The organism is Acinetobacter sp. SCLZS86 (assembly GCF_021560715.1).
In the GTDB taxonomy this organism is placed as follows: Bacteria; Pseudomonadota; Gammaproteobacteria; order Pseudomonadales; family Moraxellaceae; genus Acinetobacter; species Acinetobacter towneri_A.
In genome coordinates this window covers 2,477,987-2,535,657 of sequence record NZ_CP090864.1, presented here as the reverse complement: position 1 = coordinate 2,535,657, position 57,671 = coordinate 2,477,987, and the positions used below count along the sequence as shown (strand labels likewise).

The following is a 57,671-nucleotide window of genomic DNA, read 5'->3' as shown; positions in this document are numbered from 1 at the left end:
GATGGATTCCCACAAAGCGATACAATGCAGGGCGATAGAGCAAATACCACAGCGCACAAAAGACAAGACCCAATAATAAATTCGGATACAGCAATGCTGACCATAAATGAGGAGTGGGATCATGACGCAAAGTAAACAGACGGTGTAAATCTGGCAACATCGTGCCTATAGCGAGTGCAGCGATAGGCAGACGTTGTCCTGAAAGCTTGGCGAGTGGTGGGGCAAGTACCGCATGTGAGAGCGTAAAGGGCATACCAATTCAAAGTAAATAATATAAAAAATCAGAATAAATTGTGATGAATAGCTTAATTGAGAATACAGAGGAACAATGTTTTTTATTGCAATGCTATTGAAATGTTATATTATAACATCAATTATTTTTTACTAATTTGAGCATGGGTCATGTCGTTCCATAAAAATTTAATAACTCTTTCCATTTTTTCAGTGCTCACACCTGCGGCATTCGCCAATACAGAAAGCGGTAGTACACAACTGGAAACCATTCAGCTACAAGCACATCCTTTGGTACAAACTGCAGCAGATTTTGCAGTAGCGGATCATGTGATTGATCAAAAAACGTTGGCAGAGCGAAGTCCCACCATTGGTGATGCGATGGCAGATGAGCTAGGTGTTTATTCTAACCAATATGGTTCAGGCTCTAGCCGCCCTGTGATTCGTGGGCAAGATGGCCCACGGGTTAAAGTGCTGCAACATGCTTCAGAAACGGCAGATGTTTCTATGCTTTCACCCGACCATGCTATCACTGTCGATCCAATCTTAGCCAAACAAGTTGAAATTATTCGTGGCCCATCAACATTACTTTATGGTGCAGGAACGGTTGGTGGCTTAGTCAATGTGACTGATCAAAAAATTCCAACTCAAATGCCAAATAATGGTTTAGAAGGACAAGTCGGTCTGCGTTATAACACAGGCAGTGATGAAAAGCTAGTGAGTGCGGGGGTAACTGCAGCACTCAGTGATCAATTTGCGCTGCGTATTGAAGGTTCTAAGCGTAAGGCTAATGATTACATTACCCCAAACTATTGGGTAGAACATCATCATACAGAAGTACATGTTGAACCAGATGGCTCAACCCATACACATGAACATGAAGAGTTGGTAAAAGAACGCCGTGTAGAGAATACCTTTGCTGAAGGGCAAACGGTGAATATTGGTGGCTCATGGATTCATGATCGTGGTTTTGTGGGCATGTCATATAGTAATCGTCAGGATAAATATGGGTTGCCAGGGCATAGCCATGAATATCATGGTTGTGTATTGCACGATGATCACTTTCATGGTTGCCCGACACCTAATTCAAATACTGTTGAAGAACATGCACATGGTGGCCCATGGGTGGATTTAGAATCACATCGTTATGATTTGCGTACCGAGCTTGATCAGCCCTTTGCAGGTTTTGATAAACTGCGTGCGCATGCCAGTTTTACTGACTATGAACATGATGAATTAGAAGAAAATAAAGTCATCAGTAATTTTAAAAACAAAGGTTATGATGCACGTTTGGAATTGGTGCACAAACCCCTTGCAGGTTGGGAAGGTGTATTTGGTACACAGTTTAGCCAGCATGAAATTGATTTGACTGGTCAGAAGGAAAAACATGGTGATCATTATCATGAAGCAGTACCTATGCCAGATACGAAAACACAAAAATATAGCTTATTTGGTTTAGAGCATAAACAATTTGGTGATGTACATGTTGAACTTGGTGCGCGAGTTGAACATCAAAAAGTTCAAGCAGATTCGGACAAAAAAGATTATTCAGGTACTGGTGTGTCTGCGTCTGCTGCAGCCAATTGGCAGTTTGCACCCAACTATAAATTGTCGCTTACAGGTTCACACCAGCAACGTTTACCTGTAGCGCAAGAGCTCTATGCTGATGGCTTACATTTCGCAACCAATACTTACGAGGTGGGGAATCCTGATCTAGATAAAGAGACATCTAATAATTTAGAGCTAGGTTTACACTATGAAGCCGACAAATTTGATTATTCGCTGCATGTTTACCATAACTGGTTCGATGATTATATTTATGGCGCAACAGTAGCGCAGAAAGGTAATTTGCGTGGTGTGGAATATACTCAAGACAAAGCCAAATTCTACGGCACAGAAGCCAAGTTAGGCTATCAGTTGAGCCCAGATTATAAACTCAGTGTGTTTGGTGATTATGTGCGTGGTGAAATTGACAATCAAAACGCACCACGCGTACCTGCAGGCCGTTTGGGAGCTAAAGTAGATGCTAACTTTGCTGATGGTTGGTCGGGTATGGCGGAATACTATCGTGTATTTAAGCAAGACAAAATTGCAGCGTATGAGCAAGAAACAGCAGGCTATAATATGGTCAATGTTGGTGTGGCTTATGCGGGCAACTATGCCAACAAACAAGATTACCGTGTGTATTTTAAAGCCAACAACTTGCTCGATGATGAAGTGTATTCACATGCATCTTTCTTGTCGAATATTCCACAAGTGGGTCGTAACTTTACAGTTGGCGTGGAATTTGGCTTCTAAAATTCAATTTAAGCTTTATAGGATGTCTGCGTGAAAACACAGAAATCCTCTTGAAAATCCAAACAATTAAACCTAGTCTGAGCGCATCGGACTAGGTTTTTTGTTATGCGTATCTTTCAGCGAATTCATCAAAAATTGAATTGGTCGCCTCGGGCGTATGTGGGACTGGTTTTAAGTTTTCTGGCTTTAGGTTATTTGTCCTCGGCTATTTACCACAGTCTTAAACCGTTACCAGATGGTCTGAATTACACTGGAAAGTTACGTCATGCGCCTATTAAATTTATTGCCGATCAGACCTATATCGACGCGCAAGGTGTTCAGCAACAACAGCATCAAATTTTTAATGAAATTTTAGGTCTGATTGATGCAGCACAAAGCACCATTGTGTTGGATATGTTTTTGTTTAATGCAGAGGTGGGGACGTCTAAACAACAGCATCAACCACTGACACAGCAATTGACCGAAGCTTTAATTCATAAACGTCAGCTGCAGCCAAATATTGAAATTAAGGTCATTACAGATCCCATTAACTCAGTATATGGTGGTATTGCACCTGAGCATTATCGTCAATTGCGTCAGGCGGGTATTGATGTGATTGAAACAGATTTAACCCCGCTGCGCGCATCGAATCCGCTGTGGTCGGGGTTTTGGTATCTCTGCTGTCAGGGCATTCCAAATAATGCTGAAAAGGGTTGGCTACCCAGTCCGTTCGGCAAAGATAAAATTACCTTGCGCAGTTATTTCAGCTTGCTTAATTTTAAAGCCAACCATCGTAAAACCATGGTGGTCGATACCGCCGAAGGCTGGAAAGCATTGGTCACGTCATTTAATCCACATGATGGCAGTTCACGTCATTCTAATAGCGCTTTAGTGGTCACAGGCAATACCGCAGTTGATATTTTGCAGACTGAACAAGCCGTAGCACGTATGTCGCAAGGCAATGTGTCTGGGGTGATTGTGGGAGAGTTTGAGGCAGATCATTCTTACCCTCAAGTGCAGGTTTTAACGGAACAGGCCATTTGGGATGCAAGTTTATCAATGATTGAAAATGCTAAGGCGCAAGAGCATCTTGATTTGGCAATGTTCTATTTATCGGAGCGACAAATCATCAAAGCACTGATTGCTGCACAGCAACGTGGCGTACAGGTGCGGGTATTACTCGACCCGAATAAAGATGCTTTTGGACGTGAAAAAAATGGCATTCCAAACCGACAGGTGGCGGCAGAATTACATGCTGCAGGGGTGAAGGTACGTTGGTGTAATACCCAAGGTGAGCAATGCCACAATAAAATGCTGATGAAATCGAATGCCACACAGGCTGAGTTGATTTTAGGTTCTGCTAATTTCACCGCACGTAATTTAAAAAACTATAATTTAGAAAGCAACTTGCGTGTGGTCGGACAGGTGCAAGACCCTGTATTTCAGGATGCTCAACACTATTTTAATACCGCATGGTCAAACCTTGAGGGTAAAAATATGAGTGTGGATTATGCGGTTTATGCCGATGAGTCGAAGTGGAAATATGCGCTGTATCGCTTTATGGAATGGAGTGGTTTATCGACCTTTTGATTTTTTAATTCTATGCCTTGAACTCAAAAATCCCTCTTATTGAAAGAGGGATTTTTTTGAGCCGAATATTACTTTACAGGATTTGGCGGCACTATTTCATCCAAATCTTTATCACTCATTTGATCTAACTCGGCAATATCGGTTTTGATTTTCCATTGTGCTTCATCATCCACAGGATTCGGTAAACGCGCTTCTAACCAATCACAAACCACATCTGGGCTAAATTCTGGATGGTTGCATTGAATTACCCACGATAAAAAATCTTTGGCTTCACCATTCATATACGGTGGCGGTGAAACAGGTAAGAATTGAGTCGGCAAGCGCTCATCTCTGGAAATATAATTCAGCACATGTCCCAATTCCTGCACAGTTTGCCATGCTAACGGATGTTCTACATCAATTTGAAATTTGAACCACCATGCATGCTGACCGTCTGAACCATAAGCGTCTACACGGGCTTGCTGTACACTCGGAACTTTGCAGAAAAACTGATGAAGGCGGTCAAAATTTAATTCAGGCACGAGGTTTCATCCAATTTCAAAAAAAATGTATCTTAGCATAGGGGTTGGAGATATTTCATAAATGGCGAGCCGTGTCGGTGAAATCTGCGGAGACGAAAGTTTAAAATTGCTGATTTTTTATTCATTATTTATCCTTAATTTGAGCTTAGAATAAAAATATGAAAATAGGAGTGCTAGATATGAAAGTGGCGATTTTAACTGCATTGAGTGGCATGCTATTTTTAGGTGTGTCGATGCAGAGCTTGGCCGAAACCAATCGTTGGGCAGGATATACAGGCGTCAATACACAGCGTGATCAGCATCGTCCTTATTCGCCACAACATCGTCCTGCTTATCCGCAGCATCGACCTTATCATTCACAGCAACCCTATTCCTATCCACCACATTATCCATACCATCAACGACCTGTGCCGCAGTGGGGGCAGCCCACGATTCGTAGTGGCATCAATATTCAATACAATGCGCCAAGTACTGTGCAATATAACCACCAAAGTTACAGTTGGGTAAATGGTGAGCCAAGTAGCGCACATATTGAAAGTTCGACCTATCGTGTGGTGACCGACTGGCAGCACTTGGGTTTACCCGCTCCGCCACGAGGTATGTACTGGATTTTTGAACATGGGCGTTATGTGTTGGTGGCAAATCGTTGAGAAAAAAGTGAAATCATAGACATCAATGCTTCTAGATATTGAGTATCTAGAAGCATTTTTTTGACCTATTTTAGATTTTTACGCCAATTCATCATCTTCTGGGCGAGGGGTTTTGCCTTGTGCTAAAGGCTTTTCACTGTGCTTGTCTCGAATAACGGAAGGGTAATGCCAAGATGCAAAACGCACCACTAAAATTGCAGCGGCTAAAATTAAAATTGAACCAGTAATAATCACTAAGTCGAGATCAGCTTTATGGTCGTGTTGAATATCTGAAATTAGCAAACGGGTTAGTGCGGTAATGGCAATATAAATTAAAAAACGCACAGGCATGTGATTGGTTTTAAAATAAATACCCACCATTGCACCTAGTTCTAAATAGATAAAAAGCAATAAGATGTCATCAATAGTGGCATATTGTTTGATGGTGAAAATATCAATTACCGTATGCCCAGCAGACCAAATGACCATACAGCCAATGATAAAGAGCGCAAGATAATGAAAACTTTCTACAGCCCAATTGCCATATTTGTCTAATAGGCTTTCAACTGCTTGAATATTTCTATCTATTTTTGAACGACGTACTGCCATTTTCACCTCCTGTTTGAGTATGGATATTCAGACTTCAACAAAGGTAATGCAAATTTCATGCACAATTTAGAATAGGGATATAAAATTTAGTATAAAAAAACGCCTGATGATTCAGGCGTTTTTGCAGATACTGTATGAATTAAGACTGGTTGGTGAAGTAATCTTCACTGAAGTTCATTACCACTTCTGCACCCGCTTTCACTTTGGTAATGCGTAAAGCTAGTTCTGGCAAAATACGTTGTACAAAGTACAGTGCCAATGACAATTTGTTTTGATAGAACTCACCCTCTTTTTGTTTGGCTGCATTGGCAATGCGCGCAAACATATATGAGAAGCTGAGCAAACCTACCGCATGTAAATAATCAACCGCTGCAGCGTTCGGGAAATCTACATTTTCTTTGGCTGCATTTAAAACGTATTGAGTCACGGATTCAACTTCAGTCGCTGCATCTAAAGTTGCATCTTTAATGAAGTTGAGGTCTGCATCTAAACCATTGGTGAAATCACGGATTTCTGCAATGTATTCTGCAATAAATTCGCCATTACATTTAATGGTTTTACGACCAATCAAGTCTTGCGATTGTACGCCGTTGGTGCCTTCATAAATTTGGGCGATACGTAAATCACGAACACATTGCTCCATACCCCATTCACGGATATAACCATGACCACCGAAGCACATTTGCGCATCAAGTGTCGCATTGAAAGCAGTATCGGTTAAGTAGGCTTTGGCAATTGGAGTTAACAATGCAACACGGTCATTGGCTTTTTTCACAGCTTCTGCATCGGTAGAGAATTTAGTGATATCCAATTGTTGACCCACATATACCGCAAATGCACGTGAAGCTTCGTTATTGGCACGTGCATTGAGCAGCATACGACGTACATCGCCATGTACCAAAATGCTATCCGCTGCTTTGTTTGGTGATTTTACACCCGATGCACTACGACCTTGGATACGGTCAGTCGCATATTGTGCAGCATTTTGATAGGCAAATTCTGATGCACCTAAACCTTGAATTCCCATAGACAGACGTTCGTAGTTCATCATTACGAACATGGCAGCCAAGCCTTCGTTTTCTTTGCCGACCAAGTAACCTTTGGCGCCATCAAAGTTCATCACACAAGTTGCAGAGGCTTTAATGCCCATTTTGTGTTCGATTGAGCCTGGACCTACTGGGTTGCGCTCACCCAACGAACCATCTTCATTCACCAAGAATTTTGGCACGATGAATAAAGAAATACCGCGTGAACCTGCAGGAGCGTCTGGTGTTTTCGCTAAAACTAAGTGAATGATGTTTTCTGCGAGGTCGTGATCACCACCTGTAATAAAGATTTTAGTCCCTGTGATGTTGTATGTACCATCTGCATTTGGTTCAGCTTTGGTTTTAATAATCCCTAAGTCTGTTCCTGCATGCGGTTCAGTCAAACACATGGTACCTGACCATTCACCTGAGTAAATTTTAGGTAAATACGTTTCTTTCTGTTCTTGTGATGCATAGCTGCTTAATGCCATACCTGCACCGACAGACAGTAGTGGATACAATAAGAATGATGGGTTGGTGGCAAAGAGCATTTCATCTGACAATACTGTCAGCATTTTTGGCATGCCTTGACCGCCCCATTCTTCATCTGCGCCTAAACCAATCCAGCCGCCTTCGGCATATTGTTTAAATGCTTCTTTAAAACCAGCAGGGGTAGTGACTTCGCCATTGTTATAGATCGCGCCTTCTTCATCACCGCTACGGTTAATCGGCAGCGTCACGTTTTGGGCAAATTTTGCCATTTCTTCCAAAATTGCTTCAGCCGTTGCAGCATCAAGATGAGCGAGGTTTTCGTTGTTTTGCCAGAATTGTTCTGCATTGAATACATCATTTAAGATGAATTTCATATCGGCAAGTGGGGCATTATAAATTGGCATGTGAGTTCACCTGTTTATTGTTTGAATCTTGATTCGTTGAGTTCAGTGTAATCTACAATTGTGAATGTTGTAGGCGACTAAAGCGAAAGAATGCTTTATTTATAAAGAAAAAGGACTGTCAATGCTATGACCGTCCTTTCTCAATTTCTGTACTCAAGAGTACAACATTTTGAATATCCCGCTAAATATGTTCAATATTTAGCGAGTTTCAATTTTCGCTTAGAAAGCAAAGTGTTCAGCATCTAATGCAAATAGTGGCTCTACACCTGTTGCAATCACGTCTACGTGTGAGCGAACACGTGGCAAGATTTTCTTGAAGTAGAAACGTGCAGTCGTCACTTTAGCATTGTAGAAGTCTACATCGGTTGTGCCTGCTGCAAGTGCTTCTTGAGCGACCAATGCCATACGTGCCCATAGGTAAGCTAGTGTTACATAACCAGAGAAGTACATGTAGTCTACTGCTGCAGCACCTACTTCCTCAGGGTTTTGCATTGCACGCATACCAATTTGCATGGTCAAATCGCCCCATTCTTTATTGAGCGCTGCGAGCGGTTCAACAAATTCTTGCATTGCTGCGTTGTCTTTGTTGGCTTCTGCAAATTTATGGATGATTTTGGTGAAGTCTTTCAACATTGCACCTTGTGTACCCAAAACTTTACGACCTAACAAATCGATTGCTTGAATTTCAGTTGTACCTTCGTACAAGCATGAAATACGTGTATCACGCACAATTTGTTCCATGCCATGCTCAGAAATGAAGCCATGACCGCCGAAGACTTGCACACCATGTTTTGCTGATTCAGAACCTGTTTCAGTTAAGAATGCTTTTGCAATAGGCGTCAATAAAGACAAGATGTTGTCAGAGAACTTACGTTCTTCTTCAGTTGCACCTTGTTCAACGATATCTGCGTGTAGAGACAACAGATACACTAGTGCGCGACCACCTTCAGCAAACGCTTTTTGAGTCAATAGCATATTGCGTACAGCAGGATGCACAATAATTGGATCTGCTTCTTTTTCAGGAGCTTTCGGACCAGAAAGTGAGCGCATTGCTAAACGGTCTTTGGCATAAGTCAACGCACCTTGGAAAGAACCTTCAGATGCTGCAAGACCTTGTACCGCTGTACCGATACGTGCAGTGTTCATGAACGTGAACATGCAGTTTAGACCACGGTTTTCAGGGCCAATCAAGAAACCTTTCGCATTATCAAAGTTGATGACGCAAGTTGCATTGCCATGAATACCCATTTTGTGTTCGATTGAACCACAACGTACACCATTACGCTCGCCTAAAGAGCCATCTGCATTCAGGTTGAACTTTGGTACGATAAATAAAGAAATACCCTTAGTACCTTTAGGTGCGCCAGGTAAACGTGCCAATACGATGTGCACGATATTCTCTGCCATGTCATGTTCACCAGCAGAGATAAAGATTTTCTCGCCAGAGATTGCATAGCTGCCGTCTGCTTGTGGCTCAGCTTTGGTACGGATAATACCCAAGTCAGAACCTGCATGAGATTCGGTTAAACACATGGTACCCGTCCACTCACCTGAAACAAGCTTTGGCAGATAGGTGGCTTTTTGTTCATCTGAACCGTGGTGTTCTAAAGTACGTACAGCACCATGAGAAAGACCTGGGTACATGCCCCATGCCCAGTTTGCTGTACCTACCATTTCTGAAATCACGTTACCTAGAGAAACAGGTAGACCTTGACCGCCATATTGCTCTTCAGCAGAAAGAGATGGGAAGCCAAGTTCGATATATTTTTGATACGCTTCTTTAAAGCCTGTTGGTGTTGTCACCACACCATCATTCCAAGTACATCCTTCACGGTCACCGCTTTGGTTGATTGGAGAAAGTTCGTTTTCACAGAAATCTGCTGCAGCTTCCAAATATTGGTCAACCAATTCACGGCTTACGTTTTCTTGGAATGCAGGTAATTTTGAATAGTGATCTTCGGCATTTAATAATTCATGCAAAACAAATTGCATATCACGTAAAGGCGCTTTGTATTGTGGCATATCGGTTTCCTCAATACTGGTTTGACCAGCGTTATATTTTAAATGGATTTCAGCGCATGCCTTATTAGACATGCCGTGTTGCAATGGTTGTAATCGTGCAACATCTTCTAATTCGGTACAAGCATCTGCATGGCATTTCTTGGTGACTGTAAAGTCAAAGATTTTTACCTTGAAATGGCTAAGTTGTTTGAGTGTAAATAGTTTTGCTGAATTTGAAATCATACAAATAGTCAAAACCGTAAAGAGATATGTCCAATAAAAAAGGCGCAATTTGCGCCTTTTTATCTATTTATTCTTTTTAGATTGGCTTAAGCAGCCTTATCCGGTGCTGAAACAGGCGCGTTAGGCTGGAAGTGAACGATACATTTGCCATCTATTGTTTGTGTGCCGACTTTTAGCTGCACGGCTTTACCATCGGTTTGACCTTGGCAGGCTTTGGTCGCAGCTTGTTGACGCGCTTGACGTTCAGCTAAACGTTGATCGTATTGCTGGGTTAACTCAGCACGTTTCGCATCGGTTAGTGGTTCGCCACGATGCATATGCATGCCACGGAATTGACCACGATCGGCTTTATCGGCACGCATTGGGTGATGTTCACCACGTTTCATTTCATCACGGTTCGGTTTAAATGTAATCGCACATGTGCCTTCTAGTGTTTGCTCACCTGCTTTGACTTGGACTGCTGAACCCACCGCTTTGCCATCGCAGGCTTTTTTTATGTCTTGCATGACTTGTTTACGTTCAGTACGCATTTTTTCAAATTGTTTGCGTTGTTCAGGCGTCATGTGACGGTCTTTCTGATAATGACCATGCATATATTGCGACTGCTTCATATCTTTTGGTGCTTGGGTGGATTGACAGGCAGTCAACGCACCTACAGATAAAACGCTGGCAGTGGCTAAAGCAATTTTTGTCATCTTATTCATTCTAAACTCCCCCATACAAGAGCATATGATTTTGGATGATTAAAGATTAAATAATAAAGATGAAGAAACAATGGAGAGTTTTTTCTAGCACTGTTGGTTACAATGCTCAAAATCGACAAAAAAAGCTGAGATTGCGCTTTTGAAAATTCGCCGTATACCCATCGCATTACGCCTGTTCTTAACAGTGCTGCTGACGACCTTGCTGATCACCACAGTCAGCTTGGGGGTATTGCATGTCAATATGCAGCGAAACTTCAGCAAATATGTGGCCGATGTCGAAATGCAAAAGCTGGACTTGCTCACTCAAAACTTGGCAGAAGTCTATGCGGTATATCACGATTGGGGCAATGCCATTCAGGCGCAAATTCTCCAAATTGAAGGTGAAGCTGCGCCCGATGATTATGACCGTTTATCGCGGTGGTGGTTGCGTCGTCAGTATGATATTGCTTTGCAGCAGCGTTATTTTCAGGAACACACCCTCGCCAATGTCAACTCAAGTGTAGTCGAGCCTGAGCCAGGTAAACGACAAGCCAATGCGGAAGAACTTCGCTGGTTAGAGCTGAATTTACCTTCACAATTTCAGCCATTTGAAGGTTTAGTGTTTCCCTTGAGTGCCAATCAGAATGCTTTCCGTCCTGATCGTAAAAATGAAGGACACCAAAACGCGACAGAATCATCTGGAAAAAAACAATTTATTTCGATGCCTGACCGTTTAGGCTTGAGTTCACGCTTATCTTTATATGATGCCCAGCGGCAATTTGTAGTGGGAGAGCCTGCTGAAACTCAAATTTCCTTTCGTCCAATTATGGTCGGTGAAAAAATCGTGGGGTATTTGGGTTTAAAACCTGTGTTAGAGCAGGAAGATGCGCTAAGTATTAACTTCTTTAGTAAGCAAACTCGTTATTTATTATTGGTTTATGCCTTAAGTATTTTGGCTAGTTTGATTGCTGCCTTATTGTTAGCGACCTATTTTAAAAAGCCAATTCAGCGCTTATTAAATGGCACACGTGAATTAACCAAAGGCCATTATCAGCATCAGGTCACGGTCAATCGTAATGATGAATTGGGTGATTTATCGACAGAACTGAACCATTTGGCGGTGATTTTACACCAACATGAAACTTCACGCCGTCAGTGGGTGGCAGATACTTCGCATGAATTGAAAACCCCATTGGCGGTGTTGCAGGCACAAATTGAAGCCATGCAAGATGGTATCCGCAAAGCCACACCAGAGCATCTAGCAGCCATGATGCATCAGGTCAACAGTCTGAAAAAACTCACTCAGGATTTATCGGACTTAGCGCAAGCTGAAGCCATGCAGCTGAAATGCTATTTCTCGAGCATTGATCCATGGCAAGTGATTGAGCAGGAAATTGAAAGCTTTAAGCCGAAATTTGAACAGGCGCAGTTGGACTTGATCGTGTCGGGTGAAGGCACGCAATTACAATTAGATATAGACCGTTTTAAACAAATTATGCTCAACTTATTGAGTAACAGTATTCGCTATACCGAAGCAGGTGGGCAGGTGCATATTCACACCAGTCAAAGCGCAACAGAGTGGACCGTGTATGTAGATGACAGCCCGTTTGGCCTAAGTGATGAACAATTGGCGCGTTTGGGTGAACGTTTTTATCGTGTCGATGATTCGCGTACACGCGCCACAGGTGGGACAGGTTTAGGTCTGGCTTTATCGGTCAAAATTGCCAAAGCATTGGGCGGAGAGTTAAGTTTTGCTCATTCACCGTTGGGTGGTTTACGCTGCAAATTAAGTTTTCCCAAAACAATCAAATCTTGAAAGACTTTAAGGAATCGTGCATGAAACATATCTTACTGGTTGAAGATGAAATTGAACTGGCCCAATTGGTACGAGATTATTTAGAAGCTGCTGGTTTTGAAGTCAGTATGTTTCATGATGGACAAGAGGCCTATGACAGCTTTTTACAGCGTAAACCAAGCCTGATGATTTTGGATTTGATGGTACCGCGCATGGACGGTTTGACCATTTGCCGCAAAGTACGTGAACAGTCCGATGTGCCAATTATTATGGTCACCGCCCGAACAGAGGAAATTGATCGGGTGCTGGGTTTAAACATGGGGGCAGACGATTATGTTTGTAAGCCTTTTAGTCCAAAAGAATTGGTCGCGCGCGTGCAAGCGGTTTTGCGCCGTCTGGAACGTAAAAATGAGCCTGAAAGCAATGATTTATTCCGTATGGATAAAGCTCAGCAGCGTATTTGGTATCAGCAAAAAACCTTGAATTTGACCCCAACCGAATTCCGTTTATTGGAATTGTTTTTAGAGCATGTCGGGCAGGTGTATTCACGTGCGCAGTTGCTAGATCATATTAACCCTGACAGTTTTGAAGTAGCTGACCGTGTGATTGATAGCCACATTAAAAACTTGCGCCGTAAAATTTCTGACGCAGCAGAAACAGGGAATCGGCATGAATGGATTCAGGCTGTGTATGGCGTGGGCTATCGTTTTGAATATCCTGAAGAGTAAGTCTCAGGTATAGAAAAAGCGAATCTTGGAAGATTCGCTTTTGTTTTCTTAGTTAGATATTATGTTGAAAAAGTGCAGAGCAAATAGCTTTAAAAAATTTTTATTGACTCAAGTTGCGCTACGCAAAAGCTCAATCCGTTGTCTTTCTACTTTCTTTAATTTTGCGACCACCAGTTCATAAGAATTTAATACCAAATCTTGCACCAGTTGCTCATCTAAATTCTCATCTGCAAAAATTGAAATCCAGTGCTGTTTGTTCATGTGCCAACCTGCACGGATATACGGATAAAAATCGCGTAGCATGGCGCCATGTTCAGGCTGAACTTTTAGATTGATGATGGCATGACCATTTAAATACAGACTCAGCATAAACACTTTATCAACCACCTTATGCACCAAACAGCCATCGCCAAAAGGTTCGCTTAAGCTCACTTCAGGTAATTTTTCTGCGGTATTGGCAGCAAGTTGATGCAGTGATTTCTGTGTTTGTGCCATTCATCTTTACCTTAAAAGTTTATCCTGTGGATAACCACAGCTTTTTCCACAGAAAATGTGTATAACTTTGCTGGAATTCTAAACGTCCTATTGCTTAAAAATAGCACTAAGATGAACAACTCACCATCACTTCTGGCACATCACTGGGTAAAGGTGCTAAATCTTCAGGCTGTTCTAACTCAGGCTGTTTGCTATATGGCTGGCTGAGCAAGTTAAATAAACGCTCAACTTCTGAAAAATCATCACGTTCTGCGTGCTCAATCGCCTTTTGTGCCATGTGATTGCGCAAAATATAATGAGGGTTGACTTGCTGCATAGCAGTATCTAAGGCATCGGTATCCTGATGTTCACGAATTTGTAAATACTGCGCCAAAAAGCTTTCCCACTGACGACGATCCAAACAATCATCCAATATTTCTGTGTATTGTTTATTTTGTAGACGGATAAAACTTTGGGTGTAATCCAGTTGCTCACTTTGCAAAATACGTAAGAAGTTGGTTGCGCAGTCAAAACTGTCTTTATGGAAGCTTGGCAGTCCCATTTTTTCACATAAACCGAGTTTATAATGTTCTAAAAAAGTGGGTTCAAAATGTTCTAAGCATGCTGCCAGTGCTTGTTTCCAGTGTTCTTTTTGATCTGGGTTTTGTTCAAGCGGAATTAAATTATTTAACCAGACCCATAAATTCCAGTGTGCTACGCTGGGTTGTTGTTGATAAGTATAACGTCCTTGATAGTCCGAATGATTGTTGATCCAGTTAGGACGAAAACGCTCCATAAAGCCATACGGGCCGAAATCTAAAGTAGAACCTGTGAGATTTAAATTATCGGTGTTCATCACCCCATGCGCAAAACCGACCAATTGCCATTTGGCAATCATCACTGCGGTACGTTGAATAACTTGCGTAGCAAAGGCGAGTACAGGCTGTTCGGCTGCCAAGCATTCTGGATAGTGCCATTCAATACACTTTTGCACAAATTCAGGTAGCAGCTCAGGTTGATACTGATTGATCCATTCAAAATGACCCAAGCGAATATGACAGTCTGATGTGCGTAATAGCATTGCGCCAAGTTCTAATTTTTCACGTTGTACACCTTGAGTAGATGAGGTAAATCCCACCGCATTGCTTGATGGCACACCCAGCGCATTTAAAGCATGTCCCGCCAAATATTCACGAATCACGGAACGTAATACTGCACGTCCATCGCCCATACGAGAATATGGCGTTGCCCCCGCACCTTTTAAATGCAGGTCAATGGTACGTTGTTGTGTGTCTAGCACTTGCGCAATGAGTAAACCGCGTCCATCTCCCAATTGACCTGCCCACTGTCCAAATTGATGTCCTGCATAGACCATTGCCAAAGCAGGAAATTCTTTAAACGTGGTTTGTCCGCTGCAAATTTCAACCCATTGCTGTTGTTCTTCGGCTGTCCATTGCAGTTCTTTTGCCAATGCAGCATTAAAGTGTCCTGCTTTTGCACCTTTTAAAGGTAAAGGCTGCTGTTGATGATAAAGACGGGCGGGCAGGGTCGGATAACGTGGATTAAATTGCATAGTGAGAGAGCTTTGGCACAAAGTGAGTTTGACTATAGCAAACTTAGGCTTTAAAAACTGTAGTCTAAAATGCAGAAAGCCCTGAACAGGTCAGGGCTTTCACATTCCATCAGTGAGGAGTTTTATTCAGATACTGGATTTTTTTTCAAGTTACGCATTAGCAAATTCAAGGTTTCACGATGGTGTGAAAGACGCTGCTCAACCAACTGGAATTCAACTTTGAGTTTGTCATCCATTTGGTGGATTTTTTCAGCTACTGATGCTTTTTTCGCCTGAATTTCTTGCTCTTTTAACTTTGCCCAATCGTTCAGAGTTTGAGTAAAGGCATCATATTCTTGCGAAATACGGCTTTTAACTTGGCCAATGTCGTCATTTACATTGTGTCCATAAACCGCCAAGTCTTGCTCTGCATATTTAAAACGCATCGCCAATTCTGCTTTTTTAATATTAAAGCTTGGAATACGGCGTAAGTTTTTCGCTAAGCCCAACTTTGAGCATGTCCAAATTAACCATTTGGTTGGGTCATATTGCCACCATTTTACGCCATTACGATAATCGTACTGGAAAATGTGGTGATAGTTATGATAACCCTCGCCCCAAGTGGCAATTGCTAACCAGAAGTTATCACGCGCGGTATTTTCGTCAGTATAAGGACGCGAACCCCACATATGACATAGTGAGTTAATAAAGAAAGTAACATGGTGGCTTAAAATCAGACGCATTAAACCGCCTAATAACAACACGCCCCAAATATCGCCTACAGCCCAACCTATTGGCACCAAAATACCAACGTGAACTGCAATCACGAGCGGAATATAGTATTTGTGTTGGAACATCACCAACTTGTCATTTAACAAATCTGGTGCATTTTTAAAGTTTGGCTCTGCGGCAGGATAGTCACGTAACATCCAGCCCATGTGCGCATACCAAAAGCCGTTATTAATTGAATATGGGTCTTTTTCGACGTCATCGACATGACGGTGATGGGTACGGTGACCTGAACCCCAGAACAGAATACTGTTCTGAACGGCAAATGTTCCCATAATCATTAAAAGAATTTTTAAAGGAAGGGTAGCTTCATAAGCACGGTGTGCCCATAAGCGGTGATAACCTGCTGTAATACCCAAGCTACTTACGCCAAGTAATACAAACATGCTGATCCAAGCGGCTAAGCTAAAATCATGGTAATACGCATACCAAGGAATCGCGATCACTGCAACAATAGGTAAGAAAACCAGTGCAAAGATGGCAATCCAGTTGATTGGGGCTTTGGGTAAGGGAGCATTCATCTCCAACAGCACTCCTAGAACCTTGGGAGGTATAAATGGACGCTTAATCCTTTATAAAATCATGATCTGCCCGAAGGAAATGATCATAGTATTAAAGTTTATAGGGATTAATTTTTTCGCATATTAGCATGAGCGTATTCACGATCACAGCATTATTGTACAGTTGTATTGTACTGGGTGGTAACAGAATATAATGGTATTTGTAGGTTTTTACGAAAATGTGCGGTATGACAGCCAAACCAGCACAGAAAATCTGTTATTTAAACATATATATGCGCTTAGCCTGCACTTTACAAGTGTTGCATCATTAGTTTAGGATAATCGGTAATTAAACCCTGAACACCCAAATCTTTAAGTTGTTTGGCACGTTCAATTTGGTTGACTGTCCAAACACTAATATTCAGTTGGGCTTGTTGTGTGGCCTGAATGAGTGCATTGGTTGCGAGTTCATTCATCCAACCAATTTGGCAACAGCCTAATGCTAAAGCCTGGTCAATCGCTTGATATTGCAAATTGTCTTCAACCAATAAACCACGTTTAAAGCGTGATTTTTGTTGTTGCAAGGCCCAATGAATTTTTGTATCAAAACTGGTGATGATAGCGTTATGTTCAAAACCCTGTAAATGCTGCTCTAAACTTTGGGTAATTTTTTCGGCATCGGCATGCGAGTTGACTGCTTTAACTTCGACTTCAATATGATCAAAATTTTGAATAATGGTCATGGTTTGATTGAGTAGGGGAGTAGTTTCAACTTTATTCCAATCAGACCACATCACCGCATGATTGTAATGGTTTAAATCTTCCAGACTACATTCATACAGTGCTTTGTCTTGTCCTGTGGTGCGAATGAATTGATCATCATGTATCACCACCAAGGCGTTGTCTTTGAGTTGACGGACATCAAACTCGACTGCACGAATGCCAATATTTTGAATATATTCAAAACCACCGAGTGTGTTTTCAGGCGCTTCACCACGCGCACCACGATGACCAATTATGCGCATAATGTGCCCATGAATTGAAAGTTTGCTTTCATTTTGCAAGTACGACGTGACAAAGAGATGACATCTCTTATTTTGGTCGGATGATGTGAAATTTCAAGCAGCATCCGACGTGATTTTTTAGATGCAAAATCAGGGTTTTATTTTAGTTTCCGATTTTAGAGTGTGATGTTAGTTACCAATACTGTCATTGATATTCTTTTGCCATAACACTTCGCTGCCGCCTTCGGCACGTTGTAAGCTGCGAGATGCCACAAATAGCCAATCTGACAGTCGGTTTAGTAATTGCAAAGACGGTGTTTGAATATTTTGATCACGGTTGTGGACGGTCATTAAACTGCGTTCTGCACGGCGGCATACGGCACGGGCTTGATGTGCATAACTGCATGCCAATGTTCCTGCAGGCAGAATAAATTCTTTGAGCATTGGCAAGTTTTCATTCATACGGTCAATGTCTTGTTCTAGATACTCAATCGCAAGCGGTTGCACAAGGTGGTAATTCGGGATACATACTTCACCGCCTAAGTCGAATAGCCAATGCTGAATCAAACTGAGCGATTTTTCCCAAGTGTTTTTATCTGGAATGTTGCTAAGTGTAATTTGTGAGCGTAATACGCCAATGCAGGCATTGAGTTCATCGACATCGCCCAGTGCATGAATGCGTAAATCGTCTTTGGCGACACGTGAGCCATCGCCCAGTCCTGTTGTGCCTGAGTCGCCTGTGCGAGTGTAGATTTTGCTTAAACGGTGGCCCATGTTTTTTCCTCGTAAATTAATGACTGATACCCTAAAGTATTTAGATAGCAAAAGAAATATGAGGTAAAGAAGGGAATTTGAACTTGACTTATTACTGCTTGAAATTTACTCTTCGGGCGCTTCAGGTGCTTTTTAAAAAAGTGAAACTGGGAAGTTAGTCAAAATTATGATTTGAAGCTAACACTGCCCCCGCAACGGTGAATAGTTATATAACTTAAGTCCGGAGACCGGCCTGTTGCAGACCTAATTTAATGCGGTGGGCGTTATAACTGGATAGCATAATTTTATTATGGTGCTTATTCCTACAACCGCTTATGCATTATCCATATTTTTGATTCGCACGGGCGGTGCGTTAGGAAAAGAAATCATGTATTCAATTTATAGAACCTTTCTTGGAACTTTCTTTGTTTTATCTCCACTCTCAAATGCTATGGCTGCCGAGAAAGAAGTAATATTACCGACAATTAATACTGTTGCGAACCTTGTGGAGCAAGAAACGAGTAAAACATTGGCTGCAGTTACTGTTATTAATCGCGAAGAAATTGAACGTCAGCAACTTACATCTTTGCAAGATTTATTAAGAACTATTCCAGGTATCACCTATACGAATCAAGGTGGTTTAGGGAAAGTTACTGGGATTTCAATTCGGGGTACCAATAATCGCCATGTGTTGGTATTGGTGGATGGGCAAAAAGTAGGCTCGGCTACATTAGGTGAGATGTCCTTTGAGCATTTTCCCATTGATCAAATTGAACGTGTAGAGGTTTTGCGTGGGCCGCGCTCAAGTTTATATGGTTCTGAAGCTATTGGCGGTGTGATTCAAATTTATACCCGTAAAGGTTCACGGGACGGTGTTACGCCATTTGCATCATTAGGTTATGGCTCACATGAAACTTATCAAGGCAATGTTGGGATAAATATCAAGCAAGATCGAACTTGGGCGACTTTAAGTCTTGCTGGAGTAAAAACTCAAGGTTTTAACTCAACAACACTGAATGAACCGAATGACTTGGATAAAGATGGGTATGAAAATAAATCTGCATCTTTGCGCATGGGGCATAAATTCACTGATCAATTGACGGTAGATGCGAGTGTATTGGTTGTAAATGGGGAGTCTGAATATGACAGTTATGATAGCAGATGGAGTCCAAATTATACTGATGCAACAAATGTACATACCCAAATAGAGCAAAATGTTTACAGTTTGGGTGCAACTTATAAGCCATTCGATGCATGGACTACACAACTAAAATTAGGTCGTTCAGAAGATAAGTCCGATAATCGTGACGCAACTCCAGCAGTGATCAATACGCAGCGAGATAGTTTGTCTTGGCTAAATACATTAAATTTTAATACATCAAATACTCTAATGTTAGGTATGGATTATCAGAAAGATGAAGTTTCTGGAAGCAAAACCTATGCTGTGAAAGAGAGAGACAATAAAGCTTATTTCACACAATACTTAGGCTCATTTGGTGTTTTTGATGTACAAGGTGCAATTCGTTTAGATGATAATGAGCAATTTGGTTCTCACACAACTGGTAACGCAACTTTAGGGTATCGTTTTAATGATGCGGTACAAAGTTATCTTAGTTATGGCACAGCTTTTAAGGCACCAACATTTAACGATTTATATTGGCCAGGTAGTGAAAGCCCAAATCTTGTACCAGAAGAGTCTCAAAACTATGAAATTGGTTTAAAAGGTCAAATGAATAGTGTCAATTGGGAGCTAAATGGTTTTCATAATGAAATCGATAATATGATTGCATGGGCTGAAGCACCAATAGCAAGTGATCCGTATCGTTGGGTACCAAGTAATGTCGAAAAAGCTAAAATTAAAGGTGTTGAATTTTCGTTGATGCAACAAATAAATAATTTTAATTGGTCTATGAATTATACATATCAAGATCCAAAGAATGAGTCTACAGTCAACCAAGGAAAACAATTGCTTTTGAGAGCTAAGCAATTATTTAATTTTTCTGCAGACTATACATTGGATAAATGGACTATTGGATCTTCTATACATGCTGAAGATAAACGTTTTGCCAGTGCAGAAAACACAATGGAATTAGGTGCATTTGCAACTGTGGATGCCCGTATAACTTATCAGGCGACGCCTGAATTTTCGATTCAAACAAAATTAACAAATATGTTTGATAAAGAATATTACACTAGTTATACCAATGGAACATTGTTCAATCAAGATGGTCGTGCTGCTTGGATAACTTTACGCTATGCGATGAAATAAAGTTAAAAACGCTATGCGATGAAATAAAGTTAAAAAAATAAAGTTAAAATAAACGACCCTGATAATTATTCAGGGTTATTTCATTTAGAGGTGAAAAGATGCTGAAATTGCACTCAACCCCTGAAAATTGCATTACAATGATTCGCCCTAATATATGATTTTGTGAGTGTGAACAGACAATTTAAAAGTCACGCACAGCAAGATCAGCAAAATGAAGATTGAAAATCAGGATTAGAGTGCAAAACGATGCGTACCCGTACCAAAATTTGCGGAATCACGCGAATTCAAGATATAAACAGTGTGGTACATGCGGGTGCAGATGCAATAGGCTTGGTGTTTTATCCTCCAAGTCCGCGCCATGTGAACATTGAACAAGCACAATGCTTGCTGCAAAACATTCCCGCTTATGTGCAAGTGGTCGGTTTATTTGTCAATGCAACGGCAGAAGAAATTGCCGCTGTATTGAAACAAGTACCTTTAGATATTCTGCAGTTTCATGGCGATGAAACACCGTTGCAATGTCTGCAAATAGCAGAGCAAGTTGGACGTCGATGGTACAAAGCCATTCAGGTCAAACCCGATTTAAATGTGTTGGATGCAATAAAAAGCTATCAACAAGCAGGTGCAAGCGCAGTATTATTAGACGCGTGGCATCCTGAGTTGAAAGGTGGTACAGGACACAGTTTTGACTGGTCAAAATTCCCCAAACTCGATATTCCTTTAATTTTGGCGGGTGGTTTAAACCCTGAAAATATTGAAGATGCAATTCAGACGACTCAAGCCTATGCTGTTGATGTCAGTGGCGGAGTGGAGTCTGCAAAAGGTATTAAAGACCAACAACTCATAGAAAACTTCATGCAAGGAGTCCAACGTGGATCAGCAAAGTACAAATCACAATAACTCAGTGATTGACTATACCCAATTCCCAGATGCAAAAGGGCATTTTGGGATCCATGGCGGACGTTTTGTGTCAGAAACGCTGATGGCGGCTTTACAAGATTTAGAAAAACTGTATTTCCGCATGAAAGATGATCCGCAGTTTTTGGCAGAATTCGACCGCGATCTCGCCTACTATGTAGGTCGTCCTAGTCCTTTGTATTATGCTGAGCGATGGTCAAAAGAGTTGGGTGGTGCGCAAATTTACTTAAAACGTGAAGATTTGAACCATACTGGCTCACATAAAGTGAATAACACCATTGGTCAGGCACTGTTGGCAAAACTGTCTGGTAAAAAACGCATTATTGCCGAAACAGGTGCAGGTCAGCACGGTGTAGCAACCGCGACCATTGCCGCTCGTTTAGGCTTAGAATGTGTGGTGTTCATGGGTGCGGAAGATGTGAAGCGCCAAGCCATGAATGTTTACCGGATGCGTTTGCTGGGTGCAACTGTCGTACCGGTAGAAAGTGGCTCTAAAACTTTAAAAGATGCCATGAACGAAGCGATGCGTGACTGGGTCACCAATGTCGATTCAACCTATTATGTGATCGGAACTGTGGCTGGTCCACACCCATATCCGCAACTGGTGCGTGATTTCCAGTCCATTATTGGCCGTGAAGCGCGTCGTCAAATTCAAGAGCAGGCAGGTCGTTTACCTGACGCACTTGTGGCTTGTGTCGGTGGTGGCTCTAATGCGATGGGCTTGTTCTATCCATTCCTGAACGATGCCGAAGTGAAAATGTACGGTGTTGAAGCTGCAGGTTTAGGTATTGAAACAGGCAAGCACTCTGCGCCATTGAATGCAGGACACGTAGGCGTATTGCACGGTAACCGTACTTATTTAATGTCGGATGCGCAAGGCCAGATTATTGAAACCCATTCGATTTCTGCTGGTCTGGATTATCCGGGTGTAGGGCCTGAGCACAGCTTCCTGAAAGATATGCATCGTGTGGATTATGTGCCAATCAATGACCAAGAAGCTTTGCAAGGTTTCCGTGACCTAACCCGTATTGAAGGGATTATTCCTGCTTTAGAAAGCTCGCATGCTATGGCTTATGTGAGCAAGCTTGCACCAACGATGGATAAAGACCAAATCATTATTGCGACTGTTTCAGGTCGTGGTGATAAAGACTTAATGACTGTTGCCCGCATTGATGGTGTGGAAATGGTGGATATGTAAATCGCAAGCTGCTTGAAATAAAGCATGCTGTATTTCAATTCAATCGTGCTGAAGCAATTCGGCACGATTTTTTATTTGGAGAATTAAAAAATTCTCGCTACTTTAAATGATCAAGCTTAAAAATCATCAACTATAAAAGCGATCAAGCTTAGGATATTTGCGTAGGAGTCGGATATGCCCAGTTTATTTATCGTCATGTTAGGTGGGCGTCATGCGCGAGCCAATACCGAAGTGCATGATGTGGTAATCGCGGTAGGAGATTCTTTAGAACAGACCTATCCTCAACTCAAGCAGGCTTGGTTTGCAGAGCCGAAAGGTTTGCATATTGATGCATGGGCGCAAATTAACGGTGTTGAGTTCGAAGGCAAATCCTACTATTTAAAATTTACCGATGCGCAGCCGAATCAGGCAGAAAACCGACTGTATTTAATTAATTTAGGTGGATATGACCCACGTGAATTTGGTGAGTTGCATCGTTATGTACTGGTGGTGGCGCAAAACCCAATGGTGGCAAAACAGCGTGGTAAAGCCTATTTTGCCCAGCACTGGCAAAAACAACATACCGATCGGGTATTAGAAGTGGATGATTGTATTGCGATAGATCAGGTGCATGGTCGCTATGTCCAATTGGTTGAAGGATCATTCTCAGGCAATCGATGGGAAAATACCTATCTGACTTTGAATGCTGATGTTTAAATACCTTTAGAATATTGAGGGAAAGATATCTATTAATTTATATTTTGTGTATTTAGTGAACGCTCAAACCTTAAAATAGTAAAACAATCTATGTTTTTATAGTTTTTTGAACAAAATCATAAGTTGCGGGTTTTTTGTACATGCATTTGTAGGCATAATACGACCAAAGATGAATTGTTTTTAGACAATAGGGAATGTCTTCAATGGATTTAATTCAGACGAATGGACAACCGCATTATGGACGTTTTAGTGAACTTCCCAAAAAAATTGATTATCAGGCTTACCAATATAAATCACCGTATGGTGAGGTATTGTCAGGTTGGCGTAAGCGCTTAAAATATAAAAAGTTTAAATTTTGTAGTATTCAGCACGAACACTATACCATTGGGCTTGCGATTGCCGATATTGCTTGGGCAGGGCACGGTTTTGTCTATATTTATAATCACATGACGGGCGAAGTGCAGGAATGGAATGCGATTAATTTTTTATCGCGTAATACTGTTTTAGATGAGCAACCATTATTTAATCAAAGTTTTTTTGAAAAATCGCCATTTCAAATTGAAATTCAACATGCCAATGGTGTGCGTTATATCCGCGTGACCAAATACGGTGAAATTAAACTCAGTGCGAGAATATTTTGTGCAGGCACAGACCCGCTGAGTATGTGTAGCCCAACGGGTATTAATGGTTGGACTTATACTCAAAAACTGACTACGCTCGGCTGTGAAGGCTATTTTATTAATAAAACAGGACAAACCATTCAATTCCATGAGCGGACTTTTGCCTCACTAGATGACACCTGCGGGTTTTTACGTCCTGAAACGGCATGGTTTTGGTTGTCGTGTAACTTCTGGGATACCGAAAACCGTCGTGTGGGTTTGAATTTGGCTTCTGGTGTGAATGAAAGTTTTGGCAATGAAAACTGTTTGTGGATTAATGGCGTGCTGTATCCATTAACAGATGTGTTGTTCCAACCTGAAGATGACGGTTCGTGGAGTATTCGTTCACTGGATCATCGTTTGAATTTAACTGTCAGCACAGGTTGGCGCCGTTATGAAAATCTGAATTTACGTCTGGTCGGCAGTCAGTTTAGTCAATGGCAAGCCAAAATTAGCGGTACTATTCAACAAGACGATACCGAAATTATTTTGTTAAACGAATACGGCTTGCTTGAACAGCATTATGCCAAGTGGTAGGGCAAGTTTTTAACTAAGATTGTACGTCACCGCTTGCAGATCATCCTGTGACTTCATCTATCACTCGCTTGAATCGCCATTGAGTTTTTACATAATCTGCAAAAAAAGGCGCATTATGCAATTTCACTCTGTGTTCAGAATTGGCATGATACAGCGAAATATATCTAGGTGAGTTTCACATGGCACAAGGTCTTTTGGCGGGTAAGCGTTTTTTAATTGCAGGTATTGCAAGTAAATTATCTATCGCATTTGGTATTGCACAAGCATTGCATCGTGAAGGTGCAGAATTAGCATTTACTTATCCGAATGAAAAACTCAAAAAACGTGTTGATGAATTCGCTGCACAATTTGGTTCAAGTATTGTTTTGCCATGTGATGTTGGTGTAGATGCAGAAATTGAGCAAACATTTGCTGAATTGGCAAAGCACTGGGATGGTTTAGACGGTTTGGTTCACTCTATTGGTTTTGCACCTGCACATACTTTAGATGGTGACTTTACCGATGTTACTGACCGTGATGGCTTTAAAGTTGCACATGACATCAGTGCTTATAGCTTAATTGCAATGGCACGTGCTGCAAAACCATTATTACAAGCCCGCCAAGGTTGCGTATTGACACTGACTTATCAAGGTTCTGAACGTGTTATGCCTAACTATAACGTGATGGGTATGGCCAAAGCTTCTTTGGAAGCAGGCGTACGTTATTTAGCTTCAAGCTTGGGTGCAGAAGGTATTCGTGTGAATGCAATTTCTGCAGGTCCAATTCGTACCCTTGCAGCATCAGGCATTAAATCATTCCGTAAAATGTTAGACCTGAATGAAAAAGTTGCACCGTTAAAACGTAACGTGACGATTGAAGATGTTGGTAATGCCGCGTTATTCCTATGCTCACCATGGGCCAACGGTATTACAGGTGAAATTCTGTATGTCGATGCAGGCTTTAATACGGTAGGCATGAGCGCAGATTTAATGCTAGATGCTGAATAAGCATTGCATCTAGTAAATCAAACCGAAGTTTAGGCTTCGGTTTTTTTATCGCTGCATTTTAAGTAAGAGGTATTTTGCAGATTGCTGTAATTTTATTTTCTTCTTTGACGCATCTGCTGCTATAAATAGATGGGTTGACAATATTTCAAAATAAAGCTCGGTTTTAGGTCTTGAAAATGAATGCGGAACAATTGCAAAAAACATTACATGCCAGTCAATACGCAGAACAAGTCTTGGCAAATCACGAAAGCCTGTTACAACAGGATTATGCAATTGACCAATTTCTGAAACCACTGAGTGCCGATTATATTCATCAACTGGTCATTTCGACTTTACAAGACATTCAAGATGAAACCCTGTGGATGAAAACCCTGCGCATTTTACGTGCGCGTTTAATGTTCCGCTGGATTTGGCAAGATGCCAATCAACTGACCGATGTGGTGACGTTGACGCAAGAACTTTCTGATTTTGCCGATATTTGTGTGCAAGTGGCCAAAGATTTTGCTCGGATTCCGCTGGTTGCCAAACATGGTGAACCAATGGGATATAACAGCAAAGTGCAGGATTTAATTGTGGTGGCTATGGGTAAGCATGGTGCGCAGGAGCTGAATTTATCCAGTGACATCGACCTGATTTTTGCTTTTGATGAACAAGGCGAAACCAACGGACGCAAGTGCATTGAAGTACAGCAATTCTGTATTTTATGGGGACAAAAGCTGATCTATCTGTTAGATCACATCACTGCAGATGGTTTTGTATTTCGTGTTGATATGCGTTTACGTCCGTGGGGCGATGGTTCAGCTTTGGCCATTAGTCATGTGGCATTGGAAAAATATTTAAGTCAGCATGGACGTGAATGGGAACGCTATGCTTGGATTAAGGCACGTATTATCACAGGCGGGCAAGAAGGTCATGAATTGCTGCAAATGACCCGACCTTTCGTATTCCGCAAGTATGTCGATTACACCGCCTTTGAAGCTATGCGCGAAATGAAAGCTATGATTGAGCGCGAAGTACAGCGCCGTAATATCGAAGACAATATTAAATTAGGTGCAGGTGGTATTCGTGAAGTTGAATTTATTGTGCAGGTTTTTCAGCTCATTTACGGTGGTTCAAAACTAGAATTACAAGACCGCCAATGTTTGGTCAGTTTGCGTCATTTGGGCGAAGCTGAATTGCTAGAACCGCAAGCCGTACTTGATTTAGAAGATGCTTATTTATTTCTGCGTCGAGTAGAACATGCCATTCAAGCCTTGAATGATCAGCAAAGCCAAGCTTTACCAACCGAACCTGAGTTACGTGCACGCATTAGCGATACTTTGGGCTTTGCCGATTGGGATAGCTTTATGCAGACCCTCAATGAAAAGCGTGTCAAAGTCATTTATCAGTTTGAACATTTAATTAAAGAGAATGAACCCGATTCTTTGTTGGAAAATTATAGTCAGCTAGAAAAACAGCTCGATGCTGTACTAGACGACCAAGCGAAAAATTTAGTGCATGAGTTCTGGTATGGGCATGGCATTAAAAAACTTACCGCCAAAGCTTTACAGCGTTTAAAAACCTTTTGGCCACACTTGATTGAAGCGGTGTTGCAGTCGGAAAATCCGCAAATGGCATTGATGCGTTTAATGCCATTGGTCGAATCTGTACTACGTCGTACCGTGTATTTGGTCATGCTGATTGAAAGCAAAGGGGCACTGCAACGCTTGGTGAAAATGGCCACAGTCAGCCCGTGGATTTGTGAAGAATTGACGCAATATCCTGTGTTGCTGGATGAATTTTTATCCATGGATTTTGAATTGCCGAAACGCAGCGATTTGGAAGATTCTTTGCGCCAACAATTGCTGCGCATTGAACTGGATGAAGTCGAAGACCTCATGCGGGTGCTACGTTTATTCAAAAAATCCAACGTATTGACAGTTGCAGCCAGCGATGTACTGGCAGAAAGCCACTTGATGAAAGTGTCAGATGCTTTAACCGATATTGCCGAAGTGACCGTAAATGCTGCCCTGCAACTGGCCTATCAAATGATTGTCAAAAAACATGGCTATCCGCTAGACAGTGAAGGGCAGCGCTGTGGTTTGGAGCATAACGCTTTTGCCATTATTGGTTATGGCAAAGTGGGTGGTATTGAACTGGGTTATGGTTCAGATTTAGACGTGGTTTTTATTCACAACATGGATGAACAAGCCGATACCGATGGCATTAAACCGATTAGTGGCTTTGAATTCGCCATGCGGGTGGCACGTAAATTTGTATCTTTAATGACCACGCAAACTTTAGATGGTCGTGTTTATGATGTCGATACCCGTTTACGTCCTTCGGGAGATGCGGGTTTATTGGTGACCAGTTTACGGGCCTTTGAGCAATATCAACTCAAAAGCGCGTGGTTATGGGAGCATCAGGCTTTGGTACGTGCGCGCAGTATTGCAGGAGAGCAATGTTTACGTGACAAGTTTGAAGTGTTGCGTTGTAAGATTTTAACCCAGCCGCGTGACGAAGCATATGTCCGCAGCGAAGTGCTGAAAATGCGTCAAAAAATGAAAGATCATTTGGGTTCATCTAAAGAGCAAAAAAAAGATGGAATTTTTCATTTAAAACAGGATGCAGGTGGTATCGTTGATATCGAATTTATGGCACAGTATGCGGTATTAGCCTGGAGTGGGTCGAATCCTGATCTCGCCCATTATTCCGACAACGTAAGAATCCTTGAAGATGCCGCAAAAACAGGTTGCTTATCCAGCGACGATGCGACAGCATTGATTCAAGCTTATCTCCGTGAACGAGCCGAAAGCCACCGCTTAGCCCTTGCAAATCAATCCATGCAAGTCAATGCTGCGGACTGGTACGCTACCCGTGAGGTCGTTTGCAAGTTATGGCAAAGATTAATTGATCCGACTGCAACGTCTGCATTGGATTAAAATGACTATTGTATAAACATTTGGAGTGTGTGCCATGAATTTGGCTGATCGTGATGGTTTTATTTGGCAAGATGGACAATTGGTTGACTGGCGTGATGCAAAAATTCACGTTTTAACGCATACCTTACACTACAGTATGGGTGTGTTTGAGGGTGTCCGCGCTTATGAAACGCCAAACGGAACTGCGATTTTCCGTCTTCAGGACCATACTAAGCGTTTGTTAAACTCTGCAAAAATCTATCAAATGAAAGTACCATTTGATCAGGCAGCTTTAGAACAGGCGCAAATTGATGTGGTACGTGAAAACAAACTTTCATCGTGCTATTTACGTCCATTAATTTGGATTGGTTCTGAAAAACTGGGTATTGCTGCAACCAATAACACCATTCATGCTGCGGTTGCGGCTTGGGGTTGGGGGGCATACTTGGGTGAAGAAGCGATGGCTAAAGGTATTCGCGTTAAAACTTCATCGTTTACGCATCACCATCCAAACGTGACTATGTGTAAAGCTAAAGCTTCTGGTAACTACACCTTGTCTATTCTTGCACACCAAGAAGTCGCGCAAGCAGGCTATGATGAAGCGATGTTGATGGACCCACAAGGTTATGTATGCCAAGGTTCTGGTGAAAACGTATTCTTAATTAAAGATGGCGTTTTACACACACCAGACATCGCAGGCGGTGCTTTAGATGGTATTACGCGTCAAACAGTGATCACTATTGCTAAAGACTTGGGTTATGAGGTGGTTGAACGCCGTATTACACGTGATGAATTCTACATTGCCGATGAAGCTTTCTTTACAGGTACAGCAGCAGAAGTTACTCCAATTCGTGAATACGATGACCGTGTGATTGGCTGTGGTTCACGTGGCCCAATTACGACTGAAATTCAAAAAACTTTCTTTGACGCAGTTCAAGGCAAGAATGACAAATATGCACATTGGTTGACTTACGTTAAATAAGTCACGCGTGTGTACCTGAGTCTATATTACTGACTCAGGTGTGATGACCCCATTTAGGCAATAGTTTGAATGGGGTTTTATTTTGTCTGCTATTGCGTTATGAGTTAGCTAAACTTCTTGCGAGGTTTATTTCTCACGTTACAGACATAGATGAATGATCAACTGTTTCTTCGTTGAGTTGGTGATGTAAAAATTTGATCTTTTGGATAAATTCAGACGCCCAAAACATGGCTTTTTTATAGCGAGAGGCAATCCCTGCAATTGGTGAGATTTGATGTTAAAAAACGCTTAGTCTGTCAAATGTGATAGGAGATAGTGAATCAAATATGTGAAAAGTATAGTAAAAATCAGACTAAAAACTGAATTTTGACCATTCTTTCAAAAATAAACCGACTTAAAATGTAACAAAAGTTAAAATAAAAACAATGTGTTGGTTTAAATGTAAATAAATATATTTTTTGGGTATCCCTAGAATTGGTATCACAAATTTTAGGGAGTGAGCTGCTCCCTAGTTTTTTGTGATGTCATTTAAAACAGTACTTTAATCTCCTAATTTGCTGAATTCCAAGGTTTATTCAATATTGCGTGAAATAGCGCGTATAGATGGTTTTTTGTGAGAAATACCTAAAATGAAGAAGCTTGCTAAGGATTGCGTTTCAATAATTCTAACGATATCTCAAGCGAGTGAATGATTAAAAAATGTTTTTTTATAAGAGTTATGGAGAAATGACATGTCTAAATTTATTAAAACAGCTGCAGCTGTGGTGGTTTTCGGCGCTTTTTCAACAGTAACAATGGCAGGTGGTAATCATCATCCTAAACCAGACCCTAAGCCAACCCCAGTATGTAACGAAGGGCCGTGCACAGGAAGTATTCCAATTCAAGTGATTGTACCTAAGCGTTGTGAGCTGAAAGTGAAAACATCAAGTATCTCATTAAAAGATGGTGCACAAGCTTCAGGTCAATTTATGGTTGGAGCGAATGCAAATTACAACTTATTGGTCGATACCGACAACCGTGTTGGTGGAGGCAAAACAACCAAATCTGCAGCCAAATCAGGTAATCATGCAGTGGGCTTAACGGTTGAAACCAAGCGTGCGGGTTCACCGTCTTTGATTCTGTTAAATGATAAGCAAACCAATATTGCGCCAGGCAGCAATGGCTGGAGTACTTACAATGTCTTGGTTAAAAGTGACGGTGTAGGTATTTCTAAACCAGCGGGTACCTATACCGATAAATACAACATTCGAGTGTCATTCTAATTCACTTGAACGCAATCTGAATCAGTTGGCTTTACCGACAGGGTGGAGTCAACTTTTTAGTCTAAAGACAAGCGTAATCAGACATTGCTGGGGGAAGCATGAAAAAATTATTGAAATATATGCTGATTGCAAGTTGCTTATGTGTAGATGCTGTTTATGCAAATTTGGTGATTTCACCTACACAAATGTATTTGGGCGATAAAGCACGACAACGCAGTGCAACGGTTGTGATGGAAGCCACTGATCTTACCGAACCGAAAAGCTTTGAAATGTTTGCCTATAAATGGTCGCAAAATGCTCAGGGTGAAGATGTACTAGAGCCAGATCAAGACCTTTTAATTAATCCAAAAAACTTTGTTTTACAACCTAATACACAACAAATGATTCGTGTAGGTTTTAGCCGACCACTTTCTAAGGAAGAAATGGCGCAAGAAAAAACTTGGCGCATTGTTTTTAAAGAAATTGCTCCTGTAGTGGAAGAAGACGCTCTGCAATTTTTATTCACAATTTCTGTTCCTTTATTTGTGGGTAAGCAAGAAGCCATTCAGGTAACAGCAACTCCGCGTTATCAAAATGATCATTTATTTTTAGAGATAGAAAATCATGCTGCATCGCATGTGCAAATTTCTTCAATCAGTATTTTAAATCAACAAAAACAACCTGTCGCAACTACTCGTGAAATGAAATATTTGTTGAATCAACAAAAGCACAGCTTTGATATGGGGCAAATCAAACTCAGTGATTTGAAAAATTACATACTCAAACTTGAAACAGATAAAAGTGAGCAAGCCATTGAGTTGAAAATGAAGGGCTAAATCATGCATAGAACTCGACTGTTTTTTGCGCTGCAAAGTGTCCTGTGGGGGATACCATTACCCGCCAATGCTGCCAATACTGAAATGGTATTAAATAGTGTCTGGCTAAATGGCGTAGATCGTGTCATTGAAAGTCTGGTGTTGCAACAGGATGGGCAACGCTATATGGAATGTGAGGTCTTGCAACAACTCGGTTTACAGCAAGACCGTTTGCAAAAACACAGCGCACAAACTCAGTTTTGTTCTGTAACCACCAATGAAATTCAGTCTGAGCAAGACTTTGCGTTGCAAGCGATTAAATTGACCGTACCTGCCAGCTATTTTATTGATGCACAATTTACCCAAACGCATGCGATTCCCTCAAAAGCGGACCTGGGTGGCTTTTTAAATTATGATGTGCTGTATGCACGTTATGATAATTACAATGAAATAAATGGCTTGGCGGAGTTTGGTGTTTTTAAAGATTACTGGATTTTTAAAAATGCCATGATGTATCGCAAAGAGGTAGAACAAGATCAAGATAAGCTACTGCGTTTGAATACCAGTTTTGAAATAGAGTTTCCATCACGTTATCAGCGTTTAACCTTGGGTGATAACACCAGCGTTTATAATCCATTATTAGATACATTTAGATTTGGCGGTGTATCTTTTGGTTCGAATTTTAGTAGTTATCCAGATTTTATTTATTGGAATGTACCCACCTTAAGAGGCAGTGCTGTACTGCCATCCACAGTCGATTTATACATTAATGGCATCAATTTATATCAACAACAGGTTACGCCTGGACACTATACCTTAAATACGGGTGCAAATATTCAGCAGTCGGGCGAGGCGCAAGTGGTCGTGGAAGATGTATTGGGTAACCGTACCGTACAATCTTTTCCAGTTTATGTCACCACGCAATTACTCAAACCTGGACTGAATGAATATAACTTTTCTGCAGGCAAGCTGCGTTATGACTATGACTACGTATCGGATGATTATCGTGAGTTTTTTGGCAACCTTTATTTCAGACGCGGGATTACCGACAGCACGACCTTAGGCACTAATTTAAATTATAGCAAGGATGTGCAAAATGTTGGTTTGTTATGGACACAAGCTATCAACAAATATGCCTTGTTAGATACGCATGCAGCTTCTAGTCACAGTGATTGGGGCGATGGCTATACCTTTGGCGCTTCGCTAAGCCGTAATGGAAGTAGGATTGCGCTTGGTGCAAGTCATAAATACTACAGTCCTGAATATCGCGGTTTGGGATATAGCAATACGACGCAAACAGTAGAATACGACAATTTAGCTTATGTCAGTATTTTCAATATTCCTTTAATCAATACCTTAAATGTGAACTATCTAGAGCGCCGTTATCATCCCAATGCAAATAATAGTTTTACAGATAGCCAAATGCTTACAGTCGGTTTTTCTCGTATGTTTGGGCGTCAAACCTCAATGTCGTTTTCTTATTATAAAGACTTGAAAATGCAGGATAGCGACGGAGCCTATTTAACGCTGAATTATCAATTTGACCAACGCCGCAGTGCGCAGCTTTCACATAATTTTGAAGAACAAACCCAGTTACGTTATGCGCAAAGCAGCCTAACTCAAAATGGTGTGGATTACACGCTTGCTGTGCGCCATCAGCAAGCTGAAGGGGATATTGGTGTAAATGCTTATACCGCCCTGAAAATGCCGATGGGCAATTTATATTTAAGCCACGATGAAAGTGAGAGCTTTAGCTACAGTCAAGCCAATTATCAGGGTGCATTAGTGTGGTTAGACCGTAAATGGGCCATGACCAAATATGTAGACAATGCTTTTGCTTTGGTGAATGTTGGTGATATTCCAAATGTGGAAGTACTGCGTGCGTTAAGGCCTGTTGGTAAAACCAATCAACACGGCTATGCGTTTGTGCATGACATTGTCCCTTACGTCAATTACGACGTGTCTTTTGATCAAGACCAGTTAGATATGTATGACAGCTTTGAATATTCAAGCCAAAAAGTGATTGGCATGAATCAACGTGGCTATAAAGTGAATTTCCCTGTTCAGCGTACAGGTTTGATTATATTGCGTTTACTTACGCCCGATCAGCAGACCTTTGTGCAGGGCAGTGAAGTGTATTTAAGTGATGATGCAACTGAGTTTGTACCTGTTGGCAGCGATGGAAAAGTACATTTATATGGTGTGAAAGCAGGCAGTTATATGCTTAAGGTTAAAACCAAAGGTGGAAAAGTTTGCCATAGTTCACTTGAATTACCTCAAGTTAAAGCTGGTACTGTTCCACAAACCAGACAATTAGATTTGATTTGTCAGTAATTATATCAGCAGCATGATTGAGGATGAGAACATGAAAAGATTAGGGATCTTAAAAAAAATAAGTCTAGTGTTGTGTGGTTGTTGGGTCTGTGTTCCTACACAGGCCTGCACTATTGGTTCGGTGAGTGAGTCTTTATTGCAAATGAGCTCACAATACCGTAGTCAGACGGCAACCAGTTTTAATGTGCACTGTGATCGGGGTTATAGCATTCAGTTTAGTAGTCGTAATTTACGGGACAAACATGGCAGCAGTTTTGTGAATAATGGTACACACCGTTTACGTACCAGTATGAGCATTATGGGTGCAAAAACAAATCTGTGGAACACGCCTATCGCAGGGCATGTTTCTACGACAGGACATAAATACAGTGTTGCGGTACGCTTAGATGAACAGCCGAGTTTGACAACGCCAGCAGGACGCTATACCGATGAGTTGTATATTAACTTACTGTTTTAGCGGGCTTAGATGTGCGGCAGTTCCAGACAAAATGCGCCGCGGATCAGGTATTCAGCAAACAAGATATTCAGCAGGCAGGTAGACAATATCTGCTTTTTTTATCTATTTTTTGCTGAATGACAGCAAAGGATATACATAAAACTAGGTATGAGTGGTCATCTAGTTGTTTAAAAAATGACAAACGTGTCACCAAAGCATCATATTACTGCAATGCAGCTGCTCTATGCTAGCAAGCATAAAATAAGAATTGAGCAGTAAGGCGATGAGCAATGTATTGGCAAAGCAGAGCAGTAAGTTAGAGCGTTACAGCGATGCGTTTAAATTTTATTTCAAACAAGATCAAAAACAAAAAAGCAGCCAGCCTACTTCTGAACTCTCAGAGCTCGTCCGCCCGCGGTTAAAAATTGCCCTTGTAACAGAAACTTGGCCACCTGAAATTAATGGTGTAGCACGTTCACTGTTGCAGCTTTGCAAAGGATTGCAGGAACTTGGACACAAAATTTTATTGATTCGCCCTGAACAAAAACAAGCCTGCACTCAATTCCAACCGTATCAAGAATGTCTGGTAAAAGCACAAGCCATTCCTAAATATCATAATTTACAATTTGGCTGGCCACAGTGGTCTAAAGTTTCGCAGGCGCTAGATGAGTTTCAGCCCGATGTAGTGCATATCGTCACTGAAGGCCCTTTAGGGCTTGCCAGTTTACATATTGCAAAATCAAAAAATATTCCAGTATCAAGTGGTTTTCACTCCGCATTTCAAGATTTTAGCCGTTTTTTCGATTTGGCATTTTTACTCAAGCCAATTCAGCACTATCTAAAATGGTTTCATAACAATACCTCGCTGACGTGTGTGCCAAGTAGCCATACTGAAAAATCATTGCATCAGTTTGGTGTGCAAGGGCCTTTGGTGGTGGTTGGGCGTGGTGTCGATGTTGAATATTTTTCACCAGATTTTCGTTCTACCCAACTGCGAGCAAGCTGGGGTGCGAGTGAAAATACGCGGGTGATGTTGTATGTAGGGCGTTTATCACCTGAAAAAGAAGTCAATCTTATTATTAATGCCTATCAGCGTATGCCAAAAAATACCGAACAGCCTGTGAAATTGGTGATTGTTGGAGATGGGCCAGACCGTGAACGTTTAGAAGCCATGAACGCTCAGGGAGATATCATTTTTACAGGTAGTTTAAGTGGCACAGCACTTGCACAAGCCTATGCCAGTGCCGATGTGTTTGCTTTTGCCAGTCAGGTTGAAACCTTTGGCAATGTCGTGTTAGAAGCTATGGCCAGTGGCTTGCCTGTCATTGCTTATGACTATGCTTGCGCACGTTTACATCTAAAACCGAATGAAACAGGCTGGTTGAGTCCACTCGGTCAGCCAGAAGATTTGGTCGGTCATATCCACCGACTTCCCGATATTACAACCCTTAGACAAATGGGCGAAAAGGCCCGCAAAGCGACTTTAAATATTGGCTGGCAACACCCAGTCCAACAATTTGAGCAGGCGTTATATCAGGTGGCGAAGGAGCTATACATGCCATCTTAGCTATACGCCAAAGAGGAGAGAACTGATGAAGTTTAAAAATGCAAAAATAAGAATGCTGGATCTCGACTTAAAAGGCTGTTTGTATCTTAACCATTTTTCCCACTCTCAGCGGGTGGCACAATTTTTTAAAGTCATTAGCCGTTTGGGCGACGGTGTGTTCTGGTATGTCATGCTCGCAAGTGCATGGATGATGCAGGGCATTGGCTATAGTTTACAAATTATTTATCTGTTGTTAGGCGGTTCTGTCGGCACAGGTATTTATAAATATTTAAAACAGAAAACCGTCCGTCCACGTCCGTATCAGGTACACCAAGTGATCCGTTTGGGTGAACGTCCCTTAGATCATTTTAGCTTCCCATCAGGTCACACTTTGCATGCAGTCATGACCACAACGGTTTTGGGTTATATCCAGCCAGTATTGTTGATGTTGATGTTGCCCTTTACGATTTTGGTGGCCGTTTCCCGTATGATTTTAGGCTTGCACTATCCGAGTGATGTGGCAGTCGGGGCGATGATTGGCGGTTCAGTGGCGAGTGCGATTATTTTGGCTGCACCTTATGTAAATATTGTTTTATAAGCTTGGATAAAACCAAATCGAAAATTCAGTGCAGTAATGGCAGGCAGCCCATGCGAAATTTGTTAAAGTAGTCGCTGTCTTGACTAGAATAGGGAATACACATGGGTTTACGTTGGACGGACAGCATCGACATTGCCATTGAGTTATATGAGGCGCATCCCGATGTCGATCCGCAATGGATTCGTTTTACCGATTTACACGCTTGGGTTTGTGCTTTGCCAGAATTTGAAGACGATCCTGAAAAATCGACTGAAGGCATCTTGGAAGCCATTCAAATGGCATGGATTGACGAAGCGCGTTAATTTAGCGGTGTGAAGCTAGATTGATTTGCCGATCAAGCTTCTGCACAATGCGCTTGATCTCGAAAAAAGCAATTTTTTTACACATCAAAAGCAGAAAACAGCCCATTATTCGGTATAATGCGGCAAAATTTTCGCGTCAACATTGACTTAAGGAGCCAATCATGGCTATTGAACGTACTTTATCTATCGTAAAACCAGATGCAGTTGCTAAAAACCACATCGGTGACATCTTTGCTCGTTTCGAAAAAGCTGGTCTTAAAATCGTTGCGACTAAAATGAAACACCTTTCTCAAGCTGAAGCTGAAGGCTTCTACGCTGAGCACAAAGAACGTGGTTTCTTTGGTGACCTAGTTGCGTTCATGACTTCTGGTCCAGTTGTTGTTTCAGTTCTTGAAGGTGAAAACGCAGTTCTTGCTCACCGTGAAATTTTAGGTGCGACAAACCCTAAAGAAGCTGCTCCTGGTACAATCCGTGCAGATTTCGCTGTAAGCATCGACGAAAACGCTGCTCACGGTTCAGACTCAGTTGCATCTGCAGAGCGTGAAGTAAACTACTTCTTTGCTCAAACTGAAGTTTGCCCACGTACTCGTTAATACGCAGTATTCAAACCAGATAAGTGTTATTATGCTTATCTGGTTTTTTATTCTCCGATTTTTTATTTTCTGAATAAACCCTTGCTCACCTCTTGAGCATCTCCTTTCATCTTTAGACATGGTTTAGGTAATACACACATGAGTACAGAAGTCCTCGCTGCATCTGCGACAGATGTTCAGCAAGCATCTGCATCCGCTCCTGCACAGTCTGCGACTGCAGAGAAAGTGAATCTCCTTGGCATGTCACGTCCACAAATGGAAAAATTCTTTGAAGAGTTAGGCGAAAAGAAATTCCGTGCAGGGCAGGTGATGAAATGGATTCACCAGTTTTTTGTTACAGACTTTGCCGAAATGACCAATATTTCGGGCAAGTTACGTGAAAAACTGGAAAAGATTTGTGAAATTAAAGCGCCAGAAGTGGTGCATAAAAACTATTCTAAAGACGGTACGCGTAAGTGGGTGTTCCGTGTGGGCGAAGGTGAAGGCTCACTCGTCGAAACTGTTCTGATTCCTGCAGAAGATAAAACTGGCTCACGCAAAACCTTGTGTATTTCATCGCAAGTGGGTTGTGCGCTCGATTGTTCATTTTGTTCTACGGGCAAACAAGGTTTTCAGCGTGACCTGACCCAAGCCGAAATTATTGGTCAGTTGTGGATGGCAAACTACTCCTACATGGAAGATGTGCCTGTGATTGAGCGTGAGCGTTCAGTGACCAACGTGGTGATGATGGGTATGGGCGAGCCGTTGCTGAATTACGATGCCGTCTTGAACTCCATGCGCATTATGCTGGACGATTTTGCTTATGGTATGTCTAAGCGTCGTGTGACTTTATCGACTTCGGGCGTTGTACCTAAAATTGACCAATTAGCGCAAGACATTGATGTGGCTTTGGCAATTTCTTTACATGCCACCAATAACCAACTACGTGATGAACTGGTTCCAATCAATAAAAAATATCCGTTGGAACAATTAATCGCAGCTTGTCAGCGTTATATTGGTAAAGATGGCAACGAAAGCGCACGTAAACACGTGACCATTGAATATGTGATGTTAGATGGTGTAAATGACCATCCCGAACATGCGCAGCAAATGATTAAGTTACTCAAGAACCTGCCAAGCAAAATTAATTTGATTCCATTTAACCCATTTCCACATGCGCCGTATGGACGTTCAAGCCGAAATCGAATAATTTCTTTCCAAAAAACTTTGTCTGATGCAGGTTTTGTGTGTACGATTCGTCAGACACGTGGTGATGATATTGATGCTGCGTGTGGGCAATTGGTCGGACAAGTGGCAGACCGCACCCGTCGTGCCGAACAGTGGAAAAAGAAAGTTGCAGCGCAAAATGAAATTATACGCTCGCAAGGATAATGACTTGTATAGATAAGTAACTTGCATCGAACGAAGACGTAAAGGGGATGTCCATTGAATAAGCCTGTATTTAAAATCGCACAAATTACAACTGTTTGTATTTCGGCAATTTTTGCTGCAGCTTGTCAAACCACAGCTCCAACCTTAGGGCAAAAAGACCCTGAAAAAGCGGTGCAAGTACGTACGCAGTTGGCAGCAGAATACTTAAAAAATGGTGATTTAGATTCTGCTAAGCGCGCACTTGATCAAGCTTTGGAAAGCGATTCACGCGATTCCACCGCCAATATGATGATGGGCGTGTTGCTGCAACAAGAAGGCAGCAAGTTGAATTTAGAAAAAGCCGATGCTTATTTTAAGCGAGCCATTGCCGCAGACCCAAAAAATGCACAAGCGCGTAACAACTATGGTACGTATTTATATCAAGTAGAACGCTATAATGATGCGATTGAGCAGCTTAGCATTGCAGGTGCAACGCTGGGTTATGATCAACGCTTTAGAGCATTGGAAAATGTAGGTCGCATTTACTTGAAATTAGGCGATATAGAGAATGCCGAAAAGTCATTCAAACAAGCCTTGCAAGCCAATCGCGATTCTTATGTTTCAATGTTAGAGTTGTCGGAAATTTTATATTTAAGACAACAGTTTGCACCCGCACGACAACTGTATGAACAATTTGTACGTGCAGTGGGGCAAAAAAATCAAGGTGCGCGTGCCTTATGGATAGGGATTCGTTTAGCACGTGCCAATGGCGATCAATTGGGAACTCAGGTTTTAGTGAACCAGCTGCGTGCATTATTTCCCAATAGCCAAGAATACCAACGTTATTTGCAATTACAGTACAGTACTGAGGCCGTATGGAAGTAAATCCTAATTCACCGCAACCCACACAGGGGACAACGCCTGTATCCCATGCATTAGGAAATGTTCAACGTCCAGGTGAGTACCTTCGTCAAATTCGTGTGAATCAAAAACGCGAGCTGGATGATGTTTCAAAAGATTTGAAAATTCCATTAAAAACGCTGATGGCGCTAGAGCAAGACGAATACACGGCTTTGCCTGAAGCGACCTTTATTAAAGGCTATTATCGTACCTATGCCAAATATTTACAGGTCGATGCTTCAGCCATTATTCAGCGTTTTGATGAAATTTATGCCAACGATACAGGGTTGTTGCCAAATCACGCCTTGAACAATTCACCCATCAAAATTATGGGAAAACTGCCAGGCTCTAACCGTGAGCGCAATAAAAAGTGGCTTACTCGTATCGCCATAATTGTGGCGGTATTGCTGTTGTTGTGGGCATTGGCCTCGCTAATTCAAAACTGGATGTCATCTGGTCAAGAGGGGGCTGAACCTGAAATCGCAGTGCTGCAATCCGATGTGCAAATTATTTCAGACAATGCAACAGGCAGCACGCCTGTAATTGCTTCAGGCGATCAGCTGAATTTGCAATTTGCTCGTCCAACTTCAGTGCATATTGTTGACGCTACTGGCAAGGTTTTGGCAACAGGACGTCAAGCTTCTACTTTAAATTTACAAGGCGAAGCCCCGTTTCAAATTCGCTTAGATGATGCGACTGCTGTGTCATTAAGTTTGAACAATGAGTCGATTTCATTATCGCCATACACGGTGAACGGAAAAGCAGAATTCCGTTTATCTCGATAATACAGTAAGGTAAAGCGATATCATGATTGTAAATCCAATTCAACGCCGACCGACCCGTAAAATTCGTGTGGGTTCTGTTTATGTGGGTGGTGATGCGCCCATCAGCATCCAAAGTATGACCAATACAGAAACCTGCGATGTTGCTGCAACTGTGGCACAAATTCAGCGTTGTGTAGATGCGGGGGTAGACATCATGCGTGTTTCTGTACCCACAATGGAAGCCGCAGCTGCATTTGGTGAAATTCGTAAGCAAGTCTCTGTGCCGTTGGTGGCAGACATTCACTTTGACTATAAAATTGCGTTGGCGGTTGCCGATGCGGGTGCGGACTGTTTACGGATTAACCCAGGCAATATTGGGTCGGAAGCCAAGATTCGTGAAGTGGTGGCTGCTGCCAAGCATCATGACATTTCTATGCGAATTGGTGTGAATGCGGGATCGTTAGAAAAAGATATTCAGAAAAAATATGGTGAGCCAACAGGCGCAGCATTGCTAGAATCTGCCATGCGTCATATTGATATTTTAGATCGTCTAGATTTTCAGGAATTTAAAATTTCAGTTAAAGCATCGAATGTGTTTTTAACCATGGATGCTTACCGCCTGTTGTCACAACAAATTGATAATCCATTACATTTGGGTGTAACCGAAGCAGGGATTTACCGTACAGGTACGGTTAAGTCAGCAATTGCTTTGGGTGGTCTGCTCATGGAAGGCATTGGTGATACCATGCGTATTTCACTTGCGGCAGAACCTGAAGATGAAGTAAAAATTGGTTTTGATATTCTTAAATCTTTAAGCTTACGTTCAAACGGCATTAACTTCATTGCTTGCCCAAGCTGTTCACGTCAGGAATTTAACGTAATTTCTGTCATGCAGGCCTTGGAAGAGCGTTTGGAAGATATCCGCACGCCTATGGATGTATCGGTTATTGGATGTAAAGTGAATGGCCCAGGCGAAGCCAAAGAGGCGGACATTGGTGTCGTGGGGGCAAGTCCACGTTCGTTGGTATATCGAAATGGTGAAAAAAGCCATTTAATTGATACCAACCAACTTGTTGATGAAATCGAAAGCATGGTTCGTCAACGTGTGACAGAGCTTGAAGAAGCTAAATCTAAAGAGATTATTCGTACAAATTTTTCTGAGTAAGACATGAGTTCAATTGTTGCAATCAAAGGTTTTAATGACATTCTACCTACGCAAACTCCTGCGTGGAGACGTCTAGAGCAACATTTAGCATCACTAATGGATGCTTATGGTTATCAACAAATTCGTTTGCCAATGGTCGAGCAAACCAATTTGTTTAAGCGTTCAATTGGTGATGCGACCGATATTGTTGAAAAAGAAATGTACACCTTTTTGGACAAAGGCAATCCGCCAGAGTCTTTGACTTTGCGTCCTGAAGGTACTGCGGGCTGTGTACGTGCCATGTTAGAGCACAATTTACTACGTGGCGCGACCCCGCGTGTGTGGTATATCGGCCCGATGTTCCGCTATGAAAAGCCGCAAAAAGGCCGTTACCGCCAATTTCATCAGTTTGGTGTAGAAACCTTTGGGGTTGCAACGCCAGACATGGATGCCGAACTGATTTTAATGACCGCACGGTTATGGAAGCGCATGGGCGTTGCCGATAAAGTTCGCTTAGAGTTGAATACTTTGGGTGAGTCGGATGAGCGTGCTGCGTATCGTGCTGCTTTGGTTGAGTTTTTAGAAGCTCACAAGGCCGATTTAGATGAAGATTCTCAGCGTCGTTTAAGTACTAATCCACTCCGTATTTTGGACTCTAAAGATGCTAAAACACAAAGCATCTTAGAAAATGCACCGAAATTACATGATTTTATGGGTGAAGATACCCTAAATCACTTTGCCCAGTTACAGCAATATTTAACAGATGCAGGCATTGATTTTGTAATTAATCAAAAATTGGTACGTGGTCTAGATTATTACAACAAAACAGTATTTGAATGGACAACTACGCATTTAGGTTCACAAGGCACAGTCTGTGCAGGTGGACGTTATGATGGTCTGGTTGGGCAATTGAAAGGCAAAGCAGATCAGTCTGTACCTGCCGTGGGATTTGCCATGGGTATTGAGCGTTTATTGTTGTTGCTTGAGCAAGTCGAAGACAATACACCAGTACGTGATTGTGAAGTGTTCTTGTTGGCAGACCCAACAACGCAAGGCAAGGCTTTGGTTTTGGCTGAGCAAATTCGTGACCAGTTGGAACAGGCAGGCAGCCAAATTCGCCTGAAAGTCGGTTCACAAGGTTCAATGAAAAGCCAAATGAAAAAAGCCGATCAGTCAGGTGCAATCTACGCATTGATTTATGGTGAGCGCGAAGCGGAAGCACAGCAATTGGCAGTCAAAACTTTGGCAACTGCCGAGCAAACGACTGTTGCAGTGACCAAAATTGTGCCTTTCATCATTGAAAAATTTTCTTCACAATAAGCCAAATAACATAAGGAAAAGGGTAATCCAATGAGCGCATTGAGTGATGACGAACAACTTGATAGTTTAAAATCGTTTGCGAAAAAGTATGGCTCGGCCATTATTAGCGGGATTTTAATTGCGTTGATTGCCTTTTTCGGATGGCAATATTGGCAGAAAAAGACATTGATAGAGCAGCAAATGAATACTGCGAAAGTTCAACAACTGATGGATGATGCGCGTACAGCAGAAGGCAATCCAGATGCCTTTAGTCAATTGTCTGCGACTGCCGATAAAATTATGAAAGAAGCCCCTGATTCTGCGCAAGCCATTCAAACCCAATTTTTAATGGCTAAACTCGCTTACGATCAGCAAAATTTTGCTGCCGCAGAAAAAGCCTTAAAGAAAGTTGAAAACTCTAAAGTGAAAGACCAAGGCTTAGTGCAATTGGTTAAGTTGCGTTTGGCTTATGCACAGTTGGCACAAAAGAAATACGATGAAGCCATTCAAAGTTTGGCAGCGGTGACTGATCCTGCGTTTAAGGCGACTGCAGATGAAGCGCGTGGCGATGTTTATGTCGCGAAAAATGACCGTGAAAATGCCCAAAAAGCGTATCAAAGTGCATGGGATACTTTGGTGGAACGTAAACAGGAACGTCAAATTTTACAAATAAAACTCGAAAGTGTTGGTGTTTTGGTGGATGATCCTGAAATTGAACGCCCAGTATTAGAAACACAAGTGGATGAGAGCTAATGAATAGAAAGTATAAAATACCGTTTGCACTGACCGTTTTAACCCTCGCTTTGGCGGGGTGTTCCACCAATAAAATTAAAGTTGCAGAAGTTAAGCCAAATCCACTACCAAAACTTGAGCAAGCACAAAGTCTAGTTCCTGTGTTTTCACAAAGCGTTGCATCGACTACAGCAGCCGATCCATTGCGCCTGCAATTGGATGCTGAAAACGGGGTGATTTATACTGTTGATCCTAAAGGTGAGATGGCTGCCTATCAAGGCAAGCAGCGTCTTTGGCAAAAACAAGTGTCTAAGCAAGGCTTAACGGCAGGTGTCAATGCTGCTGATGGCATTGTGGTTGCAGGAAATGCCAAAGGTCAATTGTTTGCTTTAGATCAGCAAACAGGTGAACAAAAGTGGGTTGCAAAGTTAACAGGAGCAATTCTTGCACCATCGTTAATTCAAGCAGGCCGTGTGGTGACTGTAAGTAATGACGGCACGGTATATGCACACAATGCCGAAACAGGTCAATTGGTTTGGACTTACAATTTGCCAAACGTGCAATTTAGCTTACGTGGCATGGCGGCACCCGTTGCGCTCGATTCACGTACTGTGCTGATTGCTTCAGCAAATGCCTATGTATATGCACTGGATATTGTGACAGGTGTACCACGTATGCAGCGCCGTGTTGCTATAAGTGAAGGCCGTTCAGACATTCAACGCTTAAATGACATTGATGGTGACCCTGTGGTTGCGGGTCAATTCTTGGTGACGACAAGCTACCAAGGTCAGGTCACTGTATTGGACTTGGCTTCACAACAAGTGATTTGGAGTGAAGATGCAAGTAGTACCAAACGCCCAGAAGTCGCGGGAAATGGTGTATTTGTCAGCACTGCAGATGGCAAAATTGCAGCTTATGAAATCACATCTGGACAAGCACTTTGGGAAAATGACATTTTACTGAACCGTCGTTTATCTAATCCTGTATTGTTTGGAAAATATTTGGTGGTCGGTGATTTAGATGGTGTTTTACACCTCATTGATCCAAGCTCAGGCCAACTGGTTGGACGTTCAAAAACCAATGGCGAAGTCCGTTCTTTGCGTGTAATAGACAATCAACTCTATGTGGCAACGCAAAAGGGCGCATTAAGCGTTTGGCAGAACCGCTAATTTTGTTCTGACTTTTATGCTAAAATAGTCGTCCGTATTTTTACGCGGGGTAATTGAATCATCAATACCCCGTGTTTTTATTTAATAGGGTGGTCGATGTTCTCTTTGTCGTTTGCGTAGTCGCAACGCTGAACCCAACATCCATACTCTGTTCTTTCTTCCACAGTTTCGGATGTACAGACCATTGAAACTGACTGATCTTGAATAAAGGTTAATCTATGAAACCCGTAATTGCGCTCATTGGTCGTCCTAACGTCGGAAAATCAACGCTGTTTAACCAGATTACCAAGAGCCGTGATGCACTTGTTGCTGACTTTGCAGGTCTGACACGTGACCGCAAATATGGTGATGCAAGCTATCAAAATAAATCTTTCATTGTGGTCGATACCGGCGGTATTGGCGAAAGTGAAGGCGGCATCGACTCATATATGGCTGAACAATCTAAAACAGCCATCCACGAAGCCGATATCATCATTTTTGTGGTCGATGCACGTGCAGGCTTGTTAGCATCGGATGAGCAAATTGCCCGTGAATTGCGTACTTTGGGCAAAAAAGTATTCTTGGTGGCGAACAAAGTAGATGGCGTACATGCCGAAGCCGCTTTGGTTGAATTCTTTAAATTGGGAATGGGGGAGCCATTGCAAGTGGCTGCTAGTCATGGTCGAGGCGTTCAGCAAATGCTGGAAGACGTTTTGGCAGATGTTCCTGAAGATGAAAACCCAGATGCACGTGATCAAGATACAGGTTTGCGTTTAGCCATTATTGGACGTCCAAACGTGGGTAAATCGACACTGGTTAACCGTTTGTTGGGCGAAGAACGTGTGGTGGCATATGATCAGCCAGGTACAACACGTGACTCTGTCTATATTCCGTTTGAGCGCAATGAACGTAAATACACCTTAATTGATACTGCAGGTGTGCGTCGTAAAGGTAAGGTCGATGAAATGATCGAGAAATTCTCGATTGTCAAAACCTTGCAAGCCATGAAAGATGCACACGTGGTGGTGATTGTGGTGGATGCACGTGATGGCATTGTCGAGCAAGATTTACATTTAATTGGTTATGCGCTTGAAGCTGGGCGTGCCATGGTAATTGCGATTAACAAATGGGACAATATGTCCGAATATGATCGCAAACAATGTAAATTAGATGTTGAGCGTCGTTTTGACTTTATTCCATGGGCAAAAATTCACCTAATTTCTGCCTTGCATGGTACAGGTGTGGGCGATTTATATCCTTCTATTCACCGTGCTTATGAAGCATCGCACTTAAAAGTGTCACCTGCGAAACTGACCCAGATTTTGAATGATGCAACAGATGCACACCATCCACCTAAGGTGCAAGGTCGTGCTATTAAAATGCGTTATGCACACATGGGTGGACAGAACCCGCCAACCATCGTGATTCATGGGAATAAGGTCGATAAAACCCCTGCAGATTACCGCCGCTATTTAGAAAATGTGTTCCGTAAAGTCTATAAGCTAGAAGGTACACCTGTAAAAATTGAATTCAAAACCTCTGAAAACCCATTTGAAGGACGTAAGTCACAAGTAGATGAGCGCACAGCGGCACGTCGTCGTCGTTATGTGCAGAAGTTTAAGAAAGCCGAGAAGAAGTTTAAGCGAGGCTAAGGCTTAAACTTTGACGAGTTTGATAAAAAAATCCCGAATTCACATTCGGGATTTTTTTGAGCGACTTAATTTAAAAAAGATAGATGTAGAATTAATGACGCTTCGCCAATAAGCTATTGGATAGACGATTTAACCATTGCGGACTAATACTCGAAAGTTGCATCAGGGTTTTGGCTTTTAAACCAACTGCACGATGCGTATTGGTAAGAATTGAATCTTTAACCGTCGCTTGCTGATATACCACCTGAGCAACATCTTCTGTTGATAAATGCACACCCATGTTTTGAATGGTGGCTGCATCCATATCTTTCACCATTGCAGTTTGTACAAATAGCGGCATGACATCTAAGACCCTAATACCGTATTTTTGCCACTCTATATCTAAACCTTCCGTAATGCCACGCACTGCAAATTTTGAGGCAGAATAAGAAATTAAATCGGCTTGTCCATAAATCGCAGATGCTGAAGATAAGTTAATCACCCGTGCAAAACTTGCTTGTTTTAAATAAGGCAAAGCTGAATGACAGCCGTTCAACACACCATTTACATTCACCGCCATAGTTCGATGATGCGCTTCTATAGGGGTGTTCTCAAATGCGCCTGAGTAGAGAATTCCTGCATTATTCACCAAAATATTCAGCTCACCTGCCCATTGGCAAAAATCAGATAATGCAGTTTGCCAACTCGCATAGTCCGCTACATCAAGTAAACCTGCATGTGCACGCTCACCCAATTGGTCTGCCAATTGCTGCGCTTGTGCGAGATGAATATCATAAATACCAACACGGTAACCTTGTTGATAAAACAATTGTGCGATTGCCGCACCAATGCCTTGTGCAGCGCCACTAATCAAGATACTGTGCATTTGAACTTGCTCCCTGATCTTATTTTTGTTGTGCATATCGTCTTTGCTGTCTGAGCATAACAAAAAATAGCTACATTCGTGCAATAAATTGAAATAAGGAACAACCCATGCAGCAATTGCTTTCAATCATGCAACAGTTACGTCAACAATGCCCGTGGGATCAAAAACAAACCCCAGAAAGTTTGACTCAATATGCGATTGAAGAAGCGTATGAAGTTGAAGCGGCGGTACGCTCAGGCAAGGTGGATGATGTACGTGATGAGCTAGGTGATTTGTTGTTGCAAGTGGTGTTTCAGGCACAAATGTATAGCGAGCAAGGTGCATTTAATTTTCAGGATGTGGTGCAAGCCATTTGCGATAAATTGATCCGTCGGCATCCGCATGTGTTTCAGGCTGAGCAGTTTGCACAGCTCAGCGCAGAAGATGTGGCTGCCTTATGGAAAACCATCAAACAACAAGAAAAACAGGGTAAAGCAAAGTCCCGTTTAGATGAAGTGAAACACGCACCCGCCTTGGTGCAAGCACAGCAAATTCAACAGCATGCGGCACAATTGGCCTTTGATTTTCATACTGTGCAAGATGCTTTTGGTAAGTTAGAAGAAGAATTGCAAAAATTACAACAGGCGATTCAGCAGCAACAATCCGACGAAATACGGGATGAATTTGGTGATTGTTTGTTTTCTTTAATCAATGTTGGACGTAAACTTGGCTTATCCAGTGAGATGGCATTATTGGGTACGATTCATAAATTTAGAACACGCTTTGCTTTCATTGAAGATCAGGCCAAATTACAACAAAAAACAATAGAAGATATGACTTTAGAAGAAATGGATCAACTTTGGGAGCAGGCAAAACAACAATTAGAATGACAGGTTTTGCGGCAACATGAATATATCGCAGCAGTTAAAAACATCTTTTCGCTTTTGTTCTTTCGGATGGCAGTACTTGCTTGCATTGCTGTTATGTAGTATCAGCATGTGGAGTACAGCACAAAATGTGCAGTCCAGGCCTGCGCAGGTGAATGGCTACAGCTATGATCAAAACTATTTAAAATGGAAAGCACAGCAAGCCGCGCAAGATCAGCGTTTAAGTGTGACTCAAACCGCATCATCAAGCGAAGCACATTATTTAGCGCGTCCTACTCAGCAAAGTGCGCATTCAAATCAGGTGCGTTTAAATAGTGCTTCACTAGAACAATTGCAGCAATTGTCTGGGGTGGGTATGAAAAAAGCACAAGCGATTGTGGAATACCGAAAACAAAATGGAAAATTTCAAAGTATTGAAGAACTTCAGCAAGTCAAAGGGATTGGACCTGCCTTATTTGCCAAGAATAAGCATAAGTTGGCATTGTAGCTGCAAGCAGAATTTTAGCACTGCACATTGCAAAATTAGCGTGTGAATCAAATTGCCCTTTGATTGTGTTAGGGATATGATTAGCGACATCTTATCTGTTTTACGTTCAGACGTAGGAGACAGCGTCTTTTGCAAACTTTGCGCGCGTCAAAATGTGGTTTATCTACCGCTCAATTACCTTCTTCCATTTTAGATGTTCTAGATGCTTTAACCAAAGCAGGCTATGAAGCCTATATCGTCGGTGGTGGAGTTCGTGACTTAATGTTAGGGCTAAATCCGAAGGATTTTGATGCCGTAACGAATGCTACACCCTCACAAGTGAAAGAAGTTTTCGGACGACGTTGCCGAATTATAGGACGACGTTTTGAGCTGGCGCATGTCTATGCAGGGCGTGAACTAATTGAAGTGGCCACTTTCCGTGCGCCACCGAAAAAAGCTGTGACGTCTGCGGCGGGGATGATTCTGCGCGATAATAACTGGGGCACAATCGAGCAGGATTCTGCCCGTCGTGACTTTTCAATCAATGCGTTGTATTACCAGCCACGTAAAGGCATCGTGCTCGATTTTTGCAATGCTGTAGATGATATTAAGCACAGAAACTTGCGCTTATTGGGCGATCCAACCTTACGTTTTGAAGAAGACCCAGTGCGTATGCTGCGTACTTTGCGTTTTGCTGCTAAATTAAATTTCAATATTGATCCAAAAATTCTTAAAATTTTTACGCCTGAAATGACGCAGTTATTGCGTGATGTTTCGCCACACCGTTTATATGATGAGTCGCAAAAACTCTTTACGATGGGACATTTAAACAAAGTCCTGCCGATGTTGATTAAGTTTGGTATTTGGCGTCAGTTATTTGCTGATATCAAACCAGACATCAACTCATTTATTGAACGTGCAGCAAAAAATACCGATCAACGGATTGCGATTGGTAAAACCATAAACCCTGCATTTTTTTATGCGGTGCTGTTGTGGCAACCATTCTTAGAGCGTTGTGACTTTTATCTGTCTAAAGGTGTGGTGGCCGCCGAAGCGCGAGCACAAGCTGGTTTAGATGTACTAAAACGTCAGGCGACACGTACCATTATTCCGCGCTTTGCTGAAACTTTTATTCGTGAAGTCTGGGAAATGCAAACCCGTTTATTGCAACCGAAACCACAGCAAATTGAAGCATTGTCTGGGCATGCACGTTTCCGTGCAGGGTTTGACTTTTTATTACTGCGTGAAAAAGCAGGTGATAGCTCGACTTTAGGGATGGGACAGTGGTGGGATGCCTACCAACTCATGAGCGCCGATGAAAAAGAACGTGCGATTGCTCAGTACAATCGACTACGAGCCAAGAGCCGCCGTAAAACAGCTCAAGAGCCTGTTGATGTGACACCAGCAACACATGCTGCTGATTTAATTGAACCTTTGGTGAATGAGCCTGAGCCTCGTAGTCGTCGGGCCCGTAAAGCCAAACAGTATGAAGAAAATCGAGCACAATTGACTGCTACAGCAAGCAGTTCAGGTATTGGTGCAGATCATCCAATTTTAAAACGTAAACGTGTGCAACGTGATTTAAGCCAAGTGATTTTTGGGCCAACGCAATGAGCAACATCACCTATATTGGTTTAGGCAGTAATTTGGGCGATTCGCGTCAAATTTTGACTGAAGCGGTGCAAAAACTGGCAACACTAGGGCAAGTGGAGACATCTAAACTGTATCAAAGCCCACCCATGGGACCACAAGATCAGCCTAATTATTTGAATGCTGTGGTACGTTTAGATACCGAACTTGAAGCGTTGGCATTGTTAGATGAATTACAGCGTTTTGAACAAGAGTCAGGTCGGGTACGTTTACGCCATTGGGGTGAGCGTACGCTAGATTTAGACTTGTTGATTTATGCTGATGCCAATATTCAAAATGAACGTCTGACTGTACCGCATGTAGGGGTATTAGAACGTGATTTTGTCGTCATCCCGCTGTTAGATTTAGATGCTAACTTAAGTGTCAAAGGACAATTATTAAAACACTCACCATTGCTTGAACATCCGAGCTTAACTGTTGTGGATGCAGGCAATTGGGCAGGGCTATAAAGTTTTAAATTAAGCATGCGTGATGCTTTTTCCATAGAGGAATATTTTCATGATTAGTTTAAGTGACCTCAGAAAATTTAAAGCGGAAGGTCGAAAATTCTCCTGCTTAACTTGCTATGATGCAAGCATGGCGAAAGCAATGGAAATTGCTGAAATTGATACGATTTTAATTGGTGATTCTTTGGGTATGTCTATTCAGGGACGTGACTCAACCTTGCCTGTCAGCGTGGCGGATATGGCTTATCACACTGCGGCGGTGCGTCGTGGTAATCAACACGCTTTTATTTTGACTGACTTACCATTTATGAGTTATGCCACCTTAAATGATGCATTGCAAAGCTCCAAAGAAGTGATGCAGGCGGGTGCGCAAATGGTCAAAATGGAAGGTGGTGCATGGCTCAGTGAAACCGTTGCAACACTGACTCGTAATGGTATTCCTGTCTGTGTGCACTTAGGTTTAACGCCACAATCGGTGCATGTATTTGGGGGTTATAAATTACAGGCACGTACCCGGGAAGCTGCAGACAAACTAATTGCTGACTGTAAAGCTGTTGTAGAAGCTGGTGCGGCGATTCTATTATTAGAATGTGTGCCAGCTCAGCTAGGTCAAGAAATTTCTGCCTTGTTCCCTGAAATTCCAGTAATTGGAATTGGCGCGGGCGCAGACACTGATGGTCAGGTATTGGTGGTGCAAGACATGCTGGGGCTGACTTTTGGTCGTGTCGCAAAATTCGTGCGTAACTTCATGAAAGAACAAGCGGGTGAAAATGCGATTTTAGATGCGTTTAAAGCCTATCATGCTGCAGTTCAAGATGGTTCTTTCCCAGCACGTGAACAAACTTTCCAAGTCGAGTTGTAATATGAAAACTGAAACCACAATTCAAGGCTTAGCGGCTTCATTACAGCCTGCACGCGCTGCACGAAAAACCATTGGTTTTGTTCCGACCATGGGCAATTTGCACGAAGGGCATTTAACCTTAGTGCGCGAAGCGAAAAAAATATGTGATGTGGTGGTGGTCAGTATTTTTGTCAATCCAATTCAATTTGGGCCTAATGAAGATTTTGATAGTTATCCACGAACTTTAGACCAAGACAGTCAATTGTTGGCAGAGGTTGGTTGCGACATTATTTTTGCACCTTCAGTTGAGCAAATGTATGGCAACAAACCACGTTTGACCAATATTTCAGTGAGCGAGATTACGGCAGACTTATGTGGTTTGCAGCGTCCTGGACACTTTGATGGTGTTGCGGTGGTCGTGACCAAATTATTCAATATGGTACAGCCAAACTATGCTTTCTTTGGTGAAAAAGACTATCAACAATTGGCAGTCATTCGCCAGTTTGTACGCGACTTGAATATTCCGCTAGAGGTGATTGGTGTGCCAATTGTTCGTGCGGCAGATGGTTTGGCACTCAGTTCACGCAATGGTTATTTGAGCGCAGAACAGCGTCAAATTGCACCGACAATCTATCAAAGTTTAAAGGTTGCTGCACACGCATTACAACAAGGTGAAACTTTGTCACAAGTGTTAGCGAATATTAAAGCAACATTGACAGCGGCAGGCTTTGTTGTGGACTATGTAGAGGCGCGTACAACAGAACTACAGAAAATTGAAGCATTTAGTGAAGATATAGTGTTGTTCGTTGCGGCAAAATTGGGCAATACACGTTTAATTGATAATTTGCAGGTCAAACATTCTGCATAGCTGGCAATAGAAGGGTTGCATGCCATGAAACGTATTTTGATCGTAACAGGTCAATCGGGTTCAGGAAAATCTTCGGCATTACAAGTGTTGGAAGATTTGGGTTATTACTGTATTGACAATTTACCTTTGGCATTGCTCCCCGAAATAGTGGATAAACTGGATCAGGAAAATAACTTAGAACAGTTGGCATTGGGGGTGGATGTACGTAGTACCCGTGCCGACTTGCAAGAGTTTGATTTGGTATTTGAACAACTGCAAAAGCATGGTTCAGTCGATATTATTTTTCTGACCACGCAAGATCAGGAATTGATTGCACGTTTTAGTGCATCACGCCGTCCGCATCCACTCTCTAATCGTTTTAAAAGCTTAAATGAATGTATTCAAGAAGAAAAAAACTTGTTGATGCCCATTCAGTTTCGCTCTACGGTACATATTGATACTACTGACAAAAGTGTGCATGATCTAAAACACGTATTGTTGTCTAAGCTTGGACAAACCGACAATCTTATTGTAATTTTACAATCCTTTGGCTATAAGCACGGAATTCCTTTAGATGCCGATTATGTGTTTGATGTGCGCCATTTGCCCAATCCACATTGGGATTTGGAGCTTAGGAAATATTCAGGCTTAGATGCCCCTGTGCAGGAATTTTTGCAACAAAGTTCACAAACGCATGAAATGTTTCACGACATTCAGAAGTTTTTAGAAAAATGGTTGCCAGCCTTTGCCGAAGGGCATCGACACTACATTACCATTTCAATTGGCTGTACGGGTGGGCAACACCGTTCAGTTTATATCGTTGATAGACTAAAAAAGCACTTGAGGCAAAATGGTCTATTCAAGTCTTACACCGAGAAATGAAGCACTGGTCATGATTGACACAACTGTTGACGTAATTAATAAACTAGGTTTACATGCACGGGCATCTGGGAAACTGATTGAAGTGACCACTAAATTCCGTTCGTCAATCCAAATTGGTAAAGGCGACAAATTGGTTGATGCCAAAAATATTATGTCCTTGCTCATGTTAGGTGCAGGCAAGGGAACTACTTTACGCTTGGTGATTGATGGTGCAGATGAAGAAAAAGCTTTATCTGATATTCAAGCACTGTTTGCAGCAAAATTTTACGAGGCAGATTAATCGTGGCACGTCGACCGCAACGTTTTACCGAAGATGACTTTGAATCTTTAGAAGGGCGTGCAAGTAAAACCGAACAGAAAAAAGCCGTACAACGTATGGCTGCGCTGGGCGAACAATTGGCGCAGTTAAGCGCCAAACAAATTCAAAAACTTCCAGTAGAAGAGCGTTTAATTGATGCTTTACTGGAATTGCAAAGTATTACTTCACATGAAGCTCGTCGTCGTCAGTGTCAGCGTATTGGTAAATTGTTACGTAATGAAGATGAAAGCGTAATTTTGTCTTATTTGACACCGCAGCAAGGTGCGAAAAAAACCGCACAGTTACAGCGTTGGGTAGAGCGAATTATTAAAGACGGCGACCCTGTGATTAATGATTTTAGTAAAACCTATAAAGCAGCTGAGCGTCATACGCTGCGTCAGCATGTATTGCGTATCCATCGTGATATGAAGCAGGAAATTTCTGCAGAAGAACTTGAAGCATCTAAACTTAAGTTGTTTAACTATGTGCAGCAAGTTGCTTTATTGTCAGAAAACTAAGCTATCAGAGAACCAAGTGATCAAACGCGAGCTTGTCTGATTGCAATAAAAAACGACTCATGACGAGTCGTTTTTCATTGTCTTTTATGTGTATGGATTTTCAAACTTTAGCTAAACTCACCAACTGAACGCTCTTTGGCCCATTCGCGGAGTACAAATTTTTGTAGTTTACCTGTCGACGTTTTGGGAATTTCAGTAATGACCACCTCCTTTGGCACTTTAAAACGCGCCAAATGTTGACTGCAATAAGCAATAATTTCTTCAGGGCTGACCTGTTTACCTTCTTTTAGTTCAATAAAGGCACACGGGACTTCTTGCCAACGTGGATCTGGTTTTGCCACCACTGCGGCGGTCAAAACTGCAGGATGTTGATACAACACTTCTTCGACTTCGAGTGAAGAAATATTTTCACCACCTGAAATAATTACATCTTTAGAACGGTCAGTAATTTTGGCGTAGCCATCAGGTTGGCAGACAGCTAAATCGCCCGTATGGAACCAGCCACCTGCAAAAGCTTCTGCGGTAGCTTCTGGGTTTTTCAAATAGCCTTTCATCACGATATTGCCACGGAACATAATTTCGCCCATGGTTTTGCCATCTTTTGGTAAGCGTCCGCTGAACACACCTTATGAATTCATCCTATAAGCCTTAATTTAGTCCCCACTTAAAAACAAGTGGGGACTAAAATTTATGACTACAAATCACCAGACATCCATCGCATCTCTTGCGAAAAAACGAAGAACATACAGTGCTGAATTTAAACAGCAGATCGTTCAGGCTTGTAAAGCACCGGACGTTTCAATTGCTTCGGTCGCTTTGCAACATGGATTGAATACAAATCTTGTATCCAAATGGATTCGCTTAATTGATGCTAAGCCTGGGAATGATCGCTCACCACTACCGAATAAACCTGCATTTATTGCCTTATCCTGCTCTGCACCACTAGATCCTACTCCTACTGACATGTTAACGGTTCAAATTACTTTACCCCACTCAAAAGCAGAAATTGGCTTGAAATGGCAAGTATCAGAAATATCTGCTTTAGCAGAATTACTCAAGGCACTTGCAACATGATCCGCATTGATGAAATCTGGCTTTCTACCCAACCTCTGGATATGCGAGCAGGGATGGATACTGTCATGGCTCAGGTGGTGAGAGCCTTTGGCTACATTAAACCGCATTGTGCTTACCTGTTCTGTAATAAACGTGGCCATCGTATGAAAGTGTTGGTACATGATGGACTGGGCATCTGGCTGTGTGCCAGGCGTTTGGAACAGGGAAAATTCCACTGGGCTCAAGTTCACCAAGGTGAAACCGTGGCCCTCAGCCCGGAACAGTTACAGGCATTAATCCAGGGTTTGCCCTGGCAGCGCATTGGACGACAGCAAGTGGTCACAATGCTCTAAACTAGCTTGATCCATTCTGCTATTCTCCAAACGTTCTATTTCATTCTCTTCATGACCTCAGGCATACTGGGGTCATGAATACGCTGCCTGACTTAAGCCAACTGACCCATGAACAACTGCTGGAATTCACCAGGCAGTTGGCGATGCAGCATCAGTCTTTGGCACAATCAAACCAGCAATTAGATGCCAAAGTTCAACATCTTTCTATTCTCAACCAAAAATACGAGCATGAACTGGCGCTGTTTAAACAGCACAAATTCGGCAGTAAAAACGAACATCTCACTGCAAAACAAATCCATCTATGGGACGAAGCGGTCGAAGAAGATATCGCAGCCGTTGATCTGGAATTAGAACGATTAAATGCAGATAAAACCGATGCAGGGACACAGAAAGCCACAGTCAACAAACCTAAACGTCGACCACTGCCAGATCATCTACACACCATCCGTATTGAGCATGAACCTGCATCAACCCAATGCAGTTGTGGCTGCCAGTTACGTCGTATCGGCGAAGATGTCAGTGAAAAACTGCATTTCAGACCGGCACAGTTCTATAAGGAACAGCATGTGCGTGGTAAATGGGTCTGTGATCAGTGTGACACCCTGACTCAGCAAGCGATGCCCGCCTATGTGATTGATAAAGGCATTGCTTCACCTGAACTGCTCAGCCATGTGTTGGTATCGAAATATGCCGATCATTTGCCGCTGTACCGTCAGCGCCTGATCTATCAGCGGGCGGGCATTGATCTGTCCAGATCTACTTTATCTGACTGGATTGGTCGCTGCGGTGTGGAACTGGAACCTCTGGCCAATGCCTTAAAACAGGTGGTGCTGCAACAGCGGGTGATCCATGCCGATGAAACGCCGGTCACCATCATGCGGATGGGTGATGATGAGAAAAAACCGAAGAAAGGTTATGTCTGGGCCTATGCCACTACACAGTACAATCCAGTTCAGGCGGTGATCTATGACTTTCAGGATAGTCGTTCAGGCCAGCATGCTGCAGAGTTCTTGAAAGGCTGGCAGGGTTATCTAGTCTGTGATGATTACAGTGGTTATAAAGCACGCTTTAAATCAGGCCAGGTCATAGAGGTGGGCTGCATGGCGCATGCACGTCGTAAATTCCATGAACTGCATGTAACTGGGAAAAGTCAGGTCGCTGAACAGGCATTAGTGCTGATTCAGAAACTGTATGCGATAGAAGCAGAGCTCAGGAAAAAGACCGATGGTACAGCGGAAGACCGCCGCGAATACCGACAACAGCATAGTCAACCAGTGATGCAACAACTATATGAATGGCTCAACCAACATTATCTGACAGTGCCATCGAGTTCTCCCACCGCCAAGGCCATCAATTACACTCTGAAGCGTTGGCCAGCTTTAAGCCGCTATCTGGATGATGGCAATCTACCGATTTGCAATAATTGGATTGAAAATCAGATGCGTCCCTGGGCCTTGGGGCGCAAGAACTGGCTGTTTGCAGGTTCGCTGCGCAGTGGTCAGCGAGCGGCAAACATCATGACGTTAATCCAGTCAGCAAAGCTGAATGGCTTGGATCCGTATGCCTATTTAAGTGATGTGCTGAAAAGGCTGCCGACACACAAAGTGACCCAAATTGAAGAGTTACTGCCACACCGCTGGAAACCTAAATCGAATTAAAAAATAGGCATGGGGTTCAGCGGACGCTTACGTCTTTTGGTACAGGTTGCATGGTTTCAGGGTCTAAAACCTTCATACCATCTTGCAACGGATAAGGCACGCCTTGTCGCGAATGTAACTGTGCCTGTTCCTGAATGGATAGGTCGCTCCATCCTGCTTGAGAAGCACACAACGCAGATGGGCCATAGGTTTCAGTTAAGCCATAAACGTGAGTCACATTAATGCCAATATTGCGCATGCCCTCAATAATTGCTGCTGGCGGCGCAGCACCCGCAACCATCACTTCGACACGGTGATCAAACTGAGTCTTTTTCTGTTCTGGGGTGTTAATGAGCATCGACAAAACAATTGGCGCACCGCAGAAATAATCGACTTTGTGCTCTGCGATTAATTTAAAAATCAGTTCAGGGTCGACTTTACGTAAGCAGATATTGGTGCCACCGTTGGCCGCCATTGTCCATGCAAAACACCAGCCATTACAGTGGAATAGGGGCAATGTCCATAGGTAGATTGCACGTGGGGTCATTCCGCAGGCAATAATATTACTGGCTGCATTAATGTAAGCACCACGATGATGATAGACCACGCCCTTCGGGTTGCCTGTCGTGCCAGACGTATAGTTCAGGCTA

At 42.3% G+C, this 57,671-nt stretch carries 52 protein-coding genes, 3 pseudogenes and 1 riboswitch (2 of these 56 running past the window's edge); of the genes and pseudogenes, 41 read left to right on the top strand and 14 right to left on the bottom strand.

Going from position 1 to position 57,671, the window contains the following annotated elements:
• Window positions 1-253 carry the beginning of a DUF4184 family protein gene (locus LZP46_RS12140; protein ID WP_236093978.1) on the bottom strand. It extends 512 nt beyond the left edge of the window, so the window shows 253 of its 765 coding nt (coding positions 1-253); its start codon is at window positions 251-253; its stop codon lies beyond the left edge, outside the window.
• A gap of 149 nt (window positions 254-402) precedes the next feature.
• Between LZP46_RS12140 and znuD the strand changes: the two genes are divergently transcribed.
• The gene (gene znuD, locus LZP46_RS12135; protein WP_236093977.1) at window positions 403-2,529 is read left to right on the top strand and encodes a zinc piracy TonB-dependent receptor ZnuD; all 2,127 of its coding nucleotides are present in this window, start codon (window positions 403-405) and stop codon (window positions 2,527-2,529) included.
• A 105-nt stretch (window positions 2,530-2,634) separates the two neighbouring features.
• The gene (locus tag LZP46_RS12130) at window positions 2,635-4,098 is read left to right on the top strand and encodes a phospholipase D family protein (RefSeq protein ID WP_236093976.1); all 1,464 of its coding nucleotides are present in this window, start codon (window positions 2,635-2,637) and stop codon (window positions 4,096-4,098) included.
• Window positions 4,099-4,166: 68 nt separating this feature from the next.
• Here LZP46_RS12130 and LZP46_RS12125 read toward each other — a convergent pair whose 3' ends face one another.
• Window positions 4,167-4,619, bottom strand: coding sequence for a hypothetical protein (locus LZP46_RS12125; RefSeq protein WP_236093975.1), 453 nt, complete (start codon window positions 4,617-4,619; stop codon window positions 4,167-4,169).
• A gap of 179 nt (window positions 4,620-4,798) precedes the next feature.
• Between LZP46_RS12125 and LZP46_RS12120 the strand changes: the two genes are divergently transcribed.
• Window positions 4,799-5,269 carry an RcnB family protein gene (locus LZP46_RS12120; protein WP_004975035.1) on the top strand — a complete coding sequence of 157 codons (471 nt, stop codon included), beginning with the start codon at window positions 4,799-4,801 and terminating at the stop codon, window positions 5,267-5,269.
• A gap of 78 nt (window positions 5,270-5,347) precedes the next feature.
• On the opposite strand, the gene LZP46_RS12115 is transcribed toward LZP46_RS12120, so the two are convergent.
• From LZP46_RS12115 to LZP46_RS12100, 4 genes are all read right to left on the bottom strand, one after another.
• Window positions 5,348-5,857: a phosphate-starvation-inducible protein PsiE gene (locus LZP46_RS12115; RefSeq protein ID WP_019836466.1), complete on the bottom strand. Its 510-nt coding sequence runs from the start codon at window positions 5,855-5,857 to the stop codon at window positions 5,348-5,350.
• Between the two features lie 139 nt (window positions 5,858-5,996).
• On the bottom strand, window positions 5,997-7,778 hold the full coding sequence (locus tag LZP46_RS12110) for an acyl-CoA dehydrogenase C-terminal domain-containing protein (protein WP_236093974.1): 1,782 nt from the start codon (window positions 7,776-7,778) through the stop codon (window positions 5,997-5,999).
• Window positions 7,779-7,997: 219 nt separating this feature from the next.
• Window positions 7,998-9,800, bottom strand: a complete 1,803-nt coding sequence (locus LZP46_RS12105) for an acyl-CoA dehydrogenase C-terminal domain-containing protein (RefSeq protein ID WP_179990523.1) — start codon at window positions 9,798-9,800, stop codon at window positions 7,998-8,000.
• Between the two features lie 308 nt (window positions 9,801-10,108).
• A complete protein-coding gene (locus tag LZP46_RS12100) occupies window positions 10,109-10,726 on the bottom strand; it encodes a hypothetical protein (RefSeq protein ID WP_236093973.1) in 618 nt (205 codons plus the stop codon).
• A gap of 139 nt (window positions 10,727-10,865) precedes the next feature.
• Here LZP46_RS12100 and baeS point away from each other — a divergent pair, with 139 nt between their 5' ends.
• Window positions 10,866-12,521 carry a sensor histidine kinase efflux regulator BaeS gene (gene baeS, locus LZP46_RS12095; RefSeq protein ID WP_236093972.1) on the top strand — a complete coding sequence of 552 codons (1,656 nt, stop codon included), beginning with the start codon at window positions 10,866-10,868 and terminating at the stop codon, window positions 12,519-12,521.
• Window positions 12,522-12,541: 20 nt separating this feature from the next.
• On the top strand, window positions 12,542-13,228 hold the full coding sequence (locus LZP46_RS12090) for a response regulator (RefSeq protein WP_180080088.1): 687 nt from the start codon (window positions 12,542-12,544) through the stop codon (window positions 13,226-13,228).
• 108 nt (window positions 13,229-13,336) lie between these two features.
• Here the strand turns inward: LZP46_RS12090 and LZP46_RS12085 are convergent, their stop codons facing one another.
• The 5 genes from LZP46_RS12085 to LZP46_RS12065 form a co-directional block, all read right to left on the bottom strand.
• Window positions 13,337-13,723, bottom strand: coding sequence for an MmcQ/YjbR family DNA-binding protein (locus tag LZP46_RS12085; protein WP_236093971.1), 387 nt, complete (start codon window positions 13,721-13,723; stop codon window positions 13,337-13,339).
• 106 nt (window positions 13,724-13,829) lie between these two features.
• A complete protein-coding gene (locus tag LZP46_RS12080; RefSeq protein WP_236093970.1) occupies window positions 13,830-15,275 on the bottom strand; it encodes a protein adenylyltransferase SelO in 1,446 nt (481 codons plus the stop codon).
• 122 nt (window positions 15,276-15,397) lie between these two features.
• On the bottom strand, window positions 15,398-16,564 hold the full coding sequence (locus LZP46_RS12075; RefSeq protein WP_236093969.1) for an acyl-CoA desaturase: 1,167 nt from the start codon (window positions 16,562-16,564) through the stop codon (window positions 15,398-15,400).
• A gap of 290 nt (window positions 16,565-16,854) precedes the next feature.
• Window positions 16,855-17,568, bottom strand: a complete 714-nt coding sequence (locus tag LZP46_RS12070; RefSeq protein ID WP_019836279.1) for a glycerophosphodiester phosphodiesterase — start codon at window positions 17,566-17,568, stop codon at window positions 16,855-16,857.
• A gap of 168 nt (window positions 17,569-17,736) precedes the next feature.
• Entirely contained in the window at window positions 17,737-18,321 is a 585-nt protein-coding gene (locus LZP46_RS12065; RefSeq protein ID WP_236093968.1) for a cob(I)yrinic acid a,c-diamide adenosyltransferase, read from the bottom strand.
• A gap of 106 nt (window positions 18,322-18,427) precedes the next feature.
• A riboswitch (cobalamin riboswitch) is annotated at window positions 18,428-18,571 on the top strand.
• Between the two features lie 39 nt (window positions 18,572-18,610).
• On the opposite strand from LZP46_RS12065, the gene LZP46_RS12060 reads away from it, so the two are divergent.
• The 24 genes from LZP46_RS12060 (at window position 18,611) to der (ending at window position 46,299) form a co-directional block, all read left to right on the top strand.
• A complete protein-coding gene (locus LZP46_RS12060) occupies window positions 18,611-20,569 on the top strand; it encodes a TonB-dependent receptor domain-containing protein (RefSeq protein ID WP_236093967.1) in 1,959 nt (652 codons plus the stop codon).
• Between the two features lie 246 nt (window positions 20,570-20,815).
• Complete coding sequence (locus LZP46_RS12055) at window positions 20,816-21,469, top strand: phosphoribosylanthranilate isomerase (protein WP_019836282.1); 654 nt, start codon at window positions 20,816-20,818, stop codon at window positions 21,467-21,469.
• Window positions 21,441-22,685 (top strand): tryptophan synthase subunit beta, encoded by a 1,245-nt coding sequence (gene trpB, locus LZP46_RS12050; protein WP_004975067.1) that lies wholly within the window; start codon window positions 21,441-21,443, stop codon window positions 22,683-22,685. Before LZP46_RS12055 ends, trpB begins: the two co-directional genes overlap by 29 nt.
• 174 nt (window positions 22,686-22,859) lie before the next feature.
• Window positions 22,860-23,381, top strand: a complete 522-nt coding sequence (locus LZP46_RS12045) for a DUF1543 domain-containing protein (protein WP_236093966.1) — start codon at window positions 22,860-22,862, stop codon at window positions 23,379-23,381.
• Between the two features lie 203 nt (window positions 23,382-23,584).
• Entirely contained in the window at window positions 23,585-24,577 is a 993-nt protein-coding gene (locus tag LZP46_RS12040; RefSeq protein ID WP_236093965.1) for a DUF2804 domain-containing protein, read from the top strand.
• Between the two features lie 179 nt (window positions 24,578-24,756).
• Entirely contained in the window at window positions 24,757-25,563 is an 807-nt protein-coding gene (locus LZP46_RS12035) for an enoyl-ACP reductase FabI (protein WP_168418425.1), read from the top strand.
• A 176-nt stretch (window positions 25,564-25,739) separates the two neighbouring features.
• Window positions 25,740-28,484 (top strand): bifunctional [glutamate--ammonia ligase]-adenylyl-L-tyrosine phosphorylase/[glutamate--ammonia-ligase] adenylyltransferase, encoded by a 2,745-nt coding sequence (gene glnE, locus LZP46_RS12030; protein ID WP_236093964.1) that lies wholly within the window; start codon window positions 25,740-25,742, stop codon window positions 28,482-28,484.
• Between the two features lie 34 nt (window positions 28,485-28,518).
• Window positions 28,519-29,445, top strand: a complete 927-nt coding sequence (locus LZP46_RS12025) for a branched-chain amino acid transaminase (protein WP_004975074.1) — start codon at window positions 28,519-28,521, stop codon at window positions 29,443-29,445.
• Window positions 29,446-30,176: 731 nt separating this feature from the next.
• Window positions 30,177-30,707: a hypothetical protein gene (locus LZP46_RS12020; RefSeq protein ID WP_236093963.1), complete on the top strand. Its 531-nt coding sequence runs from the start codon at window positions 30,177-30,179 to the stop codon at window positions 30,705-30,707.
• A gap of 98 nt (window positions 30,708-30,805) precedes the next feature.
• Window positions 30,806-31,522 (top strand): fimbrial biogenesis chaperone, encoded by a 717-nt coding sequence (locus LZP46_RS12015; RefSeq protein WP_236093962.1) that lies wholly within the window; start codon window positions 30,806-30,808, stop codon window positions 31,520-31,522.
• Window positions 31,523-31,525: 3 nt separating this feature from the next.
• Window positions 31,526-33,835 carry a fimbria/pilus outer membrane usher protein gene (locus tag LZP46_RS12010; RefSeq protein WP_236093961.1) on the top strand — a complete coding sequence of 770 codons (2,310 nt, stop codon included), beginning with the start codon at window positions 31,526-31,528 and terminating at the stop codon, window positions 33,833-33,835.
• Window positions 33,836-33,866: 31 nt separating this feature from the next.
• Window positions 33,867-34,292 (top strand): hypothetical protein, encoded by a 426-nt coding sequence (locus LZP46_RS12005; RefSeq protein ID WP_236093960.1) that lies wholly within the window; start codon window positions 33,867-33,869, stop codon window positions 34,290-34,292.
• Window positions 34,293-34,554: 262 nt separating this feature from the next.
• The gene (locus LZP46_RS12000; RefSeq protein ID WP_236093959.1) at window positions 34,555-35,838 is read left to right on the top strand and encodes a glycosyltransferase family 4 protein; all 1,284 of its coding nucleotides are present in this window, start codon (window positions 34,555-34,557) and stop codon (window positions 35,836-35,838) included.
• 25 nt (window positions 35,839-35,863) lie between these two features.
• Window positions 35,864-36,415, top strand: coding sequence for a phosphatase PAP2 family protein (locus tag LZP46_RS11995; RefSeq protein WP_004975087.1), 552 nt, complete (start codon window positions 35,864-35,866; stop codon window positions 36,413-36,415).
• Between the two features lie 101 nt (window positions 36,416-36,516).
• Window positions 36,517-36,717, top strand: a complete 201-nt coding sequence (iscX, locus tag LZP46_RS11990; RefSeq protein ID WP_019836293.1) for a Fe-S cluster assembly protein IscX — start codon at window positions 36,517-36,519, stop codon at window positions 36,715-36,717.
• A gap of 161 nt (window positions 36,718-36,878) precedes the next feature.
• The gene (gene ndk, locus LZP46_RS11985; RefSeq protein WP_004975092.1) at window positions 36,879-37,310 is read left to right on the top strand and encodes a nucleoside-diphosphate kinase; all 432 of its coding nucleotides are present in this window, start codon (window positions 36,879-36,881) and stop codon (window positions 37,308-37,310) included.
• Window positions 37,311-37,448: 138 nt separating this feature from the next.
• A complete protein-coding gene (gene rlmN, locus LZP46_RS11980; protein WP_236093958.1) occupies window positions 37,449-38,681 on the top strand; it encodes a 23S rRNA (adenine(2503)-C(2))-methyltransferase RlmN in 1,233 nt (410 codons plus the stop codon).
• Between the two features lie 75 nt (window positions 38,682-38,756).
• Entirely contained in the window at window positions 38,757-39,545 is a 789-nt protein-coding gene (gene pilW / locus LZP46_RS11975) for a type IV pilus biogenesis/stability protein PilW (RefSeq protein WP_371971077.1), read from the top strand.
• The gene (locus tag LZP46_RS11970; protein WP_236093957.1) at window positions 39,536-40,345 is read left to right on the top strand and encodes a helix-turn-helix domain-containing protein; all 810 of its coding nucleotides are present in this window, start codon (window positions 39,536-39,538) and stop codon (window positions 40,343-40,345) included. Before pilW ends, LZP46_RS11970 begins: the two co-directional genes overlap by 10 nt.
• A gap of 22 nt (window positions 40,346-40,367) precedes the next feature.
• A complete protein-coding gene (gene ispG / locus LZP46_RS11965; protein ID WP_179995009.1) occupies window positions 40,368-41,489 on the top strand; it encodes a flavodoxin-dependent (E)-4-hydroxy-3-methylbut-2-enyl-diphosphate synthase in 1,122 nt (373 codons plus the stop codon).
• A gap of 3 nt (window positions 41,490-41,492) precedes the next feature.
• The gene (hisS, locus tag LZP46_RS11960) at window positions 41,493-42,788 is read left to right on the top strand and encodes a histidine--tRNA ligase (protein ID WP_236093956.1); all 1,296 of its coding nucleotides are present in this window, start codon (window positions 41,493-41,495) and stop codon (window positions 42,786-42,788) included.
• A 30-nt stretch (window positions 42,789-42,818) separates the two neighbouring features.
• Window positions 42,819-43,520 (top strand): YfgM family protein, encoded by a 702-nt coding sequence (locus LZP46_RS11955; protein WP_236093955.1) that lies wholly within the window; start codon window positions 42,819-42,821, stop codon window positions 43,518-43,520.
• Complete coding sequence (gene bamB / locus LZP46_RS11950; protein WP_236093954.1) at window positions 43,520-44,668, top strand: outer membrane protein assembly factor BamB; 1,149 nt, start codon at window positions 43,520-43,522, stop codon at window positions 44,666-44,668. Before LZP46_RS11955 ends, bamB begins: the two co-directional genes overlap by 1 nt.
• Before the next feature lie 218 nt (window positions 44,669-44,886).
• Window positions 44,887-46,299 (top strand): ribosome biogenesis GTPase Der, encoded by a 1,413-nt coding sequence (gene der, locus LZP46_RS11945; RefSeq protein WP_236093953.1) that lies wholly within the window; start codon window positions 44,887-44,889, stop codon window positions 46,297-46,299.
• 91 nt (window positions 46,300-46,390) lie between these two features.
• Here der and LZP46_RS11940 read toward each other — a convergent pair whose 3' ends face one another.
• Entirely contained in the window at window positions 46,391-47,164 is a 774-nt protein-coding gene (locus LZP46_RS11940; protein ID WP_236093952.1) for an SDR family oxidoreductase, read from the bottom strand.
• Between the two features lie 107 nt (window positions 47,165-47,271).
• On the opposite strand from LZP46_RS11940, the gene mazG reads away from it, so the two are divergent.
• The 9 genes and pseudogenes from mazG to yjgA all read left to right on the top strand — a co-directional run bounded on the left by mazG (window position 47,272) and on the right by yjgA (window position 53,978).
• The gene (gene mazG / locus LZP46_RS11935) at window positions 47,272-48,033 is read left to right on the top strand and encodes a nucleoside triphosphate pyrophosphohydrolase (protein ID WP_236093951.1); all 762 of its coding nucleotides are present in this window, start codon (window positions 47,272-47,274) and stop codon (window positions 48,031-48,033) included.
• A 16-nt stretch (window positions 48,034-48,049) separates the two neighbouring features.
• Entirely contained in the window at window positions 48,050-48,517 is a 468-nt protein-coding gene (locus LZP46_RS11930; RefSeq protein ID WP_236093950.1) for a ComEA family DNA-binding protein, read from the top strand.
• Between the two features lie 129 nt (window positions 48,518-48,646).
• Window positions 48,647-50,110 (top strand): polynucleotide adenylyltransferase PcnB, encoded by a 1,464-nt coding sequence (gene pcnB, locus LZP46_RS11925; protein WP_236093949.1) that lies wholly within the window; start codon window positions 48,647-48,649, stop codon window positions 50,108-50,110.
• Entirely contained in the window at window positions 50,107-50,595 is a 489-nt protein-coding gene (gene folK / locus LZP46_RS11920; protein WP_104852464.1) for a 2-amino-4-hydroxy-6-hydroxymethyldihydropteridine diphosphokinase, read from the top strand. The genes pcnB and folK overlap by 4 nt, the downstream gene beginning before the upstream one ends.
• Window positions 50,596-50,644: 49 nt before the next feature.
• Window positions 50,645-51,454: a 3-methyl-2-oxobutanoate hydroxymethyltransferase gene (gene panB, locus LZP46_RS11915; RefSeq protein ID WP_019836307.1), complete on the top strand. Its 810-nt coding sequence runs from the start codon at window positions 50,645-50,647 to the stop codon at window positions 51,452-51,454.
• A gap of 1 nt (window position 51,455) precedes the next feature.
• Window positions 51,456-52,301: a pantoate--beta-alanine ligase gene (gene panC, locus LZP46_RS11910; RefSeq protein ID WP_236093948.1), complete on the top strand. Its 846-nt coding sequence runs from the start codon at window positions 51,456-51,458 to the stop codon at window positions 52,299-52,301.
• Between the two features lie 24 nt (window positions 52,302-52,325).
• Window positions 52,326-53,176 (top strand): annotated as a pseudogene (rapZ, locus tag LZP46_RS11905) (RNase adapter RapZ).
• A complete protein-coding gene (locus LZP46_RS11900) occupies window positions 53,173-53,442 on the top strand; it encodes an HPr family phosphocarrier protein (protein WP_026438354.1) in 270 nt (89 codons plus the stop codon). Before rapZ ends, LZP46_RS11900 begins: the two are co-directional and overlap by 4 nt.
• 2 nt (window positions 53,443-53,444) lie before the next feature.
• Entirely contained in the window at window positions 53,445-53,978 is a 534-nt protein-coding gene (gene yjgA, locus LZP46_RS11895; RefSeq protein WP_236093947.1) for a ribosome biogenesis factor YjgA, read from the top strand.
• Between the two features lie 107 nt (window positions 53,979-54,085).
• Here the strand turns inward: yjgA and LZP46_RS11890 are convergent.
• Window positions 54,086-54,586 (bottom strand): annotated as a pseudogene (locus LZP46_RS11890) (AMP-binding enzyme); the annotation flags it as partial.
• Window positions 54,587-54,668: 82 nt separating this feature from the next.
• Here LZP46_RS11890 and tnpA point away from each other — a divergent pair.
• The 3 genes from tnpA to tnpC all read left to right on the top strand — a co-directional run bounded on the left by tnpA (window position 54,669) and on the right by tnpC (window position 57,042).
• Window positions 54,669-55,052 (top strand): IS66-like element accessory protein TnpA, encoded by a 384-nt coding sequence (gene tnpA, locus LZP46_RS11885; protein WP_004691518.1) that lies wholly within the window; start codon window positions 54,669-54,671, stop codon window positions 55,050-55,052.
• Window positions 55,049-55,384 carry an IS66 family insertion sequence element accessory protein TnpB gene (gene tnpB / locus LZP46_RS11880; protein WP_000618087.1) on the top strand — a complete coding sequence of 112 codons (336 nt, stop codon included), beginning with the start codon at window positions 55,049-55,051 and terminating at the stop codon, window positions 55,382-55,384. The genes tnpA and tnpB overlap by 4 nt, the downstream gene beginning before the upstream one ends.
• 74 nt (window positions 55,385-55,458) lie before the next feature.
• Window positions 55,459-57,042: an IS66 family transposase gene (tnpC, locus tag LZP46_RS11875; RefSeq protein ID WP_236093705.1), complete on the top strand. Its 1,584-nt coding sequence runs from the start codon at window positions 55,459-55,461 to the stop codon at window positions 57,040-57,042.
• A 31-nt stretch (window positions 57,043-57,073) separates the two neighbouring features.
• On the opposite strand, the pseudogene LZP46_RS11870 reads toward tnpC, so the two are convergent.
• A pseudogene (locus tag LZP46_RS11870) lies at window positions 57,074-57,671 on the bottom strand (AMP-binding protein); its annotated part runs 560 nt beyond the window's last position; the annotation flags it as partial.

Excerpts from the sequence above, each read along its gene's own strand:
- panB (WP_019836307.1), top strand. The coding sequence starts at position 50,645 with ATGATTAGTTTAAGTGACCTCAGAAAATTTAAAGCGGAAGGTCGAAAA.
- LZP46_RS11940 (WP_236093952.1), bottom strand. The coding sequence starts at position 47,164 with ATGCACAGTATCTTGATTAGTGGCGCTGCACAAGGCATTGGTGCGGCA.
- der (WP_236093953.1), top strand. The coding sequence starts at position 44,887 with ATGAAACCCGTAATTGCGCTCATTGGTCGTCCTAACGTCGGAAAATCA.
- tnpC (WP_236093705.1), top strand. The coding sequence starts at position 55,459 with ATGAATACGCTGCCTGACTTAAGCCAACTGACCCATGAACAACTGCTG.
- LZP46_RS11930 (WP_236093950.1), top strand. The coding sequence starts at position 48,050 with ATGAATATATCGCAGCAGTTAAAAACATCTTTTCGCTTTTGTTCTTTC.
- LZP46_RS12025 (WP_004975074.1), top strand. The coding sequence starts at position 28,519 with ATGAATTTGGCTGATCGTGATGGTTTTATTTGGCAAGATGGACAATTG.
- LZP46_RS12110 (WP_236093974.1), bottom strand. The coding sequence starts at position 7,778 with ATGCCAATTTATAATGCCCCACTTGCCGATATGAAATTCATCTTAAAT.
- LZP46_RS12015 (WP_236093962.1), top strand. The coding sequence starts at position 30,806 with ATGAAAAAATTATTGAAATATATGCTGATTGCAAGTTGCTTATGTGTA.
- ispG (WP_179995009.1), top strand. The coding sequence starts at position 40,368 with ATGATTGTAAATCCAATTCAACGCCGACCGACCCGTAAAATTCGTGTG.
- LZP46_RS12090 (WP_180080088.1), top strand. The coding sequence starts at position 12,542 with ATGAAACATATCTTACTGGTTGAAGATGAAATTGAACTGGCCCAATTG.
- LZP46_RS12045 (WP_236093966.1), top strand. The coding sequence starts at position 22,860 with ATGCCCAGTTTATTTATCGTCATGTTAGGTGGGCGTCATGCGCGAGCC.
- LZP46_RS12060 (WP_236093967.1), top strand. The coding sequence starts at position 18,611 with ATGGTGCTTATTCCTACAACCGCTTATGCATTATCCATATTTTTGATT.
- LZP46_RS12020 (WP_236093963.1), top strand. The coding sequence starts at position 30,177 with ATGTCTAAATTTATTAAAACAGCTGCAGCTGTGGTGGTTTTCGGCGCT.
- glnE (WP_236093964.1), top strand. The coding sequence starts at position 25,740 with ATGAATGCGGAACAATTGCAAAAAACATTACATGCCAGTCAATACGCA.
- LZP46_RS12115 (WP_019836466.1), bottom strand. The coding sequence starts at position 5,857 with ATGGCAGTACGTCGTTCAAAAATAGATAGAAATATTCAAGCAGTTGAA.
- znuD (WP_236093977.1), top strand. The coding sequence starts at position 403 with ATGTCGTTCCATAAAAATTTAATAACTCTTTCCATTTTTTCAGTGCTC.
- LZP46_RS12100 (WP_236093973.1), bottom strand. The coding sequence starts at position 10,726 with ATGAATAAGATGACAAAAATTGCTTTAGCCACTGCCAGCGTTTTATCT.
- tnpA (WP_004691518.1), top strand. The coding sequence starts at position 54,669 with ATGACTACAAATCACCAGACATCCATCGCATCTCTTGCGAAAAAACGA.
- LZP46_RS12000 (WP_236093959.1), top strand. The coding sequence starts at position 34,555 with ATGAGCAATGTATTGGCAAAGCAGAGCAGTAAGTTAGAGCGTTACAGC.
- LZP46_RS11900 (WP_026438354.1), top strand. The coding sequence starts at position 53,173 with ATGATTGACACAACTGTTGACGTAATTAATAAACTAGGTTTACATGCA.
- LZP46_RS12105 (WP_179990523.1), bottom strand. The coding sequence starts at position 9,800 with ATGCCACAATACAAAGCGCCTTTACGTGATATGCAATTTGTTTTGCAT.
- LZP46_RS11995 (WP_004975087.1), top strand. The coding sequence starts at position 35,864 with ATGAAGTTTAAAAATGCAAAAATAAGAATGCTGGATCTCGACTTAAAA.
- iscX (WP_019836293.1), top strand. The coding sequence starts at position 36,517 with ATGGGTTTACGTTGGACGGACAGCATCGACATTGCCATTGAGTTATAT.
- LZP46_RS12080 (WP_236093970.1), bottom strand. The coding sequence starts at position 15,275 with ATGCAATTTAATCCACGTTATCCGACCCTGCCCGCCCGTCTTTATCAT.
- folK (WP_104852464.1), top strand. The coding sequence starts at position 50,107 with ATGAGCAACATCACCTATATTGGTTTAGGCAGTAATTTGGGCGATTCG.
- LZP46_RS12055 (WP_019836282.1), top strand. The coding sequence starts at position 20,816 with ATGCGTACCCGTACCAAAATTTGCGGAATCACGCGAATTCAAGATATA.
- rlmN (WP_236093958.1), top strand. The coding sequence starts at position 37,449 with ATGAGTACAGAAGTCCTCGCTGCATCTGCGACAGATGTTCAGCAAGCA.
- LZP46_RS11970 (WP_236093957.1), top strand. The coding sequence starts at position 39,536 with ATGGAAGTAAATCCTAATTCACCGCAACCCACACAGGGGACAACGCCT.
- LZP46_RS12005 (WP_236093960.1), top strand. The coding sequence starts at position 33,867 with ATGAAAAGATTAGGGATCTTAAAAAAAATAAGTCTAGTGTTGTGTGGT.
- LZP46_RS11955 (WP_236093955.1), top strand. The coding sequence starts at position 42,819 with ATGAGCGCATTGAGTGATGACGAACAACTTGATAGTTTAAAATCGTTT.
- LZP46_RS12120 (WP_004975035.1), top strand. The coding sequence starts at position 4,799 with ATGAAAGTGGCGATTTTAACTGCATTGAGTGGCATGCTATTTTTAGGT.
- tnpB (WP_000618087.1), top strand. The coding sequence starts at position 55,049 with ATGATCCGCATTGATGAAATCTGGCTTTCTACCCAACCTCTGGATATG.
- LZP46_RS12130 (WP_236093976.1), top strand. The coding sequence starts at position 2,635 with ATGCGTATCTTTCAGCGAATTCATCAAAAATTGAATTGGTCGCCTCGG.
- bamB (WP_236093954.1), top strand. The coding sequence starts at position 43,520 with ATGAATAGAAAGTATAAAATACCGTTTGCACTGACCGTTTTAACCCTC.
- LZP46_RS12070 (WP_019836279.1), bottom strand. The coding sequence starts at position 17,568 with ATGCGCATAATTGGTCATCGTGGTGCGCGTGGTGAAGCGCCTGAAAAC.
- mazG (WP_236093951.1), top strand. The coding sequence starts at position 47,272 with ATGCAGCAATTGCTTTCAATCATGCAACAGTTACGTCAACAATGCCCG.
- LZP46_RS12085 (WP_236093971.1), bottom strand. The coding sequence starts at position 13,723 with ATGGCACAAACACAGAAATCACTGCATCAACTTGCTGCCAATACCGCA.
- LZP46_RS12065 (WP_236093968.1), bottom strand. The coding sequence starts at position 18,321 with ATGGGCCACCGTTTAAGCAAAATCTACACTCGCACAGGCGACTCAGGC.
- LZP46_RS12035 (WP_168418425.1), top strand. The coding sequence starts at position 24,757 with ATGGCACAAGGTCTTTTGGCGGGTAAGCGTTTTTTAATTGCAGGTATT.
- hisS (WP_236093956.1), top strand. The coding sequence starts at position 41,493 with ATGAGTTCAATTGTTGCAATCAAAGGTTTTAATGACATTCTACCTACG.
- LZP46_RS12040 (WP_236093965.1), top strand. The coding sequence starts at position 23,585 with ATGGATTTAATTCAGACGAATGGACAACCGCATTATGGACGTTTTAGT.
- ndk (WP_004975092.1), top strand. The coding sequence starts at position 36,879 with ATGGCTATTGAACGTACTTTATCTATCGTAAAACCAGATGCAGTTGCT.
- LZP46_RS12010 (WP_236093961.1), top strand. The coding sequence starts at position 31,526 with ATGCATAGAACTCGACTGTTTTTTGCGCTGCAAAGTGTCCTGTGGGGG.
- panC (WP_236093948.1), top strand. The coding sequence starts at position 51,456 with ATGAAAACTGAAACCACAATTCAAGGCTTAGCGGCTTCATTACAGCCT.
- LZP46_RS12075 (WP_236093969.1), bottom strand. The coding sequence starts at position 16,564 with ATGAATGCTCCCTTACCCAAAGCCCCAATCAACTGGATTGCCATCTTT.